This window comes from Aeromonas sp. S9(2024), from assembly GCF_041403185.1.
Classification (GTDB): Bacteria; Pseudomonadota; Gammaproteobacteria; order Enterobacterales; family Aeromonadaceae; genus Aeromonas; species Aeromonas enteropelogenes.
The window spans coordinates 1-56780 of record NZ_JBGLRE010000002.1 but is presented as its reverse complement, the minus strand read 5'-3'; the positions used below and the strand labels follow the sequence as shown (position 1 = coordinate 56780).

The following is a 56780-nucleotide window of genomic DNA, read 5'->3' as shown; positions in this document are numbered from 1 at the left end:
CGGCATCAGTACCGGCGGGGACGGGAGCCCCCGTCATGATGCGCACGCAGTGGCCGGCGGGCCACTCCCCCTGATAGGGTTGGCCGGCGAAGGCCTTGCCCGCCATGATGAGCGGCGTGCCCGCGGCGAGATCCGCCAGGCGCACGGCATAGCCATCCATGGCGGAGTTGTCGAACGGAGGCACTGAGAGGGGAGAGGCGATATCGTCCGCGAGGATCCGGCCGAGGGCCTCTGGCAGCGGCAGCTGCTCGGTGTCGCAGCAGCAGGCAAGTTGCTCCAGCATCCCTTGCAGGGCATCGCTCAAGGGGAGTAGTCCGCTGGTATCAAATCCCATCGTCATTACCTCTTTCTATGGTTGAGGGCGGGATTATCACAAAAATCCCTGCGGATGGGCAGGTCGTGGCAGGGTAAAAGTGCCCGTTAGACCATAAAGTATGATTAGGAACGCAAGTTGACTTGAATATTGGCGGCAATGGCCGTTTACTATGCCGCCATACCATAAAGGGCCGCCCGATTGGCCCTCACCGTCCCTGAGCGTGGGAGAGACGACAATGACAACCTTAAGTCAGGAAGCCTTGCTGGTCAGGGCTGCCCTCGAGGCCCAGGGACTGGAAACCCCCCTGGTTGCCAACCAGCTGGATAGCCAGCAGAAGCGGGAAAAGATCGAAGGCCACATGCGGGCCATCATGGAGACGCTGGGGCTGGACCTGGCCGATGATAGCCTGGCCGAGACGCCGCATCGCATCGCCAAGATGTACGTGAACGAGATTTTCTCCGGCCTCGACTACACCACCTTCCCCAAGGTGACGGTGATCGAGAACAAGATGCAGGTAGACGAGATGATCATGGTGCGGGACATCAGCCTCACCAGCACCTGCGAGCACCATTTCGTGACCATCGACGGGCAGGCCCATGTCGCCTATATCCCCCGTGGCAAGGTGATTGGGCTCTCGAAGATCAACCGCATCGTGCAGTTCTTCGCCCGTCGTCCCCAGGTGCAGGAGCGGCTCACCCAGCAGATCCTGCTGGCGCTGCAGACCCTGCTGGGTACCCAGGATGTGGCCATCAGCATCAAGGCGACCCACTTCTGCGTGAAAGCTCGCGGGGTGATGGACTCCACCTCTTACACCACCACCACCTCCCTCGGCGGTGTGTTCAAGACCCAGCCTGATACCCGCGCCGAGTTTTTGGGCGGTTTGCGCAGCTGATACCTACGGGGCGGTGAGAACCGCCCCTGTACTTTCCCTCTCTGCAGCAGGCTGACAGTCGGCCTGCATTTTTTACCAATAAAAGTCTCAAGGAATAGGCCAGGTCGGTCGATAAGGCTTTTACAATGGGTTGTTTTGACTCCATTCCTTCTTGTTCGGGACACGGGAGACAGCTGTTTGTCCCCTGACGCCCCTTGTTTTACCTCAGGACCAAACTCATTTTCTCGATGAGCTGCGATGGAACGCGGGATCCGGGTCTTTGCCTCGCGCAACAGGCCCGCGGAACCTGTTCACTCAATTTCAGGAAATGCCATGAATACCAGCTCCATGACCATAGGCAAGAAACTGTCGGCCGGTTTTGCCGTGCTCGGCCTGATGGTTGCCTTTATCGGCGGCTTTGCAATCGTTCAGTTTGGCAACATGAACGGAGCGGCGCTGCGCTTTACCGACAGCATACTGCCGGCCGTCAACCGGACCACCCTGATTGGGGATCGCATCAGCGAACTGCGTCGCTATGAACTCGGCTACTTCGTGGTGGCCGAGGATCCGAAACTGCGAGCGGAATATCGTGATGTGGCCGCTGATCTGATCCGCAAGGTGGATCAGCAACTGGCCGGCCATGACCGCACCATCTGGGCGGAAGATGTGGAAGAGCGTCGCGCCTTCGACGGCGTCAAGGCGGAGTGGACCCGTTATGTCGCCCTGCACCAGCGGGTCACGCAGCTGCAGGACAACGGCCAGATGGCCGAAGCCCAGAAAATCTTCCTGGCAGAAGGGGTGCCGCTCTTTGGCTCACTGCATCACTATGTTGACGAGCTGATCCGTATCAACCACGGCTATGCCACAGACTCTCGCTCCGATGTGGTGGCCTCCTACGATGGCGCCAAGTGGAGTGTCTCCATCGCCCTGGTGGTCTCCCTCATTCTGGTGGTCATGCTCTCCATGCTGCTCACCCGCCAGATCCGCGACCCTCTCATCATGCTGGCCCGTCAGGCGCAGCGTATCGCCGGTGGCGAGCTGGGGCAGGGCGAGCTGCAACAGTGGATCAAGGAGAACCGCTTCAACCGTGACGAGCTGGGCCAGCTGGGCAGCGCCATCAACCGGATGCAGACCTCTCTGTCCGAGCTGGTGAGCGAGATCGCCGGATCCGTCAGCCAGCTCAGCAGCGCGGTGGAAGAGGTGAGTGCCATCTCCAGTCAATCTGCCAGCGGCATGGCCATCCAGCAGAGCGAAGTCTCCCAGGTTGCCACCGCCATGAACGAGATGCAGTCCACCGTCAACGAAGTAGCCCGCAATACCACGGATGCCATGAGTGCCGCCAAGGATGCTTCCCGCACCTCGGCCGATGGCAACCAGGTGGTACGCAGCGCCATCAGCAGCATCGAAGAGGTATCGGAGAAGATTGAGCAAGCCGGTGCCGTGGTTCAGCAGCTGGAGGCGGACAGCGCCAACATCACAGTGGTGCTGGATGTGATCCGCGACATCGCCGGCCAGACCAACCTGCTGGCCCTCAATGCCGCCATCGAGGCCGCACGGGCAGGGGAACAGGGTCGTGGCTTTGCCGTGGTGGCGGACGAGGTTCGCTCCCTGGCCCAGCGCACCCAGGATTCCACCGCCGAGATCAGCAAGATGATCGAGCTGCTGCAAAGCCGCGCCGCCGAGGCGGGCAACGCCATGCAGCTGAGCCGTCACCAGATGCAGGAGAGCGTGGGACTGGCGCGGGATGCGGGGACCAGCATCGACACCATCAACAGTGCCGTGGTGCGCATCACCGACATGAACACCCTGATCGCTACCGCCACCGAGGAGCAGAACGCGGTGACCGAAGAGCTCAACCGCAATATCGTCAACATTCACAATGCAGCGGACGAGAATGCCCAGGGCGCGAGCCAGATTGCCCAGGCCTGTGGCGAGCTGAGCAAGCTGGCCAATACCCTGCACCATATGACCCAGCGCTTTACCCTCTAGAGCCTTGCTGGCGTGATAACGAAAGGCCCCGCCAATTGGCGGGGCCTTGTCGTTTCTGGCAGTTTTTTTGACCGTAGGGTCGATTAGCGAAGCGTAATCGGCCGACGCCAGACCCCTTACCCGACCATTTAGCTCAGCCCAATGATCTCTCCGTTATCGTCGATATCGATATGACGATAGGCTGGCAGGCTGCCCAGGCCCGGCATGGTCATGATGGGGCCCGCCAGGGCATAGACGAAACCGGCGCCGGCGCACAGTTTCACCTCGTCGACGGGGATCTCGAAATCCCGGGGCACGCCCTTTTTCGCCGGATCATGGCTGATGGAGAGGGGGGTCTTGGCCATGCAGATGGGCAGATGATCCCAACCTTCGGCCGAGAGTCGTGCCAGCTGCTGGCGCGCCTTGTCGGAGAGGATCACGCCACGACCGCCGTAGCCGCACTCCACCAGGGTGGCGAGCTTGGCACTCAGGCTCATCTCGTCGGGATAGAGCAGGGTGGTCCGGCTCGGCAATGCGCAGGCATCGACCACGGCTTGGGCCAGTTCGGCGGCCCCTTCACCGCCCTGCACGAAAGCATGGGAGATGGCGGTGCCACAGGCTCCTGCGCTCATCGCTTCACTCATCAACAGCTCGAGTTCGGCCTGGCTGTCGGTGGGGAAGCGGTTGATGGCGACCACCACGGGCACCCCGTAACGGCGGGCATTGCGAATATGCCAGACGAGGTTGGCACAGCCCTGGCGCAGGGTGGCCAGATCCTCCCCCTGCAGGCTGGCGGGCAACGGCTGGCCGGGGCGGACATCGAGCAGGCCGCTGTTGGCCTTGAGGCCGCGCACCGTGGCCACCAGCACCACGCAGGAGGGGGCGATGCCGGATTGGCGGCTCTTGATGTTGAAAAACTTCTCCAGCCCCATGTCGGAGCCAAAGCCTGCCTCGGTCACCACGTAGTCGGTGAGGCCAAGGGCGATACGATCGGCGATCACCGAGGAGTTGCCGTGGGCGATGTTGGCAAACGGCCCCGCGTGCACCAGCACAGGGGTCTGCTCCGTGGTCTGCATCAGGGTGGGTTGCAGGGCATCTTTGAGCAGCACCGTCATGGCGCCGGCCACTTCCAGTTGCTCGGCGGTGATGGGGTTGCCGTGGATATCGAGGGCCAGCTGGATGCGGCCGATGCGCGCGCGCAAGTCTTTCAGATCGCTGGCCAGCGCCAGGATGGCCATCAGCTCGGAGGCGGCGGTGATGACGAAGCGATCGCTGCGCTCCACGCCATCGGCCGGCTCTCCCTGACCTATGGTGAGATGGCGCAGGGCGCGATCATTCATGTCGAGGGTGCGTGGCCAGAGAACCTGAGCCGGATCGATGTCGAGCCGGGGCAGGCCGGTTTTGGCGCTGAACTGGTCGCCGAGTTTGCGCTCGTGAAACAGGCGGGCATCGAGGGCTGCGGCGGCCAGGTTGTGGGCGGCACTCAGGGCGTGAAAATCACCGGTCAGGTGCAGGTTCATCTCCTCCATCGGCACCACCTGGGCATGACCGCCCCCAGCGGCGCCCCCCTTGACCCCGAATACGGGGCCGAGGCTCGGCTGGCGTATGGTGGCGATGCTGGGGTGGCCGATATGGTTGAGCCCCATGGAGAGTCCGAGGGTGGTGACCGTCTTGCCCTCGCCGAGCGGGGTCGGGGTGATGGCGCTCACCAGCACCAGCTTGCCGGCCTTGGGGTTGTCCTGCTTGAGCAGATCCAGGCTCAGTTTGCCCTTGTAGTGGCCGTAGGGATAAAGCAGATGCGGTGGGATGGCGAGGCGCTGGGCCAGCTCGTGGATGGGGAGGCGGGGGGACTGGCGGGAGATCTCGATATCGCTTAGCATCAGTACCTCGTTGGCATGTCGGGGTAGAATATGCGGCGAAGTCTAGTGGAATATAACGGGTAATCCAATGACGAAAACGATTTTATTTGGTGAGGGAGAGAGTGCTCAGGATCCTCTTCTGCTGGATCTCAATGCGCTCTATCACCCGCCCAAACAGCCGCTCACCGCCCTTGGCATCGTCAGCGCCCTGGTGCCCCTGTTCGGGTTTGGCTGGCAGGCGATGACCCAGGACTCGCGCACCCAGCTGCAACACGAGATCGCAAAACGCATCAACAAGCGTCGCAGCGACGAGGCAAACCTCATCCTGATCCTGCAGCTGGCCGCCATGTTTGACTGCCGGGAGCTTGAGGTGACACTGCCCTACGCCTTGAGCGACCAGCAGTTGACGGCGATCCGCACCCGTTTGCCACGCTGGCTGCTGACCCCGGAGCCGGCACGCCTGCTGGCCCATCTGCCTGCGTCACCTTCTGTCTCCAGTCAGGCTTAGCTTCAGGCCGGCTGATCCCACTTCTGCGGGGCGAGATAACGCTCCTGCACGAATTCGATAAAGCAGCGCACCTTGGCCGAGACGAAGCGCCGGTGCGGATAGACCGCATAAAGCCCCACTTCGCCCTTGTTCCACTCAGGCAACAAGCTTATCAGCCTGCCATCGTTCAGGGCCTCCCCCACGATGAAGGTGGGCTGCAATATGATGCCCTGATCATCACAAGCGGCGCGGGTCAGCGCCACCCCGTTGTTGGCGCGAAGCGGCCCCTGGGGACGCACGCTCTGGGACTCCCCGCCGCGTTTGAAGTGCCATTCCGGCTGGGTCAGGGTGTAGACGAGGCAGTCGTGCTGCCTGAGATCGTCAGGGCTCTTTGGCATGCCCTTGCGGGCCAGATAGGCCGGGCTGGCGCACAGCTCGAGCCGGATCGTTGCCAGCTGGCGCGCCACCAGGGAGGAGTCGCTCAAATGGCCGATCCGCAGCGCCAGATCGAACCCCTCTTCCACCAGTGCCACCCGCCTGTCGCTGTATTCGATATCCAGCTTGAGATCGGGGAAGCGCTCGCGAAACAGCGGCAGGGCGGGGGAGAGGTGCAGGTAACCAAAATCCATCGGCACCGACAGCTTGAGAGTGCCGTTGGGCTGCTGGTTGTGGTGGGTGAGCTGGCTGTGGGTCTCTTCGAGCTCCGCCAGCAAGGCCTGCGAGCGCTGATAGTAGAACTGGCCCGCCTCGGTGGGATTGACCTGGCGGGTGGTGCGCGACAGCAGGCGGGTGGCGAGAGACTCCTCAAGCTGCTGCATCAGCTTGGAGGCCATGGCCACCGAGATACCGAGCTGATGGGCCGCCTTGGTAAAACTCTGGCACTCCACCACCTTGATGAAGGTGCGCATGGCGGCTATCTGATCCATTTTCCATCCTCAGTAAATAATTAATTTAATAAATCACTGATTATTCATTCAGGCAAGGAGGTTAGCATTTTGTTTACCGATGTGAACCCAATGAAGGAACGAACGGATGAAAATGACCAAGGCCCTGCTGGCCTCCTGCCTGTTTATGGCGACCCCCCTGATGGCGGCCGATTACGATGTCGATGCGGCGCACACCACGGTGCAGTTCAAGGTGGGCCACCTCGGCTTCTCCGAACTGGTGGGCCGTTTCAACACCTTCAGCGGCACCTTCAGCATGGATGACGCCAATCCGACCGCCGCCAAGGCGAGCTTCGAGGTGGATGCCGCCAGCGTGGACTCCAACCACGAGGCCCGGGACAAGCACCTGCGCAGCCCCGATTTTCTCGATGTGAAGCAGTATCCCAAAATGACCTTCGTCAGCTCCGCCTATGAAGGCAGCAAGGATAAGGGCGTGCTCAAGGGGACCCTGACCCTGCACGGCGTCAGCAAGGAAGTGGCTTTCGATCTGGTCAAGATCGGCGAGGGCAAGGATCCCTGGGGCGGCTATCGCAGCGGCTTCAACGCCTCCACCACCATCAAGCGCAGCGATTTCGGCGTGAACTACATGCTGCCGGGCATCCCTGACGAGATGGCTATCCAGCTATTTGTCGAAGGCGTGCGCAAGTAATGGGCGCGGCACTTCTGCTTCAAACCCTGGCGGCCCCCTTGGGGGCCGCTTTGCTGTCATGGCGCTGGCCGCGCGCGGCGTATCTGTGGGGGGCGCTGGCCCTCTGGCTGGTGGGCTCGCTGCTGGGCGGTTTCTATGGCGTGCCGGTCAAGGCGTGGCAGTGGCTGCCGCTGACCCTGCTGGTGCCCGCCATCGTGGCCCAACTGGCGGACAAGCGCGCAGCCTTGCTGCTGTTTGCCGTGGCGGGTGCCCTGGTGTGGTGGCAGGGGCTGGCCTCTGTGTTGGCTGGCGAGCCGCGCATCTGGCTGGCGCTGCTGCCCGCCATCGTCTGGTACGGCGTTGCCGCCTGGCAGGGGGATAGCCGCGAGGGGCTGGGTTTTGCCCTCGGCTTTGTCTGGCTGGCGCTGGTGATCGGTATCGATGGCAGCCTGCTGATCGCCCAGCTGGCGGGAGCCCTGGCGGCATTGACCGGTTTTCGGGCGCTGCTGGCCACCTTTGCCGGGGCGAAAGTGGCGCCTGCCGCCCTGGCGTTGGCGCTGGCCTTCGTCCAGATGCTCGCCTGGCAATACGTGGAGGTGCCTTTGAGCGTCTTGCTGCCGGTCTGGCTGCTGCCGCTGCTGGAGTGGGGGCTTCGCAACACCCGGTGGCAGACCCGTTGGGGGATCCTGATCCTGCTGGCCGGGGTGGGGACTGGCATCAGCCTGTGGTGGGTCTGGCCCGAGGCTTCTCTTTACTGAGTTTTTGCATAAAAAACAGACAATTATGAGCATTTTTGCATACCTGCTCATACTCTTGGCAGATAATGATTGAGCCGCCTATGTGTTTAAGATAAAAAGGATTTTCATTTAACTGGATACACACAGAACCCGGTCATGCCGGGTTCTGTTTGCCTGCTTTGCGGCACATTAAGGAGGCCACAGTTGCGCAGTCAAGGATCTGAGCATCTGTTTTTTCGCCATTTTATCGATCAGGGACGTATCGATGGTCTTTGCATCCTGCTGGTCACCCATCTGCTCCCCGACCGTCCCCGCTTTATCGAGGCCCTTGGCCAGATGGGGCGCATCGCGGCCATCCTGCCAAAGCCCAAATCGGTGCATGCGCCGACCCTGGAGTGGGTCTCCCGCCACTATCCCGTCTGTACCCTCAACCGCCAGTGGACCAATGATCCCGATGGTGTCATCGCCCAGATAGCTCCGCTGGTGGCCCCCCACGAACGACTTATCATCCTCGATATCGGCGGTTATTTTGCCAAGACACAAGCGACCCTGAGCGAGTATTTCGGCCCCCGTTTTCTCGGCGTGGTGGAGATGACCGAGAATGGCCATCAGCGCTACGAGCAGGAGGTGCTGGCGACCCCGGTCGTGTCGGTGGCGCGCAGCCCCCTCAAGCAGGCCGAGGATATCCAGATTGGCCTGAGCGTGGTCTACTCCGCCGAATCGCTGGCCCGCACGCTCAACCGAACCTTCAATGTCTGCGAGGCGGCGCTGTTCGGTTATGGCAAGGTGGGGCGCAGCATCGCCCGCGACCTGCGCTGCCGCAACCTTCATCTGGGGCTGGTGGAGACGGACGTGCTGCGCCAGGTCGAGGCGCTCTCCCACGGCTTTCGCCTGATCACCAAGGAGGTGGCCCTGCGCCGCGCAGAGCTGGTGATCTGCTCCACCGGCAATGGCTCTCTCGATCTCGCGGATCTGCAGGCACTGCGCCCGGGCACCATGGTGGCCTCGGTCACCTCCGCCGACGACGAGTTCGCCTTCTGCCTGGCCCGGCTGCCTTGGCCGAGCGAGGAGGTGTGTCCCCATGTGCTGGCCCTCAACCGTCCCGATGGCAGCCAGATCTATCTGCTCAACCGGGGCGAGGCGGTCAACTTCGTCCATGGCGCCGTCATCGGTGAATACGTCTATCTGGTGCTGGCGGAGATCATGGAGGGGATCCGGATGTTGGCCGCCGGCCCCCTGGCTCCCAGCCTGCTGGAGCTGCCGGAATCCACCATGCGGGCCATCGCCCGCCACTGGCTGACCGATTTTCATGGAGTGACCGAATGAGCGACTTGTCCATCCCGGGCGGCAAACCCCGCATCGAGATCCGCTACTGCACCCTCTGCCGCTGGATGCTGCGTGCCGCCTGGCTGGCCCAGGAGCTGCTCTCCACCTTCGACAGCGAGCTTGGTGAGGTAGCCCTGGTACCGGCCAGCAAGGGGGAATTTCGCATCCTGGTGAATGGCGTGCAGGTGTGGGATCGGGTGGCTGACGAGGGCTTCCCCGAGGCCAAGGAGATCAAGCAGCGGGTGCGCGACCTCATCGCCCCCGAGCGTGACCTTGGCCATGCCGATCGCAAGCCGGCTGCCGAGTAAGGGGACGCTGGTCCTGACAAGGGGCAAGTGTCAGAGACAATAGAAACATACGAAAGAGGGAGGCCGTGGCCTCCCTCTCTTATTAATTGCGGCGCACCTCTATTGTGGCGTTCGCCCGTCGCCAGGGATCAGCTCCACGTCCTGTGGGTTGCCGATATAGCGGGCCCGCTTGTGGGGCTTGATGCGGCTCACATCCACCCACACCAGGCCGTCGATGCAGTGATTGAAGTCGGGGTCGATGCCAAAGTCCATGAACTGCACGCCTCCCGGTTCGCACAGCTCGGAATACTGCTTGTAGAGGGTGGGAATGGCGCAGCCCAGATTGTCGAGACGGGCCTTGAGCTCCTTGAGATCGACGCCGTAATCCGTGCCCGCGAACAGCGGCGGCGTCATGGGGTAGGGGCGACGCGAGGGAGCCAGCGCAAGCGTGGGGGCAAAGTGCTGGCGATAGAAGCTTACCAGCAGATCCTTGGCCGCCGGCGGCAGGCTGCCGGACAGCGACACCGGGCCAAACAGATAGCGGTAGTCGGGATAGCGGGCCAGATAGGCGCCGATGCCAAACCAAAGGTAATCCAGACCCCGCTTGCCCCAGTAGGCGGGCTGGATAAAGCTGCGGCCGAGCTCAATGGCCTGTTCCAGCCGAGGCAGCAGCTTCTCTTCGAAGCCGAACAGGGTGTGGCTGTAGAGGCCGGCCAACCCCTTGCTTGCCAACAGCTCGGCCACCGGGGCGAAACGGTAGGCGCCTATGATGTCGAGCCTGGCCGGATCCCAGAGGATGAGGTGGTAATAGTCATCATCAAAGCCGTCGAGATCCCGCCGCTTGCCCGAGCCTTCCCCCACCGCTCGAAAGGCGATCTCCCGCAATCGACCCAGCTCGCGCAGGATCACCGAATGACCCGTCTCATGACGGCGATAGAGCAGGATGGATTGGCCATCCGGAGTGTGGCCGAGCACCTCGCAGCGATCGATGGCCTGCTTGAGCAGGCGGCGATCCTCCGGCAGGGCGATGGGGGCCTCGGTCGCAAGCTTGCCCGCCTGTCCCCGGCCGATGCGATAGAGGTGGCTTCGCACCAGCCGCGCCGCCGTTTTGGCGGGCAGATCGCCAAGGCTGGAGGGGGGGAGCCTGGCCCCGATGGTCATCGGCAGTGTCTGCCCCTGCTGGCGAAACAGCTGGCGAACCAGCAGCAGGCCGGAGGCCGGTTTGCTGAGCCTGGAGAGAAGGTAAAAGCCGAGGCTGTTGTGCCCCCCCAGATGGACGGGCACCAGCGAGGTGCGGGTGCGCTGGGCCAGCTTGATGAAGCCTCCCTGCCAGGGGCCATCTTTTACCCCCTTGAGGCCAAGACGAGATACCTCGCCGGCGGGGAAGATCACCAGCGCCCCTTCCGCCGCCAGGTGCTCCCCCATCGCCAGAATGGCGCGCCTGTCCGTCTTGCCTCCCAGGTTGTCCACCGGCAGCAACAGGGAGCGCAGCGGCGCAAGCTGCGCCAGCAACTGGTTGGCCACGATTTTCACATCGGGGCGGATGCGGCCGAGCAGGCGCAGCAGCGCCAGCCCGTCGAGAGACCCTATGGGGTGGTTGGCGACGATGATCACTCGGCCACTGGCGGGGATGTGCTCCAGCTGCGCCTCGCTAACCCGGTAGTCGAAGTCGAGCTGGGCCAGCACCTGTTCGACAAAATCGAGTCCGCGCAGGTGAGGGTAGCGGCTGGCAAACTGCTGGAAGGCCTGCTCGTTGAAGAGCCAGGCCAGGGCCCGCTTGCTGAGCGGGGCGAGTGCTGGGGAACCATGCAGGCGGGGAAAGTGCTGGGCAAGCAGGGTATCGACACTGAACATCTGGGGCGCTCCGGCGAGGATTTGCCCCATCATGAGGGTGATCTGTTCCCGCCGTGTGGCAGCGGGATGACAGTTTGATGGCAGGGCGAAGGGAGTCGCCCTGCGGATTATCGGCGAGGATCAGCCGCGCCAGGCGGCCGTCAGCCGTACCAGTTCCACCAGGGTGGCGACCGCTTTTTCCATGGATTGCAGCGGGATGAACTCGTGCTTGCCGTGGAAGTTGTGACCACCGGTGAAAATATTCGGGCAGGGCAGCCCCATAAAGGAGAGGCGGGCACCGTCGGTGCCACCGCGGATCGGCTTGACCCTGGGGCTCACGTCGGCCGCGATCATCGCCGCCTTGGCCAGCTCCACAATGTGCATGTGCGGCTCAATCTGGCTGCGCATGTTGCGATAGCTGTCGGTCAGGGTGAGCTCGATGCGGGCCTTGGGGTACTCGGCCTGCATGGCGGCCACCCGTCGCTCCATCTCGGCCTTGCGACTGGCAAATCCCTCGTCGTCGAAGTCACGGATGATGTAGTGCAGGGTGCACTCCTCCACAGTGCCGTTCATCTGGGCCAGGTGGAAGAAGCCTTCGTAGCCCTCGGTGCACTCGGGTGTCTGCTCGGCCGGCATGGCGGCGTGGAAGCGGGCGGCCAGAGTCTGGCTGTTGATCATGCTGCCCTTGGCGGTACCCGGGTGCACGTTGTTGCCGACAAAACGGATGGTGGCGCTGGCGGCGTTGAAGTTCTCGTATTCGAGCTCCCCCAGTTCGCCGCCATCGACGGTATAGGCCCACTTGGCCGGGAATCTGTCCAGTGGGAAGAGGTTGGCGCCGCGGCCTATCTCCTCGTCCGGGGTGAAGCCGACCCAGATATCGCCGCGAGGGATCTCGGGGTGAGCCTGCAGATGATCGATGGCGGTAAGGATCTCGGCGATGCCCGCCTTGTCGTCGGCACCGAGCAGGGTAGTGCCGTCCGTGGTAATGAGATCCTGGCCCAGGTAGTTTTTCAGGAAACGGTAGTCGCGGATGGTCAGCACCTCGTCACCCTTGCCAAGGCAGATATCCCCACCCTGGTAGTTCTCGATGATCTGGGGCTCCACGTGCTCGGCCTCGTAATCGGCGGTATCCATGTGGGCGATAAGACCGATGGCGGGAGCCTCTGGCTGGTTGCCCGGCAGGCAGGCGGTGAGGTAGCCGTGTTCGTCCAGGGTGACCCGGGTCAGCCCCAGGGCTTCCATCTCTTCCTTGAGGACTCGGGCAAAGACCAGCTGGCCTTCACTGCTGGGACAGGCGGGATTGGTCTCGTCAGAGCGGGTATGAAAAGTCACGTAACGCAAGAAACGCTCAAGCAGGGTATCCATTAGTAGCCTCCGGTAATGAAGGGTCATTGTGGCCAATCCCGTTTTCTCGCTCATTGCGTCAGCGCAGGTTTTCTCCATTTTTTATGTCGGGGCGTCACTCCCTGACGCGGGTGGGCCCGCTCTGCATAAAGCGAAGGGGTTTCAGGATTTTTAGGCGCCGGCAAAGAGCTGCTTTTTGGCTGCAAGGCCCGCCTGGTCAGGGCTGCCCGTCATGGCGGAAAAACGTGACTCTTTTCAGGGGTAAAGGAGGGGGAGCGAATGAGGCGCTATCCCTGATGGCGCCTGCCTGGCAGCGATATTCGCACGGGTGAAAAAAAGGGGATTTGCAACGCGATTTTTTATTGTCACGGCCGGCCTTAAGTGTGTACACTCCGCGCCGATCCAAGGGTAACCCTGACGCAGGCAGAGGCCGCCAGACACCCGGACGATCACACGCCTATAGGGCGAGGCACGCAGAAACGACAGACACTGCTGGGGAATGGTTTCTTTAATACCGGTTAGGCTCCGGTATCAGGGAGAACAACAGACTCTCATTTTGCATTTGACCGAGTGAGCCGACGGCTCATCATCTTCCCTTGTCATGGGCGGTCACTGGAAATGGGTTGGCTGTGGTTGTTGTCGTCTATCAACACGCATGCGTGCCGGCGCCTTCGCATCTCTTCCTTGAACCTCTCTCCTGCTGTCGTGATGGCTGCCGAATGATGAACAGACTGCGTGGCTGATGCTGTCTGTCATCAAAGTACCGCGGTACTACGGCATCGTAGCACCGCATACCGTTGAGCTTGATGTAAAGCCACCAGCCCCACATCAAGACTCGTTACTTCCCAAAATCCACCAGGCAGCCTTGGCTTGCCGCAAATGGTCTGGATGTGATTGAGGGTAACGAAGGCGGCCACCGGCCGCTCATTTGCGAGGCATAGCCCATGACTAACTGGTCCAGCAAGGACTCCTTGAAGGTCTACAACGTTCCCTACTGGGGTGCGGGTTTTTTCAATATCAATGACGCCGGTCATGTGACCGTTGCTCCCGATAAATCACGCCCTGATGCACAGATCGTGCTCTCCGACGCCATCGAACAACTGCGTCAATCCGGGCTGACCACCCCTGTGCTGCTGCGTTTCCCCGACATCCTCAAGAGCCGGGTCGATGCGCTGTTCAACGCCTTCGGTCAGGCCATCGAGAAGTCAGGCTATGAAGGGGACTACCTGTGCGTTTACCCGATCAAGGTAAACCAGCAGCGTCGCGTCATCGAGACCATCAGCCAGTCCTACAGCGACAAGCCCCGGCTTGGCCTGGAAGCTGGTTCCAAACCGGAACTGCTTGCCGTGTTGTCCCATCACCATGAGCAAGGCTCGGTGATCGTCTGCAACGGCTACAAAGATCGCGAATATGTCCGCCACGCCCTGCTGGGCAACTTGATGGGCCACAAGGTCTACATCGTGGTGGAGAAGCCCTCCGAGCTGGAAATGGTGCTGGACGAGTCAGCTCGCCTCAACATCAAGCCCAACATCGGGGTGCGTGCCAAGCTGGCTTCCACCGGCTCCGGCATGTGGGAATCGAGCGGCGGCTCCATGTCCAAATTTGGCCTGTCCGCCTCCCAGATCCTGGCGCTGATCGAGCGTCTGCGCAGCGTCGGCAAGCTGGACTGCCTGCAACTGCTGCACTTCCACCTGGGCTCCCAGATCGCCAACATCCGCGACATCCAGGGTGGCATCCGCGAGTGCGGCCGTTTCTACGCCGAACTGCGTCGCCTCGGTGCCAACATCGAAGTCGTTGACGTAGGCGGTGGCCTGGGTGTGGACTATGAGGGTACCCGCTCCCAGAGCCACTGCTCCGCCAACTACAGCCTCTCCGAGTACGCCAACAACGTGGTGTGGGGCATTGGCGACGTGTGCCGCGAGTTCGACCTGCCGCACCCGACCATCATCAGCGAGTCCGGCCGAGCCCTGACTGCGCACCACGCCGTGCTGGTAACCAACATCATTGGTGCCGAAGGGGTCGAGGTGAACGACATCAGTGCCCCGGATGAAGACGCGCCCACCATTTTGCAAAACATGTGGAAAGGCTGGCTGGATCTGCGCGGGGAAGATCCCTCCCTGCTGGAGATCTTCCACGATTCGGTGGCGGATCTGGCAGACGTCAACACCCAGTACACCATGGGTCTGCTCAACCTCGAGCAACGCGCCTGGGCCGAGATGCTGCACCAGAACACCTGTCTGGCACTGAAAGAGCTGCTCAACCCGGTCAACCGCAACCACCGTGCGCTGGCTGACGAGCTCTCCGAGAAGTTGGCGGACAAGTGCTTTGCGAACTTCTCCCTGTTCCAGTCCCTGCCGGATGCCTGGGGTATCGGTCAGGTGTTCCCGGTGATGCCGCTCTCCGGCCTCGAGCGTCCGCTCACCCGCCGCGGCATCCTGATGGACATCACCTGCGACTCCGACGGTCAGGTGGAGCACTACGTCGACGGTCTGGGTGTGGAAAGCACCCTGCCGATGCCGGTGTATGGCGAGAACGAAGAGTGCCACGTCGGCTTCTTCCTGGTGGGTGCCTATCAGGAGATCCTCGGCGATCTGCACAACCTGTTCGGTGACACCCACTGCGCGGAAGTGTGGCTGGACGAGGAAGGCAAGATGGACATCCGCAACGTGGTGCGCGGCGACACCGTCGACCAGCTGCTGCGTTACGTCAACATCGACCCGTCCGTCATTCGCGAGAACTACCAGCGGATCGTCTCCCACCCGGCGCTGGACGACGCGACCCGCAAGGCCCTGCTCGACGAGCTGGAGCTGGGTCTGCAAGGCTACGCCTATCTGGAAGACGAATAAGCGCCCGCGCTTGACCGTTGCCCCGATGGCAGCAAAGAAAAGGGAGGCAGATGCCTCCCTTTTTTCATATCTGAGCGGGTCATACCTGCAAGCTCAGAGCCTGGTGCAAGTCATGCTGCAACTGTTTGCCATCTTCTCCTTGCAGCGTCACCACTCCAAGCTGGACGGCAGTCTCTATGGTGAGGGTGCCGGCCAGCAGGGCATCGAGGGCGGCCTCGCTCAGCAGCATCACCCTGTCATCCGCATGGGGCCCGGGGGTGTGCAACTGCAGCAGCAGTGACTCCTTGCCACGCAGCCTCGACCAGAGCCCGGAGTCGACCAGCAGGATGGAGATGCCGCCCCTGACGCCGGCCTGCTGGAAGCGGTTCTTCAGGGCCTGCAGCCAGGCCTGGCTGCGGGTAAACCCCGCCTCGCCGGTGAGGGGGGACAGACGGGCCAGTCTGTCACCATTGACCGCCGCCGCGGTCGCCATGGCAACGTCGAGCGCGCCGGGCCAGCTCTGTTCAAACGGATTGGGATAGAGTGCGTCATAACCACAGGTCTGCCCCATCCCGGGGATGAGGCAGAGCAGGGTCATGCACACGCGCAGGGTGCGTCGCATCATGGGGTCACTATGTTGAACCAGAAGTTGAACTTGTCGAGCAGGCTGACGAAGTCGCTGAAGGTCTGCTGGTCGCCCTGAACCTTGATCTCACCGCTGGCGATCTTCTGCTCCAGCGTGCCCTGGCCCAGCTGGATGTCATCCAGGGTTTGCTTGCTCAGGGTGACGGTCACATCCGGCGAGGCGGCGTAGCGGGTGGTGTGGTTGAGTACGGCGTTCTCCAGGCTCAGGGTGTGTTTCTCCCCGATGTCGGTGAAGTCCATGTTGACGACCATCTTCTTGCCGGCCGCTTTCTCCGGATTGATGCGTACCGCCAGATAGTCGAACAGCATGCTGGGACTCATGGCGCGAATGGTATCCGGCGAGGCGGTGACGGTACCGCCAGCAGTGGGCACACCGTTGCGCAGCTCATAGGCCCCCTGCAGATAGACGGAGCGCCATGGGCCGGACTCGGCCTGATAACCCAGCTGTTCGAGCGCGTCGGCCAGCAGCAGCTTGCCCTCCTGGTTGTTGGGGTTGGCGAACACCAGATGCTTGAGCACTTCCGCGACCCAGCGATATTCCCCCTTGTCGAACGACGCCTTGGCTTTCTTCAGCAGCGCTTGCTCACCGCCCATGAACTCGACGTATTTGGGGCCGACCATCTCGGGTGGCAGGTTGTCCAGATCGGAGGGATTGCCGGAGTACCAACCCATGTAGCGCTGATAGACGGCCCGGCTGTTGTGGCGCAGGGTGCCGTAGTAACCGCGGTTCGGCCAGAAGTCGTTGAGCTCGGGGGGCAGGGCAATCTTCTCCGAGATCTCCTCACCCGTGTAGCCCATGTTCATCAGGCGCACCGACTGGTCGTGGATGTACTTGTAGAGATCCCGCTGCTTCTTGAAGTAGTCGACGATGCTGGCATTGCCCCAGCGCGGCCAGTGGTGGCTCTGGAACTTGACCTGGGCCTGGTCGCCCCAGGTCTCGATGGTCTCGTTGAGGTAGCTGGACCACTTGAGGGCATCGCGCACCTGGGCGCCGCGCAGGGTGAGGATGTTGTGCATGGTGTTGGTGGTGTTCTCGGCCATCCAGAGCGCCTTGCTGTCCGGGAACCAGGTGTTCATCTCGGCCGGCGCTTCGGTGCCCGGAGTCATCTGGAAGACCATCCGCACGCCATCCAGGGTGACCTCTTCCCCGGTCTTGGTGATGAAGCGGGTTGGCAGCAGCAGGGAGGGAACGCCGGTGGAGGTGGTCTGCCCCAGGCCGCCATTCACGCTGCCCTGGGCATTGCGCGGCAGCAGGGCGCCATACATGTAGACGGCGCGGCGGGCCATGGCATTGCCGGCGATGACGTTTTCCGAGACCGCATGCTCGGTGAACCCTTCGGGGGCGATGATCTGAACCCCGTTCTTTTTCACCTCGTCCGGCGAGTTGAAGAGGCCGGCAGCCCCGCCGTAGTGATCCACGTGGGAGTGGCTGTAAACCACGGCGCTGACCGGCCGCTCGCCCAGGGTCTTGTTGATGAAGGCGAGAGCCGCCTTGGCGGTCTGCGGCGAGATCAGCGGGTCGAAGACGATCCACCCCTTGTCGCCCTGGATGAAGGTGATGTTGGAGAGATCGAAGCCGCGGATCTGGTAAATCTTGTCGGTCACCTTGAACAGCCCGTACTCCATGTTCAGCTGGGCATTGCGCCACAGGCTCGGGTTGACGGTATCCGGCGCCGTCTTGTCCAGGCCGATGTAGGTCTTGTATTGCTCCAGATCCCACACCACGTTGCCCTTCTCATCCTTGATGGTGAGGGTATCCGGTTTGGCGATGAAGCCGCGTCGGGCGTCCTCGAAATCCTGCTTGTCGTTGAATGGCAGGGTGTGCAGCACATTCTGGTTGGCCTGGATGGTAAATTCGCTGGCCGGCTTGGGGTTGATGACGGCCCAAGCCGGCTGCAACAGCAGGGAGCCGGAGAGGCATAGGGTGACAATGGTGTGTGTCGAGAACTTGAGCTTCATCTGTCTTTCTCCAGATTGTGGTGGGTAGGCAGGACCAAGTGTAGTCAGACTCTGATGCCTCCCGGTAAACAGGGTGAGTGACGGGTAGCCGAGATGGCGCCTGACGACATGTCCCATCAACATGGTCAGCATCGCTCTGTTAGTCGGGCGTTGCGGCATTGCGCCGAGGGCACGGCAACGGGTTAGGCACCAGAGTAGCGAGGCCGGCGGCAGCAATCATTGCAGCCGGCAATAAACGACAGTTAAGCAGCCGTTAAATGAGGGGGTCAGCTTGCGGCAATCAGGTGCAGTTGGCGGATAAACCACTGGAGGGCGGGATCCCGGCCCTGCGCCTGGTGCCAGCTGAGATAAACGGGGCAGTGGCTGGAGGCCCAGGGCAGCGGAAAATCCTTGAGCCGCAGGGTGTCGCGCACCTGTTCGACATGCCACTGGCTGACCACGCAGAGCCACTCGGTCTGGCTGACCAGGGAGAGGGCGGTGAGCAGGGCATTGCTCTCGTAGGCAATCTTGCGGGGAGGCAGGGCCTGCTCGCTGAGGCTGCGGATGACCCAGTCATCCTTGCGGCGCACATCCCAGACCACGTGCTCTTCGGCAAAGAAGGTTTCGAAGTCGAGGCTCTCCCCGATGCGCGGATGATCGGCGCGACAGGCCACCCTGAGCTCCAGGGTCAGCAGGGACTCGTTGCAAAAGCCGGTCTCTTCCAGCGCCGTGCTGGCCAGTACCAGATCGATGTTGCGAAGGCGCAGCGCCTGCTGACGCAGGTGCTCTTCAAACATGCCGGGCACCGACTCCACCCGGCAATGGGGCGCCACCCTGGCCAGATGGGCGAGCAGCGCCGGCAACAGCAGGAGATCGAGGTCCGGGTGGCTGGCAATGCGAAAGATGCGCTGGCTGGTGAGGGGATCGAACGCCTGATTGAGCAGCAGGGAGCGCTCCAGGGTGTGCAGGGCGGTGCGGATCTCTCTGTGCAGTCCGAGGGCTCGGCTGGTGGGGATGATCCCGCGTCCCTCGCGGCGAAACAGGGGTTCACCGATGAGGTCGCTCAGCCTGCGAATGGCCTGACTGATGGCGGCGGGGGTCATCTCCAGGCTGGCGGCCGCAGCCGATACTCCCTTCTCGGTCATGACGCGATCGAAGATGCGAAACAGGTTCAGATCTATGTGCGGGTAGGACATTTATGCATCCTCTGCTTGCCTGATCGATATGGCGCAGGTGGCTCATGCCGGTGAGGCTGCCCATGATGTGAAGGGTGCCCAGGAGATTGCTCATCTTCCATTCAGCCCGATGTCATTGTGGCGGACATGGCTGACTGAGAACTTAACAGGAAGCAGATGGCCGTCAATGGGCGATAAACAGCGTCTATCGGAACTTTTTTGCCGACAAATCGCGGTGTCGCCACCCGGACTTGATCTGTATCAAGTTTGTAACGCTCTGGTTACTTTACGGTCGAAAATGATGTTGGTGGTATGACACAAAAGGAAGCTTGTATGGAACTCAAAAGGGACCCTAGATGCTATACCGACGTCTGTATCGACGGTAAGTGGTATCACTATGACCACTGCAGCACGAACGTCTACATGCTGATGGGCGGCGCCGCACCAAGCCTGCAATTGGCCTATGAACCGAGCAGCGAAGAGGAGCTGGTCGAGATGCTCCGCCAGCTTGCCCGCATCTGACTATCCTGTTGGCCATCGGACGCCTTGTCGCGATGGCCATCTTCTTTCCTCGTCAATGCTCCGCTTTTCGATCAAGCAGTCCCTTGCCAGCTTCCAGCAGTGCCATCGCCGCGGCATAGGCTTCGTCTGATTTGCCTATTTCGTCAGCCACATAGAGAAAGCCGGACTGGTACTTCTCCACCGCCTCTGTCGGGCTTTGGGCATCGATAAAATCCTCCCGGACCTCGAATCCCTGGGCCAATAACGCCTCTTTCTCAATCAAAAAAGTGGGGGAGGCTATGTCGATAAAGGTGTATTGCTGCCGGTTGGATGCCGGAATGGTGAAAAACTGGTATCTCGCCATCTGAAATTCCTTGCCTGAACGAGGTGATAGAGGTTGGCTCTTTCGATCTGTCGTATCTGGCCCTTGCCTCGAACTCCCTGATTCGGGAGAGCGGATTGGCCATGTTTTGTTTTCGTTCGAGACTACGTCTTTGTCCCCCAGCCAAGCAAGACGAGATAGTTGTTTTTGTGCAGGGAGGTTGAGCTGGCTCTCATCCGGGCCTTGATAGCGGCGAGTTGCCAGGCGAAGTCGCTATCCAGAAAAAGGGCCACCCGGGGTGGCCCTTTTGTTGTGTCGTCACCGCGACTTAATTGAACGCCAGGAAGGGCGATACGCAGAGCAGCAGACCGGTGATGATGATGATGTAGAGGGAAGTGCCCTTGTACTTGTGCAGCGCCGGCACCTGATAGACCAGATAAGCCGGGATGAGGCAGCCCACCATGCCGAAGATGGGGCTGCAGATGGAGGTAAAACTCAGCACGGGGGCGTTGAGCACGATGGCGCCCCAGGAGAGCATGACGGTAAACACCATGATCCCTTTGCCTACCAGATCCCGGTTGATGCGCTCATCGGGCATGACGCGGCGCAGCAGGTTCATGGTCAGCCCCTGGCAGGCTTCCCGAAAACCGAGATAGACGCCGAAGTAGGCGGTCATTACCGCGAAGATGTTGAGGGTCAGGCTCAAGAGTTTGAGGGTCTGGCCCGGCACGCCCTGTGCCACCATGGCCAGCGCCGAGATGTTCTCCTCGGAGGCTTTGACCGCCTGCTCGTGGCCCATGGCCAGGGTGAAGGAGATGGCGTAGAAGAAGACCACCACGAACAGGATGCCGAAGGCGATGTTCATGGCACGCATGGCCTTGAAGCGGGCCACCTCCAGGGATTTTTCCCGCGAACGGTAGGAGATCACCATGGGGCTCAGGCTTTGGATAAAGAGGATGGAGGTCAGGGTGAAGGGGAGCATGATGACGGCATCCTTCATCCAGTGACCGACGGTGGGCATGGCGGTGATATTGGCCGCATCCCATTTGTCCACCATCATCAGACCGAGCAGGGCTACCACGCTGATCTTGGTCAGTACCATGAAGCTGGAGATCTTGAACAAGAGGTTCTCGCCGCGGGATGCCAGCGCCACCAGGGCGCAGATCAGGACCAGACCGTAGAGCGGGTTTTTCGAGAGCAGGGTGTCGGTGATGCCGAAGCTATGGAGGAAGGAGGCGCTGTCATTGGTGATGGCGGTGGAGTAGACAAACACCCAGATCACCAGCATCACGAAGTAGAGGGCGCCGAGCAGCATGCCCCAGTTCTTGCCCAGGTAACCCGTGATGACGCTGGGGTAATCCTTGCACTCGGGGGAGGTGGCCAGGGTATTGATGAAGAGGCGCTGGAACATGTACATGGCCGGATAACCGATCACCGCCGACAGCAGGAAGACCCACAACCCCATCAGCCCCACCTGTACCGGCAGGAAAACGATCCCCGCCCCGATGGCCATGCCGATGCTCATGATGATCCAGCCCCAGTCGGTGCTGTCAAAACGAACCGCCTCTTTCCATTCCAGTGTGCCCATCAGCGGGCCCTTGTGTATTGCGCTACCCGTGCCCGTGGCGGGCTGGGTGGTTGCCGTTGTGTACATATCTAGAGTCCCTTGTTTTTGTAATGGCAATGAATCTGGTGCAAATATAGTTGAATAAAAAGTTGGCAGACAATGCTCTTATATCCAAAGAAGGAGGTCGATCACGCTTTTTGTTTACAATAAAACGGAATTTATGACTACATCTTTAGTTTTTAGTTGAATAACTCAATTAATAAGCAAATAATGTTGAGTGAAAGCAAAACAATGTTTGCAAAAATAATTGCATATTAAGGAGTGGCGATATGAAGAAACAGGTCATAGTGGCGAATGCCGCACCCGATGCCATCGGGCCCTACAGCCATGGCACTGCCTATGGCGATCTCATCTTTACCTCCGGTCAGTTGCCGGTCTGCAAACAGCAAGGGGGCGTGGTGGAAGGGGGCATCACGGCCCAGAGCCAGCAGGCGCTGGAAAACCTGAAATCCGTGCTGGAGGCGGGTGGCGGCTCGCTCGATACCGTGCTCAAGACCACCTGTTACCTGGCGGAGATCAGTGATTTTGCCGCATTCAATGCGGTTTATAAACGCTATTTCCAGCAGGATTGTCCGGCGCGAAGCTGTTTCGCGGTGAAAGATCTACCCATGGGGGTCAGGGTGGAAGTCGAAGCCATCGCCCATATCGCCCGTTAATGCACACAGAAAGGTTCTCGCAATGAAACAAGCATGGCAGCAGTATCTGAAGATTATTCAACAGGTTGTCAAACCGGCGCTGGGCTGTACCGAGCCCATCGCCGCCGCTTATGCCGCGGCCGTCGCCGCTCGGGCGCTGGGGTGTGAGCCCGAGCGTCTGGCGGTGGTGGTCTCGGACAATCTCTACAAGAACTCCATGGGGGTCTATGTACCCGGCACCGGCAAGATAGGGCTGGCCATCGCCGCGGCAGCCGGCGCCATCGGCGGCAAGGCTGATGCCGGGCTCGAGGTGCTGGCGGCCATCACCCCGGAGCAGGTGGCCCGTGCCCAGGCCCTGATCGACGCAGGGTCCGTGCTGGTCAGTCGCACCGAGGCCCCTGAGTTCATCTACTGCCGGGTGACAGTGTCCGGTCATGATGAGCAGGGTGAGGAGCACAGCGCCGAGGTGACCCTGTGCGGGGGGCATACCCGTATCGTCGAGCAGCGTCGGGATGGGGAGATCACCTTCGCGGCGGACCCGGCCCAGAGTGGTGCCACCGGGGCCATTTGCGACGGAGTCGACATCAGCATCGCCGCCATCCACGAATTCGCCACCCAGGTGGAGTTCGAGCAGATCCGCTTCATCCTGCAGGCCTCCGAACTCAACGGCAGGCTCTCCGACGAGGGGATGAGCAATCCCTATGGTCTCGAGATCGGGCGCACCATGCAGCAGAACATCCAGGCCGGCCTCATCGGCGAGGACGTGATGAACCGCATCGTGATGCGCACCGCCGCCGCCTCCGACGCCCGCATGGGGGGCGCCAGCCTGCCCGCCATGAGCAACTTCGGCAGCGGCAACCAGGGCATTGCCGCCACCATCCCCGTGGTGGTGATCGCCGAGCGCTATGGCGCAAGCGAAGAGCAGCTGGCTCGCGCCCTCATCATGAGCCATCTGGGCGCCATCTATATCAAATCCCACTATCCGCCGCTGTCGGCATTTTGCGGCAACACGGTCACCAGTGCGGCCGCCGCCATGGCCATGGTCTATCTGGCGGGGGGGAGCTTCGAGCAATCCTGTCATGCCATCCAGAACGTGCTGAGCGACAGCGCCGGCATGGTGTGCGACGGGGCGAAAGCCTCCTGCGCCATGAAGGTGAGTACCTCCTCCAGTGCGGCGGTGCGCGGCTTCCTGATGGCCCTCAACAGCCACTCGGTTTCGGGGCAGGGGATCGTCGCAGGCAACGTGGAACAAACCATCCGCAACGTCGGTCAGATGGTCAAGGACGGCATGGCTGCCACAGACAGCACCATTATTGATATCATGTCCGCCTGAGTGTCCCTGTCGGCTGCTGCCCGGCGCCCCGAGTCCGGCGCAGCAGCCCCTGCATTAAGGTCCCAATGTGAAGCTGCAAGAGTTGAGTCCGAGTGATTTCGAGATCCTCAAGGCGATGGAAAACATAGTGGATGGCATCGCCGCCATGTATGGCCAGCATACGGAGGTATTGCTCCACAGTCTGGATGCGCGCAACCCCTCGATCATCAAGATTGCCAACGGCCATATCACGGGCCGCAGCGTCGGTGCTCCCATCACCAACCTGGCGCTGATGAAGCTCAAGAGCGGGCAGGATATCTCCAGCCCCTACCTGACCAAGTGCGCCACCGGCAAGACGCTGCGCTCCCTCACCACCATCATTCGCAATGGCGAGCACCAGCCGATCGGCATGCTGTGCATCAACACCGACATGGATGCCCCGCTGCAATCCGTGCTGCGGGCCATGATGCCGGAGTGCATGCACACCCACGAGCATTCCACCACCCCCGAGGTGTTCGCCCGCAACATCGACGAGGCCCTCAACAGCACCATCGACACCATCAGCAGCGAGGTGCGGGGCAACGAGGCGGTACCGCCATCCCAGAAGACCCGGGTCATCGTCAACCAGTTGCACGACATGGGGATCTTCGAGCTCAAAGACAGCGCCCAGATCGCCGCCCGCCAGCTTGGCATCTCGGTGCACTCCATCTACCGCTACCTGCGGGAGATCAAGAAGGGGTAATCTGGGACCACAACGTCAAAAGTGGCCGCGTAACATCCCGAATGGTTTTTCCCTTGCTGCCAACGAGCGCTTTTTATGCAACGTATTCTGTTTGTTGAGGATGACCCCGAGATTGGCGAGTTGATCAGCAACTGGCTCGGACGTCACGAGATGGAAGTGATCCTGGAGTGCAGGGGAGACAGGGCGCTGGCCAGATTCGAGGCCGAACGGCCAGATCTGGTGCTGCTCGATATCATGTTGCCGGGGCTCGATGGCATGTCCCTGTGCAGGGCATTGCGACCGCGCTTTGGCGGCCCTATCGTCATGCTCACCTCCCTCGACAGCGACATGAACCAGATCCTGAGCCTGGAGCTGGGGGCGAACGACTATATCCTCAAGACCACGCCCCCGTCCGTGCTGCTGGCCAGGTTGCGGGTGCAGTTTCGACAGTACCAGCAGGCGCCGCAGCCGATGGCGGTGACCTCGGCGCCCCAGGCCCTGCAATTTGGCCGTCTGTGCGTCGATGGGGCGGGGCGGGATGTGCGGCTCGACGGTCAGAGCATTGCCCTCTCCACCGCCGATTTCGATCTGTTGTGGGAGCTGGCCTGCCACGCCGGCCAGATCCTGGGGCGGGAAGCCCTGTTCCAAAGCCTGCGAGGCCGGGAGTATGACGGGCTGGATCGCAGCATGGATGTCGCCATCTCCCGCTTGCGGCGCCGGCTCGGCGATGACACCAATAACCCGGTGCGCATCAAGACGGTCCGCCAGAAAGGCTATCTGTTCGTGCCCCACGCCTGGGAATAACCGGGAGCAGCAAGGAGCATCATGCGCCGCCTCTTTATCCAGTTTTATCTGTTGCTGATGGGCTGCTTCACCTTGGCGATCTTGCTGGTGGGCATGGTCTATCAGGTCACCGCCGAGCGGGCGGGGGATCGCTATCTGGAGCGGATGATGCAAGGCTCTCTGGGCCTGTTGACGGCGGAGCTGGCCAAGCTCTCTCCCGAACTCTGGCCGGAGCGCCTGCGGGTGCAGAGCCACCAGCTCACCCTGCCACTCAAGGTCGGGGCGCTGGCACAGCAACCGCTGGCACGGGAGGATCAGGCCTTTCTTGCCGCGGGCAATATCGTGATCGTCGAAGAAGATGACACCTTCTTGCAGCGCATCCCGGGTACCGAACAGGTGCTGATCGTCGGCCCCGTGCCCTATCTCTCTTATCTTCATGAACTTCACTGGGTTGATGTGGGGTTGCTGCTGCTGATCGGGCTCTCCCTCGGGGTGCCCATCCTGCTCTGGCTGCGTCCCCACTGGCGCGGTTTGCAACAGCTGGAACGCACGGCCCGTCTGGTTGGCGACGGCGATCTCTCCCGTCGCACCAATCTGCCGGCGGGGAGCAGCCTGGCAAGGGTGGGGCGAACCTTCGACGAGATGGCCGCCCAGCTGCAGGCCATGCTGGCCAGTCGCAAGCAACTGACCGATGCCATCGCCCATGAGTTGCGTACCCCGCTGGTCAGGTTGCGCTATCGCCTTGCGATGCTGGAGCCCCAGCCAGCGGCGCCGGATCAGCAGGCACTGGAGCGTGATCTGGGGGCGCTGGATGCCCTGATCGAGGAGATGCTCACCTACGCCAGGCTGGACAGGCCCGAGATGCCGCTGCAGCGCGACGAGATCGAGCTGGGGGCGTGGGCACGGCAGCACAGCGCCGACTGGCAGGCGCTGCAGCACGATAAAGAGCTGGTTTTCGAGCTTCAGCCCATCGACATGCCCTGGTGCGGCGATCAACGGCTGCTGGCCCGGGCCGTGGAGAATCTCATCGGCAATGCCCTGCGCTATGCCGAGCACAGGGTCGTCTTCACCATCTCGCGCTTGCAGGATCGTTACCTGCTGGAGGTGAGTGACGACGGGCCCGGTATCGATCCGCAACTGGCCCCGCAAATCTTCGAGCCGTTTGTCAGGTTGGACAAGAGTCGTGACCGCCGCACCGGTGGCAGCGGCCTCGGGCTGGCCATAGTGCGCAGCATTGCCCGCCATCACGGGGGAGAGGTGGCCCTGCTGCCCGGTGACGGCGGTGCCCGTTTCTGCCTCACCCTGCCTGTACATTTGGATACAAACCGTCACCAACCACTCACGGAAGCGCGGCCCCCTTCCCCTTAGGATGAAGTCATGGAGAAGGCTCCATGACACCCACCTGAATAAGGAAATTGAAGATGAAAAAGATCATTCCCCTGACCCTGGCCGCCGTTTTCGCCCTCACCTCCGGTTTCACCATGGCTGCCACCCCGACCAAGTCTGCGGCGCCGCAAACCACCCAGACCAAGGTGGTGAAAAAACACCATAAAGCAGCTCATGCCAAGGCGCCGGCCGTCAAGGTAGCCCCGACCACCAAATAATCGCCCCCTGCCGGCGCGATAAAACACAAAAGGGAGGCTGATGCCTCCCTTTGATGTTGTTAGTCCCGATAACTGCCGTTCGATTGAGTTGTGAGCAAGGGGTCTGCGAGTTGCGCTTCATTTCATCCGCGAGGGTTCTGTTTTGGGTAGCAGGTAGCCTGCGAGATGCCCGTTTTTGCCGCAGTTCAACACATCAGAGCACCTAATCCCGGCAAGATGAGGTATCTTATGCCCCGATTTCATCCATCAAACGGATAAGAGACAACACATGATCATCAAACCCAAGGTTCGCGGCTTTATCTGCACCACCACTCACCCGGTCGGGTGCGAAGCCAATGTTCGTCGTCAGATTGCCTATACCCAGGCCAAGGGCACCATCGAGAATGGTCCCAAGAAGGTGCTGGTGATCGGCGCCTCCACCGGTTATGGCCTGGCGTCCCGCATTGCCGCCGCCTTTGGCTCCGGTGCCGCCACCCTCGGCGTCTTCTTCGAAAAAGCCGGCACCGAGACCAAGCCGGGCACCGCCGGCTGGTACAACTCCGCCGCCTTTGACAAGGCCGCCAAGGAAGCGGGCCTGTATGCGAAAAGCGTCAACGGCGATGCCTTCTCCAACGAGTGCCGTGCCAAGGTGATCGAACTCATCAAGCAGGATCTGGGTCAGGTTGACCTGGTGGTCTACTCCCTGGCCTCTCCGGTGCGCAAGATGCCGGAAACCGGCGAAGTGGTACGCTCTGCCCTGAAACCCATCGGCGAGGTTTACACCACCACCGCCATCGACACCAACAAGGATCAGATCATCACCGCCACCGTCGAGCCGGCGAATGAGGAAGAGATCCAGAACACCATCACCGTCATGGGCGGTCAGGATTGGGAGCTGTGGATGGCTGCCCTGCGCGATGCGGGCGTGCTGGCCGATGGCGCCAAGTCCGTGGCCTACTCCTACATCGGTACCGATCTGACCTGGCCCATCTACTGGCATGGCACCCTGGGCCGCGCCAAGGAAGATCTGGACCGCGCCGCCGCCGCCATCCGTGGCGATCTGGCTGCCAAGGGCGGCACCGCCCACGTGGCCGTGCTGAAATCCGTGGTCACCCAGGCCTCTTCTGCCATTCCGGTGATGCCGCTCTATATCTCCATGGCGTTCAAGATCATGAAGGAGAAGGGCATTCACGAGGGTTGCATGGAGCAGGTGGATCGCATGATGCGCACCCGTCTGTACGGCGCCGATCTGGCGCTGGACGAGCAGGCCCGCATCCGCATGGATGACTGGGAGCTGCGCGAAGACGTACAGCAGACCTGCCGCGACCTGTGGCCGTCCATTACCAGCGAGAACCTCTCGGATCTGACCGATTACACCGGCTACAAGCAGGAGTTCCTGCGCCTGTTCGGTTTTGGGCTGGACGAGGTGGATTACGACGCGGACGTGAATCCGGACGTGCAGTTCGACGTGGTCGAGCTGTAAGCCGGTTGTTCGTGAAAACAGGGCCCTGCGGGGCTCTGTTTTTTTATGGCCGTCTACCGGTTTTATCGAATCAGTACGAGTCCTTTTTGATGGTGTGCCCAGATGCCTGTGAGTTAGGTTGCAAAATGGTGTGGCGGCCTCTTTCGCCGCCATCGCCGCGGTGCTATTACTGCTGGTAATCTTTGTTATAACTCGGTTTTTTGCAAAAATGGATGGTGTTCCGGCGTGTCACGGATGACGGCAAGATCTGGATTGAGCCGGTTGACCCAATCCCGTGACAGGGCGTGGCCATCATGATGGGACCTGGCGGTCAATAGGGAGAGATTATGGGGCATAGAGGGATGATCAGGCTGGCAGGGATGCTGCTGGCCCTGCTCATGGTCAATAGTGGGTGGGCGGCGGAGCCGAGGCTGGAGCCGACCGAGCAGGAGCGGGCCCAGACCCTGACCCTGTTTCATGAGCCCATCGTGATGCTGCAAGCGAAATTCGGCCGCCTGGACGGGGCGGCCAGGGTGCGGATCGTCAAGGAGCGGGTGCAACAGTTGCAGCCCGAGGATTTGACCCATCCTGTGATCGTGGTCAGCTCGACCCGACTCGGCCAGGAGGCCAGGGAATTCAGGATCCATGACAAGCACCTGCTGGTGCTGCTGGAAAAGGATCTGGAGTGGCTCGATGAGCTGACCCTGGATCAGGCTGCCGAGCGGGTGCGGGTGAGGCTGGAGAATGTGCGGATCAAGGTGCTGGAGCTGCACTCCAACGCCTATCTGATCAAGGCCGCGGGCAAGACGGTGCTGGTGACCCTGATTTTTCTGGTGGTGGTCCAGCTGCTGCGGCGGGGTCACCTGCGGGCGCGCCGCTGGTTTGCCAACAACCTGCTGCAGCAAAAGGGGCTGATCCCCCATCAATGGCGTCAGGTGCTCGGCGATCTGGAGATCCGCGTCATCGGCGTATTCACCTTGCTGGTGATCCTGCTGCTCACCTATGGCTGGCTCACCTATGTGCTGGGACTGTTTCCCCATACCCGGGTCTGGAGCGAGCAGTTGGGCTCCTCCCTGCTGGGGCTGTGCAGCGACATCCTGAGCGGGATCATCGCCGCCATGCCGGGGCTTGCGACCGTGCTGGTCATCTTCGTGCTGACCAAGCTCTTTATCCGCATGCTGGCCGTCATCTTCGAGCGCATCGAGCGTGGCCAGTTCCGGGTGCAGGGGTTGCATTCCGAGACGATAGGGGCGACCCGCCGTCTGCTCTCCGTGGTGATCTGGCTGTTTGCCCTGACTGTCGCCTACCCCTATCTGCCGGGGGCCGATTCGGATGCCTTCAAGGGGGTGAGCGTCTTCTTCGGTCTGATGGTGACCCTGGGCTCGGCCGGGATCATGAACCATGCCATGAGCGGCCTGGTGCTGATCTACTCGCGGGCCCTGCGGCCGGGGGATTTGGTGCAGATTGGGGAGGTGGAAGGGGTCGTCACCGAGCTGAGCGCCCTCTCGACCAAGCTGGTGACCCGTCATGATCACGAGGTGACCCTGCCCAACGCCGTGGTGGTAGGGGGCAAGGTGACCAACCTGAGCCGGTTGTCGAGCGACAAGGGTATCGCCCTGCTCACCAAGGTCACCATCGGCTATGACACTCCCTGGCGCCAGGTGCATGCCATGCTGGAGCTGGCGGCCAGGCGCTGTCAGTTGATCAATCAGGAGGAGGCGCCTCTGGTGCGCCAGCTCAATCTGCAGGACTGGTATGTGGAGTACGAGCTGCAGGTGCGGATGAAAGAGGGGCTGTTGCCCGGCCCGGTCAGAACCGAGCTGCACGGCCACATCCAGGATGTATTCAACGAGTTCGGGGTGCAGATCATGTCCCCCAATTTCGTCGCCCAGCCGGAACAAGCGGTGCTGGTGCCCCGGGAGAATTGGTATCAGGCCCCTGCAGTACCGCCCGCCGAGGTGGCAACCGGGGAGAAAGGGAAGAAATAACCCACAAAGCGGGCCTCGCAGTGCGAGCCTCCCGCCATAAAAAAATCCGAAGCGGTGCAGACCGCTTCGGATTTTTTATGGTCGGCCTGCTGCTGGCGAGCCGCAGGCCAGGGCAGACGCCGCGTTGCGGTTACTGCTTGTAGCCCTTGAGGAAACGGGCGAGACGACCGATGGCATCCTCCAGCTCCTCTTCCCGGGGCAGGAACACCAGGCGGAAGTGATCCGGCGCCGGCCAGTTGAAGCCGGTGCCTTGCACCAGCAAGAGCTTCTCCTGCTGCAGCAGGTCGAACACCATCTTCTGGTCGTCGCGAATGTCATACACCTTGGGATCCAGGCGCGGGAACATGTAGAGCGCCCCCTTGGGCTTGACGCAGGAGACCCCGGGGATCTCGTTCAAGAGCTCCCAGGCCTTGTCGCGCTGGCGGCGCAGGCGCCCGCCCGGCAGGATCAGCTCGTTGATGCTCTGGTAGCCGCCAAGGGCGGTCTGAATGGCGTGCTGCATGGGCACATTGGCGCACAGCCGCATGGAGGCCAGCATCTCCAGCCCCTCGATATAGCCGCGGGCGCGCCCCTTGGGCCCGGTAATGACCATCCAGCCCTGGCGGAAGCCGCAGGCGCGATAGGCCTTGGAGAGGCCATTGAAAGTCACTACCATCACATCGTCACACAGGGTGCAGACGCTGGTGTGGGAGATGTCGTCGTAGAGGATCTTGTCGTAAATCTCGTCGGCAAAAATGATGAGGTTGTGCTGGCGGGCGATCTCGATCACCTCCAGCAGGAACTCGCTGCCGTAGACGGCGCCGGTCGGGTTGTTGGGGTTGATCAGCACCAGGCCGCGGGTGCGCGGGGTGATGCGGGCACGGATGTCGTCGAGATCCGGATACCAGTCGGCCCCTTCGTCACAGCGGTAGTGCACCGCATGGCCACCGGAGAGGGTGACGGCCGCAGTCCACAGCGGGTAGTCGGGGGAAGGCACCAGCATCTCGTCGCCGTTGTTGAGCAACGCCTGCATCGCCATCACGATGAGCTCGCTGGCGCCGTTGCCGATGTAGATGTCGTCGATATCGACCTTGCGCATCCCTTTTTGCTGGTAGTACTGCATCACCGCCTTGCGGGCCGAGAAGAGCCCCTTGGAATCGCAGTAGCCTTGGCTCTGGGGCATGTTGAGGATGACATCCTTGATGATCTCTTCCGGTGCATCAAAACCAAACGGCGCCGGGTTGCCGATGTTGAGCTTGAGGATGCGGTGTCCTTCGTCTTCGAGACGGCGAGCCTCTTTATGCACCGGGCCGCGGATGTCATAGCAGACATCGTCGAGCTTGTGCGACTTGTCGATAGTGAACATGGTGACTGTGATTCCTTCCCCGTGGGGACGCGTTGGCGAAAAAGGCGGTTTTTAGTATCAAATTTCCCTTCCCCTATTCTTCACAGAATTGAATGCTAGAACAATCTTCTTTTTAGTAGAAATTCCTGATTTTTAGCTCCAAAACAGGGTTGTTAAAAAGTTAAATTCAGCATGATCGTTTGTGTGATATCGGGATCGCCAGTGAAAGATGATGGGTTGATTAACAAAGCTACCTGACTGTGTTGAAATTATCACGCTCTCTGGCACGATTGGCTTGCGGAAAAATTCGTCTTCCACTCCCCGTTTTTGACAGCAAACCGGCGGGATGGCGTGAGCCAGCCCATGCACGCCGGTATCATCGTTTTATCTCGTTCAATCCCAGGAGGGATCTCCATGCATGCACCCGTACCCGGCCGTTATCGTCACTTCAAGGGGGGGCTTTATCAGGTCCTCACCTTGGCCTTGCACACTGAAACCGGGGAGCAGCTGGTGATCTATCGCTCCGAGCAGGATGGCGAGGTCTATGCCCGTCCCGTGGCCATGTTCATGGAGTGGATTGAACATCAGGGAGAGGTGGTGAGCCGCTTCACACCGGTCGGGGAGTGAGGGGGAAGCGCGTCCCCGGAGGTGGGCAAGCGGTCTGATGGAGTCAAAATGGTCATAAGTTGTCGCATGAAACTTATCCTCATGAGGCCGGCACTTCGCGGCACTACTGATAAATGCCTTATCTAATCAATGCTTTGTGATGTGAGTCACAAATTTTGAACATCCCGGGCAGGGTTCGCATCCCGGATTCACACTCCCATAATGTCGCACCTGTTAAATCGTGGGCTCTGTACGGAGCTTTTAAGTGTCACTTTATGGGGAGAAATCGCGTGAGACCTGTTGCTGCCGAATTTATTGGAACCTTCTGGCTGGTGCTGGGAGGATGTGGAAGCGCCGTATTGGCGGCGGCCTTTCCGGATGTTGGGATCGGTCTGCTGGGGGTCGCCCTGGCCTTCGGCCTGACGGTACTGACCATGGCTTTTGCCATCGGTCATGTCTCGGGTTGCCACCTCAATCCGGCGGTCACCGTGGGATTGTGGGCGGGTGGCCGTTTTCCGGCGACCGGGGTCGTGCCTTACATCGTGGCCCAGGTGCTGGGCGGCATTGTTGCAGCCGGCGTGCTCTATGTGATTGCCAGCGGCCAGGCCGGATTTGATCTCTCCGCCGGGTTTGCCTCCAACGGGTATGGCGAACACTCGCCGGGTGGCTACACCCTGACGGCTGCGCTGGTGTGCGAAGTGGTGATGACGGCTGTCTTCCTGTTCGTCATCATGGGGGCGACCGACAGCCGCGCGCCGGCCGGTTTTGCACCGATCGCCATCGGCCTGTGCCTGACTCTGATCCACCTCATCAGTATTCCGGTGACCAACACCTCGGTCAACCCGGCCCGCAGTACCGGTGTGGCCCTGTTTGTCGGCGACTGGGCGACCAGCCAACTGTGGCTGTTCTGGGTTGCGCCGATTGTCGGGGGCATTCTGGGGGCACTGGCCTATCGTCTGGTGGCTGACGAGCAGAAGTAAGCGCTCGCCATAACATGTGTGGTCTCGACACGCCTGCGGGCGTGTTTTTTGTTTTTGCAGGGTTGGTGAGAACGAGAAACGACGAGGACTAGAGCCCCTTGGCCTGCAGCATCTCTTTATAGCGCTGGTGCAACAGCTGGACGCGTTCTACATAGGCCTGGGTTTCGGCATAGGGGGGGATCCCGCCATGCTTTTGCACGGCGCCCGCGCCAGCGTTGTAGGCGGCCGTTGCCAGTGCCACGTTGCCATCGTACAGTTTGAGCAGCCCCGCCAGGTATTTCACCCCGCCAAAGATGTTCTGCTCCGCCAGCAAGGCGTTGCCAACCCCGAGCTCCCGCGCGGTGGCAGGCATCAGCTGGGTCAGCCCCATGGCCCCCTTGCGGGAAATGGCCAGCGGGTTGAAGGCTGACTCGGCATGGATCAGGGCACGGATCAGGGCTGGCTCCACCTGATAGGCCTTGGCGGCTGCCTTGATGGTGCTGGCATAGTCGTAGAGAAACAGTCCCGTGGTCTGCCAGTTGACGCGAGAGTCGGGATTGCAGGCGAAGCAGTCATTGAACAGCAGCAACTCATAATGGCCCTGCTCCGGGATCATATCGGAGTAGCGGGTTACTCCGTTTTGCTGCACCGATTTATAGACATGGATCTGCTTGCTGCCGGCGGGAGGAGCCGGTTGGGGGGCGGGTTCCACTTGTGCGACGGGCTGTGGCTCGGAGGTCACAAAGACCACTTCTGCCGGGAGAGGTGTCTGGCTCCAGCCCGGGATGGGGATCAACAGTAGATGGCTCGCCAGCATCCATGCTTTCAAGTGCGTTCTCCTTGTCGTGTACAACTGCTTGAGTAAAGCATCATGGCCAGATCGGGACAAGCGCTGAACGGCAGGCCGGGGCCGATTGGGTGAGGCGGGTCACAGCCTGTGACACCGGATGGGGCAGAGGTGCGGCTTTGCCCGCGCCGACGCTTTTTTGTCGCGGGCAGGCGTGCTATCTTGCTGGGTCAATCTGGTCGGATTAGTCCACAATATCTGACATTACCAATTGATTAGCAAAGGATTTGTTTGTGACTCGCACGCCGGCAATGGAGCTTACCTTCGAAGAGTACTGCGACGCCGACCTCTCTCTTATCAGGGATTATTACGAAACGACCTTCTCCCACTATGTGCCGGATCTGGCCGAGCGGATCTTTGTCGTGCGTGATGCTCACTGGCTGGTAGGAGCGGTCAGGTTGCGGGACGAAGACGAGTTCTATCACCTGTGCGGGTTTCGCTTGCTGCCTCATTACCAGTCTCTGGGGCTGGGCTCACGGCTGCTGCAATATGCCTGCGACGGCTTGGCTGACAAGCCGGTGGTGTGCCAGGCACTGCCCTTCGAGAAACCCTTTTACCTCAAGGCTGGCTTTGTCGATATGCGGCTCGATCGTCTGAGAGGCGCCCTGCACTCCCTCTATGAGCGGCAGTTGCAGCAGGGTTATCAGGTGGAGTTGCTGGTGCGACAGAGCGCACCAGCAGAGATGGGCTGGTTAGCGGGGATTAGTCAGCAAGTGGATTTTGCCCGGTGACAGCTCCACCCCCAGCAGGTTCTCCTTGAGCCAGGCCTGCTGCGGATCCTTGTCGTCAAGCCGATAGACGGGCTGGGTCTCCAGGCGTTTTTCCATGCTCTGCAGCAGCATGCCGAGCATGAATCCGAATTTTTGCTGGGCGGCTTCCGGCTCCAGCTTGTACTCCACCAGCTTCATATTGTCGAGAAACAGGGCACTCTGGCTCTTGTCGTAGCGGGGCCTCGCCTCGTAGGTCATCTGCAGGCTGGCGTCATATTCGGTGTTGTCCGGCAGCGCTATTTTCAGCTTCCCCTTGCCATAGACACGGGCGGTATCCGGCTGCTGGCGACCGATCTGGACGTCGCTCTGCTCCAGTAGTACATGGGCCTTGATGATGCCGGGCAGTTCCAGTTGTTTGTCGACCTTGATCTGGGATTGCAGGTACTGGTTTATCTGTTGTTCATTGATGTCATATGAGCCTTGACCTAGCATGGCCAGGCTGAGCAGCATAGATTGCAGGATCATGGATGAGACCTGATTGAATGGATGTGCCCTACAGCATACCATTCTGGCCTGATGGGGTCTGCCCACCGTTCTGTTTGTCGATTAGAAGAGGAGTTCCCGTTGTTTAACGGTCTGGAACACGATCTCCAACTGCTGTTTTCCCGTTTTCTGGGTTGGCTGCTGCTGTTATTTCACACCGTCATCGTGGCCGGTGTGTCGCTTAGGGTGGTGATGAAGCGCCGTCCCATCGGGGTGTCGCTGGCCTGGCTGGCCCTCATCTATGCCATCCCGTTTGCCGGGGTGGGGTTCTACGTCCTGTTTGGCGAGATCCGGCTCGGCCGTCGCCGCGCCGAGCGTGCTCAGGCCATGTACCGCCCTTATGCCATCTGGATCCGCCAGCTGGCCCGTCTGTTTCCCCAGCACTGCTGCGAGGTGGGGGCCAAGGCCCAGCCGCTTCATGATCTGATCCAGGGCCGCCTGGCCATGCCTATGCTCTCCGGCAACCGCATGACCTTGCTCAACAAACCGGACTGGATCCTGCGGGAGATCGCCCAGGATATCCGCCGCTCTACGCTCTCCTGCTATCTGGAGTTCTATATCTGGCACCCTGGTGGCGATGCTGACATGGTGTGCGAGGCCCTGATGGAAGTGGCACAGCGCGGTGTAGATTGTCGTTTGCTGCTCGACTCGGTGGGCAGCTCGCAGTTTTTCCGCTCCCCCTGGCCCAAGAAGCTGCGCAAGGCGGGGGTCAAGCTGGTGGAGGTGTTGCCCGTCGGTGCCTGGCGCATCCCGTTCCAGCGCCAGGATCTGCGGATGCACCGCAAGCTGGTGGTGATCGACGACAGGGTTGGCTACACCGGCTCCATGAACATGGTGGATCCCCGTTTCTTCAAGCAGGATGCCGGGGTCGGCCAGTGGGTCGACATCATGATCCGGGTACAGGGACCCATGGTGCCCCTGATGTGGTCCATCTTCGTCTGGGACTGGGAGATGGAAACCGGCGAGCGCTTACTCGACAGCCTGCAGCACGAACCCGAAGCCTGGCCCCAGACCGATTATCGCGCCCAGCTGATCCCCTCCGGTCCCTTCGTGGGGGGAGACTGCATCCAGCAGAGCCTGCTGCTGGCCATCTATCAGGCCCACAGCCATCTGGTGCTCACCACCCCCTATTTCGTACCGGACGATCCCCTGGCGGCCGCCCTCAGCTCGGCGGCAGCCCGTGGCGTGCAGGTGCAACTGGTGCTGCCGGCGCGCAACGACTCCATCATGGCCAACTACGCCTGCAATGCCTTCATGGAGGAGCTGCTGGAGGCGGGGGTGGAGATCTATCGCTACGACGCCGGCCTGCTCCACACCAAGAGTGTGCTGGTGGACGACGATTTCGCGCTGGTGGGCACGGTCAACCTGGATCGCCGCAGCCTCTGGCTCAACTTCGAAGTGACCCTGCTGGTAGACAATCCGGCCTTTGTCGCCCAGATGAACCAGCTGGTGCAGGGGTATATGGCGGAAGCCACCCCCATGACCCTGGCCCAGTGGCGTGCCCGCCCCTGGTACAAGAAGGTGATGGAGAATATCTTCTATCTTTTCAGTCCCCTGCTGTGACCAGCATGACGAGCTCTGGCACGGGATTTCCGTTCATTGGGCTTGCCTGGTCGGGAGCTGGCCCCGTAGAGTGCAGTGACAATCCCTGGAGACTCATCAACATATGAAAAAAATAGTGGCCCTGGCCGTCGGCGCGGCACTGGTAGGTGGTGGTTTGGCGGCGTGCTGGTATACCGGCAACAGCTTCGATCGCCTCATGACGGAGCAGATTGCCAAGGTCAAGCATGACAGTGGCCTCGATCTCGCCTGGGTGCCTGGTAGCAGCAATCTGTTCACCCGGGACGGCGTGCTCAAGCTGGTGATCTCGCCCCAGGAGATGGCGGCGTTTGACGGTGGCATGGGGGGCGATCAGCCGCTGGAGCTGCAATTTACGGTCAACAGCCGCATCCTGCCGCTCTATATCAAGAGCCATGCCCTGCTCGATACCCGGCAGGGGTCGCTGGCCCCTGTATTCAGCGCTCTCAAAATGGAGCAGTGGCAGTTTGGCATGGAGTCGTTGAGCAGCCTCTGGACCATGAGCAACAGCAGCCGTTTCTGGGCCAACGAGTTCAAGGTCAAACAGGGGCTGGATGAATTCAGCTTCCTGCCGCTCAATGGCGAGTATCACGGGGATCTGGACGGCAACGGCCATATCACCATGAGCTGGCAGGGGATGACGGTGCACGAAGAGCAGAACAAGCTCGATCTGGTGTTGGCAGACATGAGGGGGAGTGCCGATCTGGCCGAGATCAGCGGCATCCTGCTGGCGCCCCAGAGCGAGATGACCCTGGCGGCGCTGACACTGCAACTGCCCGATAGCGCCAGGATTGCCTTGCAGGGGATGAGCACCCAGACCCAGATCAAGGGCAACGATGCCCAGACCCTCTCCAGCACTTATCAGATGAAAATTGCAAAGCTCAATCTGGAGAACGAGTCCGATGCCCTGGCGGTGACTGACGCCTCACTGGCAGTCAGCCTCAATGGCCTGGATCTGGAGGGCTACCAGGGGCTGCAGGCAGCCGGTGGCCAGGGGATCGACGAAGTGGCGGTCCAGCAGGCACTGGACAAGATGCTCAAACGTGGTGCCAGCCTAGAGCTGACGGATCTGAGTGCCAAGCTCAATGGCGAGCCCGTCACCATGAAGGGGGAGGCGACCCTGGCCCCGACCTCGCTGGAGCAACTGTTCAACAGCGAACAAGGAATGCAGGCGCTGACCGGGGTGCTGCACGCCAGCCTTGGCGACAAGCTGGGCAAGGCGGTACCACAGCTGGCACCCATGCTCGATCAGCTGACCCTGATGGGTTATCTGAAGGCGCAGCCGCCTCACCTCAACGCCGAGCTCAAGCTCACCAAAGAGGGCGTAACGGTCAACGATCTACCGCTCTGACATCGTCGCAACACAACAAAGGCTCCCAAGGGAGCCTTTGTTGTTTGAGGTGGCATTACTTGAACACCACCGTCTTGTTACCGTAGACGAACACCCGCTCATGCAAGACCAGCTCCAGGGCGCGGCTCAGTACCGACTTTTCCACATCCCGTCCGGCCTTGGCCATGTCATCGGCGGTGAAGGTGTGATCCACGTGGATCACGTCCTGCTCGACGATGGGGCCTTCATCCAGATCGTCGGTGACGAAATGGGCGGTAGCGCCGATCAGCTTGACTCCGCGATCAAATGCCTGGCGATAGGGGCGGGCACCGATGAAGGCGGGCAGGAAGGAGTGGTGGATGTTGATGAGTTTGCGCGGGTAGGCGGCGACGAAGCTTGGGGTCAGTACCCGCATGTACTTGGCCAAGATCACGTAATCGGGATCATAGCTGTCGATGATGGCGCGCACCTGCTCCTCGTGCTCGGTGCGGCTCAGCTCGTCGTGGCTGACGGTATGAAACGGGATATCGAACTTGCCGGTAAGCTCGGCCAGGGTGTCGTAGTTGCCGATGACAGCGACTATGTCCATGTCCAGCGCGCCGGCGTAGTTCTTCATCAGGATGTCGCCGAGGCAGTGAGCCTCCTTGGTCACCAGGATGACGATGCGTTTCTTGCCAGCCTTGACCAAGCGGCGCAGGGCCCCGAGCGGCAGGGCATCATCGAGGTCGGCCAGCAGGGTCTCGTCATTGAAACGCCCTTCCAGCTCGGTGCGCATGAAGAAACGGCCATTCTCGTGGTCAACGAACTCATCGTTCTTGATGATATTGAGCTGATGCTTGTAGCAGATGTTGGTGATCTTGGCGATGAGGCCCTTGGCGTCCGGGCAGTCCGTCAACAGTATTTTCTTTTCCATCTCTGTCATTTTCCGTTTGTGGTGTTGGCGCCTGTCGGGCTGCGCAGGCGGCGCGTTTTTTCAGGCACTATGCCACAAACAAATTGAGGCCATAAAGAAATTCGGCGGCTCGTCATGGTCTTCTGGGTCAGGGCGGTCTGAGTCTGCAACAGACGAGTCCTTCCATAGTCGGTTTTCGCGTTGACAGGGATTTGGGCTGGTATCTGCAACCGTTTTTCTTTAGGCTGTCCGGGCTTATTCTCAGGGCGGGGTGAAATTCCCCACCGGCGGTATCCCGATTGACTCGGGGAGCCCGCGAGCGCCCGACCCCGGTTTGACACCGGGTCGGGGTCAGCAGATCCGGTGAGATGCCGGAGCCGACGGTTACAGTCCGGATGAAAGAGGATAAGACAGACTATTGCAGGCAAGCCCCCCGCGGGCCAGCCGCTGCATGCCTATCTCTGTCTGCCTTTCCGTGCCCTGATTCTGGTCCTTGTCTTGTTTAGGAGTTTTACCATGAATCAGTCTCTACTCAGTGAATTCGGTGATCCCGTTGCTCGTGTCGAAGCTGCGCTCGAGGCCTTGCGTGCCGGTCGTGGCGTTCTGGTTGCCGACGATGAAGATCGGGAGAACGAGGGCGACCTCATTTTCGCCGCGCAGTCCATGACCAACGAACAGATGGCGCTGATGATCCGCGAGTGCTCCGGCATCGTTTGCCTCTGCCTGACCGATGAGCGGGTGCGCCAGCTCGAATTGCCCATGATGGTGGAGGCCAACTCCAGCCACTATCAGACCGCATTCACCGTCACCATCGAGGCGGCGCAAGGGGTCACCACCGGTGTTTCCGCCGCCGATCGCATCACCACCATCCGCGCCGCCATTGCCGATGGCGCCAAGCCGGGGGATCTGCATCGCCCGGGCCATGTTTTCCCGCTGCGGGCCCGCACCGGCGGGGTCTTGACCCGTCGTGGTCACACCGAGGCGACGGTCGATCTGATGCAGCTCGCCGGGCTCAAACCGTTCGGCGTATTGTGTGAGTTGACTCGGGAGGATGGCTCCATGGCGCGGCTGCCGGATCTGGTCACTTTTGGTCGCAAGCATCAGATGCCGGTCTTGACTATCGAGGATTTGGTGCAATATCGCCAATTGTTGTCAGAACAAACCGCCTGAGGCTCATACGAAATTGTAATAAGGGAAGTTTTTGGTTAGTCTTTGTGCGTACCCCGGTTACGTGACACTCATTTTTGGTCGATTCTGGGTAAAAAATGCTCGGTCGAAAAAAAATGAGGGTTTTAATGCATTTATCTGTGCTGGGGGCTATGCAAAGTATGATTTTTTTGTGCCATAATCACGCCGCTTGCTAAACGTCTGGCGAGTTCAAGGGAGCTTTAAAAATGAAAAAATTGTTGTTGGTAGGTGTTGTTGGTCTGTCCGCTCTGCTGGGTGGTTGCGCTAACACCAGCGAACTGGAAACCTCCGTTCAGAATCTGTCTAACAAAGTTGACCAGCTGGCTCAAGATGTTAGCGCAGTTCGTGCTGATCAGTCCAAGATCGCTGCTGATGTTGCTGAAGCCAAGCAAGAAGCTATGCGTGCTAACCAGCGCATCGACAACATGGCTACTTCCTACAAGAAGTAATCCATGCAAAAAAATGGCGCAGCAATGCGCCATTTTTTTATGTCTGAAATTCACCAATTCTTTACCTGACGTTCACTTCCTGACCCATGAGGTCATGCCGGTTTCCCGGCACTCCCCCACGTAATTCCACACGTTATTTCGCGTCTCTCAATAGAGCAGGCTGTAGAGTTTGCGACGATAGTTTTGCGCCGCCGGCGTACTGCCCATGGTCGCCAGAATATCGAGATAAGTTTTTCTGGCATCGCCAAACGCCAGATCCCGCTTGAGAATGCTCAGCAGCAGCCCCAGCGCCTCTTCCTGACGTCCCGCTTGGTTGTATTGCACCGCCAGATCCTGAGCCAGGGCAAAATCATCCGGATGTTCGGCGTAGCGCGCCTCCAGTGCCCGCAGCTCAGGGCTGTCGGCAGCTTGCAGTGCCAGGGCAAGCCGTGAACTCAGGGCCTGGTAGTGACCATCCTGCGCCACCATGGGGATCTGACCGAGGAGCTCCTGCGCTTCATCCAGCAGATTGAGGTCGAGCGCCGCCTGAATGAGCCACAGGCTGATATCGTGACGGTCAGGAGCCAGCTGGTGGGCCTTGCCAAGATGGGCATAGGCGGTGCTGGGCTGCTCGTCGGCCAGCGCCTGCTGGGCCTTGGCCAGCAACTCTTCCTCCTCCTTGGGTGCGAAGGCGGCAAAGTACTGGCGCAGGGTGGCCTCATCCTGCGGGCCTTCGATGATCGCCTGTTCGTCGGGGCGGCCCTGATGGAACAGCACCAGGGCGGGCAGGGCGCGCAGCCCGAGCTGGCTGGCCAGCGGCTGCAGCTGGGGATCGTTCATGTCCACTTTGGCCAGGGTCACCTGCGGGTTGGCAGGGCCGACCAGAGATTCGACCAGCGGGTTCATTCCCTGGCATTCCGGCATCTGCGGCGCATGGAAGTAGATGACGACCGGCTTCTTCATAGAGGCATCGATCAGTTCGGCGTGAAAATTCTGGGGAGTAATGTCGACGATCATGAGTTGGACTCTTCAGAAAGGGTGTTGAACAACATGGGGCTGATGGCATGGCAATTCAAGCGTTCATCCAGCCGGTAGCAGTGAACCTGGGAATGACTGGCCGCAATGCTCAACCAGCCGCTGGCAAATGGCCAGTCCTGCACCTGGTAGCACGTGTTATCCAGCCGGTTGTCGAGACGCCACCCCTCTTCCGGGAGGAAACAGATCTTCTCAAGCCCGGCGGCGATGCCGCCACCATGGGCTTTGAGCACCGCCTCCTTGCGTGACCAGAGCCGGTAAAAGGCACTCTCCTGTTGAGCGTCTGGCAGCTGACTGAGCCAGCTGTATTCGCTCTTGGCATAGAAGCGCCGGGCGAGGGGCAGGGGACTGCGGCGGCGCATGCCCAGCTCGAGATCGACCCCGAGCGGCCCCTGCGCGCTCAGGGCCAGCACCAGCCAGGGACCACTGTGGCTGAGGTTGAAATGCCAGGCATCATCCTGCAGCCGTGGCTTGCCATGCTCCCCCTGGCCAAAGTGCAATTCACTGGCCGGTTGCTGCAGCCGTTCGGCCAGAAGCTGGCGCAACAGGCCCCGGCTGACCAGGTACTCCTGGCGCCGCGCCGGCAGCGTTATCGAGTGCCAGATCTCTCTCTCTTCTGCGGATAACAGGGTGGTCAGCCGGGTGAGCTGGGCTTCATGGATGTCTGCCGGTCTTAACAAAAAAAGATCCGTGGCGGTCATAATTTTTCACTTTAAAAAGGGGCTGAAACAGGGATAAAAGTCAGTTTTCTATGAGGCCCGAGGCCATTTCGGGGATTGTATATTGTTTGTTCATGATCACATTAATTATGAAAAACAACGCATTTACTTGCAAAAATGTGACCTCGATAGGGATTTTCACTTGCCTCGATAGAATTCTTGGATATAGTCGAGTGCTGTTGCCTTATGAATTGCCCTTTGGGGCCGTATTTTAACAAGATTTACGCTTTTACGGGGATAAAGGATTGCGCCACCTGATGCTACTGCTGGTCGCGCTCGGTATGGTGGGTTGTGCTTCGGCACCCCAGCCCGAGGTCGCGAGCAAGATTGAAGTTGCCATGATGGAACCCGTTGTCGAACCGGAACCGTCGCAAACACCGGATGTGAACGAAATTCTGACCGTGTACAAAGAGTGGCGCGGTACACCCTACCGTTATGGTGGCACCACTGAACGTGGTATCGATTGCTCGGCGTTCACCCGCGAAGTATTCCGCAATGCCATCGGCATCGAATTGCCCCGGGATACCCGCTCCCAGGTTCATGAAGGCGCTCGCGTTGCCAAGCAGGATCTGGTCGAAGGGGATCTGGTCTTCTTCAAGATCAATCGTCGCCTCAATCATGTCGGCATCTATGTGGGTAATGGCGAGTTCATCCACGCCTCCACCCGAGCCGGGGTAACGCGCTCCAAGCTCGACAGTGCCTACTGGCGCAGCAAGTTCTGGCAGGCACGCCGGATCGATATCTGAGTCAGGCTGGACAAACGGCTCGCGGTACGGACTGTTTTTCCAACCTCACTTGAACCGGGCTCTCGCAGCCCGGTTTTTTTATGGCCGTCATTTAGACTTTACCGCCTCAAGTCACTATAGTGTGGCCCCCGTTTTTCCTCGGCAGACCCAATATGACATCGCACAGTGACCGCAAATCCGGACTCCATCCCCGCAACCGTCATCAGGAGGGTTACGACCTTGAGGCACTCTGTCTGGTGACTCCCGAGTTGGCAGCCCATGTGTTCACCAACGACTATGGCAAACGCACCATCGACTTTGCCGATCCGGTGGCCGTCAAGGCGCTGAACAAGGCTCTGCTGGCACGTCACTATGGCATTGCCCATTGGGATCTGCCTGCCGGTTATCTTTGCCCGCCCATCCCGGGGCGCGCCGACTATCTGCATCGGGTGGCGGATCTTCTGGCCGAGAGCGCAGGGGAGGTGCCCAGCGGCAAACAGGTACGGGTGCTGGATATCGGGGTCGGTGCGAACTGCATCTATCCACTGCTGGGGGCTCGAGAGTATGGCTGGCGCTTCGTGGGGGCGGATATCGATCCCGTATCGGTCAAGGCAGCGACCCTGCTGGCCGCCAGCAATGGCCTCGGCAAACAGATCGAATGTCGCCTGCAGACCAATGCCAGGCAGGTTTTTCGCGGCATCATTGGGCCCAGGGAGCAGTTTTCGCTGACCCTTTGCAACCCGCCGTTTCACGCCTCGCTGGAGGAGGCGAGCAAGGGAACCGAGCGCAAGCTGCGCAATCTGGGCAAAGGAGAGGCGGGCAAGCCTGTGCTCAATTTCGGCGGTCAGAAGGCCGAGCTCTGGTGCGAGGGAGGCGAGGCGGCTTTTCTGGCCAACATGATTGGTCAAAGCTGGGAGTTTGCCGGCCAGTGCCTCTGGTTCAGCTCCCTGGTTTCGAAGAAAGAGAACCTGCCTGCAGCGAAAAAAGCGTTGGGTCGGGTCGGCGCCGTCGACGTGCGGGTCATCGACATGGCACAGGGGAACAAGATCAGCCGGGTATTGGCCTGGACGTTCCTCGACAAGGCCGCTCGAACAGCCTGGTGGTCCAGAACCCGATGAGTTGTTTTTCACAAGGCCCGGCAGGGCCTTTTTTGATGACTTTTTTGGTTGTTTTTTAGCTAAATCAAGGCGTTTTGCCATCCGAACCCAGCTTGGCAGATTATCTTTATTTAGGACCTGTAAGTAGTCACTTTCGCCTTGGTACAGTTGTACGCCGAGATTTTTTTGCACTTTCACCTGTAACTTTAATAAAATAGGACTGGTTAGACCTCTTATAGGCATTGAATCGAATAGGGATCGGTAGATGAAAGTTGTCGATTTTCTGAAGCACAAGCGCGAAATTTTGGCGCAGCACCCCTTTGAGCTCAAGGATTGGCTCTCTCCGGCGATCCGCGACTACTGGCGTGAGTTTCAGCAAAAGGCACACCTGCATCCTTTGCTGGGGCGCGTGCTCGACCCTCACGGTGAAACCCAGCACGGTCAGCAGCAAGAGTCCGTCGCCGTCGCCCAGGTTGCCAATGGCCAGCCTGCCATGGTGCAGGAGCCGGCCATCGAGCTGGACGAGGCCGCTGCCGCACTCTATGCCGAGTTGCAGGGCCGTATCGGTGAAGAGACTCACGTCGGTGAATGGCTCCATGTCAGCCAGCAGATGATCGATCAGTTTGCTGCGGTGACGGGGGATCACCAGTGGATCCACACCAATCCCGAGCGTGCCGCCGCCGAGTCGCCCTTCAAGACCACCATCGCTCACGGCTTCCTGACCCTGGCGTTGCTGCCGCAGTTGACCGGTTCGGTTGACGAGAGCACTCCCGAGTTTCCCACCGCTCGCATGGTGGTGAACTTTGGTCTCGACCAGGTGCGTTTCCCCTATCCCATCAAGGTGGAGAGCAATATTCGCGCGCGCACCAAACTGGCCCGCGTCACCCCCATCAAGGGTGGGTTGGAGCTGCTCAAGGAGATCAAGGTGGAGATCGAAGGGATCCGCCGTCCCGGCTGCGTCATCGAGTCGGTGACCCGCATCTATTTTTAATCACGTCTTTGCAGTAAGTCGTTGAACGGGCCCGCTTTGTCGGGTCCGTTTTTGTATTGGGCGAAGAGAGGGTGGTCTGCCCATGACAGCCAGTGTCATGAACAGCTTGATATGACTCACAAAACCGGTGTCGTCGCAGTTAGCCAGCTCTCATTTTGATAAGACGGCGAACTGATGAGATAGCATTTTATGCCACTATTGAATCCTTGCTCCCTATCCTGGAGAAAATAGTGCCAATTAATCACAAGATTATTCTGCCTGTGCTGCTCAGCCTGTTTATCCTGTTGATCCCGACCCATTGGATCCCGTTGGAGGGGATCACAGTGGTGGAGCAGCGGGTTGTCGCCATCTTCGTGCTGGCCGCACTGTGCTGGATCCTCGAGCCCATCCCCATCTTTGCCACCTCGGTCCTGATCATAGTGCTGGAGCTGCTGCTGCTCTCTGACAAGGGGCTCTGGTTCATGACGGCCGACAAGGGCGAGACCGGCTTTGGCACCTTGCTGACCTCGACCGAGATCATGGCTACCTTTGCCTCCCCGGTCATCATGCTGTTTCTCGGTGGCTTCTTTTTGGCCATCGCCGCGACCAAATATCATCTGGACGTGAATCTGGCCCGGGTGCTGCTGCGCCCCTTCGGGCGCAATCCGCGTGTCGTCATGCTGGGTCTCATGCTGATCACCGCGACCTTCTCCATGTTCATGAGCAATACCGCGACCACGGCCATGATGCTGGCGATCCTGGCGCCGGTATTGGCGGTGTTTCCCGACAAGGATCCCGCCAAGATCGGGTTTGTGCTGGCGATTCCCCTGGCGGCCAACCTGGGGGGGATAGGCACACCGATTGGTACGCCCCCCAACGCCGTAGCTCTCAAGTACCTGACCGGTGAGCATGCCATCTCCTTTGGTCAGTGGATGGGATTTGCGGTGCCCTTCGTGGTGCTGTTGCTGCTGCTCGGCTGGTTCCTGCTTGGGCGTTTCTATCCCAGCCAGCTCAAGCAGATGGATCTCAAGATTGAGGGGCGCTTCATGCAAACGCCCCGGGCCTGGGTGGTTTACCTCACTTTTATCCTCACCATAGTGTTGTGGCTGATGGGTGACCTGCACGGCATGAGTTCCTATGTGGTCGCCATGATCCCGGTGGCGGTATTCCTCATCACGGGCATTATCACCAAGGAGGATTTGCACAGGATCTCTCTGGACGTGTTGTGGCTGGTATCGGGCGGTATCGCGCTGGGTCTGGCGCTGGAGGATTCCGGATTGGCGGAGCGGCTGATCACCCATATCCCGTTCCATGAATACTCTACTTTGGTGGTGCTGGTAGGGGCCTGTCTGCTGGCGGTAGTGATGGCCAACTTCATGTCCAATACGGCGACGGCCAACCTGCTGTTACCACTGGTGGCGGCGCTGGCCGTCAGCATGCCGGGACTGGCCGAGTGGGGGGGAAGCCACACCCTGATCCTGGCAGTCACCATTTCGGTATCCCTTGGCATGTCCTTGCCGATCAGTACGCCACCCAATGCGTTGGCCCACGCGACCGGTCTGGTGGAGAGCTACCAGATGGTGCGGATCGGCGTCATCATGGGGTTGGTTGGCACTGTTCTGGCCATGGTGTGGATCTACCAGATTGCCGCCTGGGGTCTGATTTGAACCCGGATCATGCAATAGTAAAGGGGAGCCATCACGGCTCCCCTTCTTTATATGGCTGTATTTGACAGTCGCTTGCCTAGAAACTGGCACCCAGGCTGATCAGATGGCGGATCTCGCTCTCCTTGAGGCTCTGCTCTACCCCCTCATACCGGATCTCCCCATCCTGCCAGTCGAGCTCACTCGACCAGGAGAGGCGGATATTGTCGTTGAGGTAGTAACGCAGTCCTATGCTGCCATTGATATCCTGCTCCAGGGTGACATAGGGGGACGGCTGTGACAGATATTTCAAATAAGTCCCCTTGCTGAACAGTTCTAACTGCTGTTGCCAGAGCGAGAATGGCTGACGGTAATCCCAGCCCAGGCTACCGATGGGGTAGCTGATGATGCGGGAATCAAACAGGCGCAGGCCTGTCCAGCTGCCGTCGCGAAAATAGGTGCGCTGTATGCCCGCCTGGGCAATCAGTTCGAGCCGCCTGCGCTTGTCGTTCCAGAAACGGTAACCGGGGCCCGAGCTGAAGTCCAATTGGAGGTAGTTCTCATCCAGCATGTCGTACTCGGCATTGAGGGAGTTGCGGACAAACCAGTGATTGTTGAAGAAAAAGTCCAGGGTCGGGTTGAGTTTATAGTCGTGACTGTTGGTCTCGCCATTGGCGGTTTCGTAGTTGTACTCCCCTGACAGGCTGTAACGCCAGTCGAGGTTGGCGACCTCCGTCTTGCCCTTGATGTTGATGTCGTTGGTGCGGGTCTCGTTCTCCTTGAGCTTGATATTGAGATCGCCATTACCGGTCCAGAGCCAGGCATTGCGCTCATCCTCATCCCCCTGAAATAGCGGTATGCCCCCCTTGGCCGTGGCTCTGGGTTTGTCCTGCTTCTCCAGCCGCCAGCGTTTGACTGCTTCCCGTTTGATCGTCACGGCCTGGCTATAGGGCAGGGCGATGCGCACCGACTCATCGGTGATCTCCTCTATGGTTCCGGTCAGGCGATCGCCGTTGCGCATCCAGAGAATGTCCTTGGCCCATGAGGGGGGGCTTGCCAGCATGAACAGGAGGAGCAGGTATCTCATGAGCAATGATGACTCCGGTACTTAGCCGCTGATAGGTCGGGGCAGCCCGTTCTTGCTGTCCAGTGCGGCGGTGACATCGGCCTGAGTGACCTCGGGCGCGCTGATAAATTGCTCGATGGCTGGTGACAGAACCAAAGGGGCGCCATTTTCGAGTTCTTCCTCGGTACGGGACAGGGGCGAGTGCACCTCCAGCCAGCGCCGGCCATCGGGTTCGATGGCGACCTTGACCGGCTGGTTGATGACCCGTACCGGTGTGCCGACGGGCACTATCTTGAACAGCGACTCTATGTCATCCGGACGCAGACGGATGCAGCCGGCGCTGACCCGCAAACCGACGCCAAACTCCTTGTTGGTGCCGTGGATCAGATAATCCCGGTTGCCATAGCCCAGCCGCATGGCAAATTTGCCAAGGGGGTTTTCAGGGCCGGGGGGAACGACCGCCGGCAGGGAGATCCCTTTTTGTTCCAGCCAGGACTTGCGCACCATGGGGCCGGGCACCCAGGTCGGGTTCGGCTTTTTCTCGATGATGGTAGTCGTCATCTCCGGGGTTTCACGGCCGACATCGCCAATCCCGATGGGCAGCACGATCACCTCGTCCTTCCCCTTGGGGAAGTAGTAGAGACGCAGCTCGGGCAGGTTGATGACAATGCCCTCTCGGGGCACATCGGGCAGCAGCATCTGGGTGGGCAGGGTCAGCCGGGTTCCCGGGGTGGGCAGATAGGGATCAACACCCGGGTTGGCCTCAAGCAGTGCCAAAAAACCGGTGTGGGTATTTTTCCCGACCAGTTCCAGATGATCGTTGGGTTGGACTATGTAGTCTTCCAGCTCGCCGATCAGACGGCTGTTGGCGGGCGGGAGCGGGTAGGTCTGGGCCAGCACCTGAGTGGTGCAGAGCATGGTCATGGTCAGCAGGAAGGAGAGAGCAGATTCTATCGGCATGAGGCTTTCCATCAATTCACATCTTTATATCGGGGCGGACATGTCGTCATTTCGCCAAGGAGGGACGCCGATTGTTCCTGAATCGGCCGAGGATTTCCAGTCTGCCTACCGGGTTACATGCTGTAGAAGGGGCGTAACCGGCCTGAACGCGGTCATTTCTGTCATGTTGCCGGCAATATGAAGACAAAATGGGTTTTCGTCCGGAACACACCGAGATGAAGCCAGGTGCTCCTTTTATGTTCAGTCGTTTGATATTAAAGATATTTTTATTGCATTCTTCGGGCTCCTTGGGTAAAAACTCTCCTCACGGAGAGATGCCGGAGTGGCCGAACGGGATTGACTCGAAATCAATTGTGGTAGCAATACCACCCAGGGTTCGAATCCCTGTCTCTCCGCCATATACCAAGCCCAACCTATTGATTAGGTTGGGCTTTTTCATTTTTATCTTTTTCTGGTATACCATTCAGTGTGCCATTTGGTGTTGGCGGACATACTACCCGGATGGATTACATTGGACATCGATCCAATCTGGTGTCCAAGTATTGATGATGCTTCCCTCGCTAGCGATTATATCAACCAAGGCAACGTAGCCTTGGCACTATCCGAGATAGCTCCCGCCAGCTCCGGCCTATTTTCCAATAGCTGTTGACTCAGTAGCTCAATAACCAGCATTGCACTGATCTTGGAGTGGAATGAACCTGCAGTCAGCGGCCCTTCCGGCTTGGCTGCCACCAACAGTTGATCGGCCAGTGAGGCGAGCGGGCTGCGGCTGGTGTTACTGAGAACAATGACGCTGGCACCATGCTCTTTGCCCAGTTGTACCGCATGCAGCAGATCTTTGGTCGAACCCGAGCTGGACACTGCTATCACCACATCCCCCGGTTTCAGGCTAGTCGCGTTCATCGCGGCGCGATGCATATCACTGAACTGTTGAGCAGATATGCCCATACGCAGTAAACGATAAGCCAGGTACTCCCCGATAATCGCACTCGCAGCAACACCATAGATCTGGATCTGGCGGGCCTTCTCCAATAGTTCGGCACTTTGTAAGAGTGCCTGCTGGCTGACCAAGGCCCCGGTATCACGCAATGCCGCCACACTCTCTTCAATCAGAGTGCTAAATGCACTGGTCGCCGATGCCTGAGGTTGGCTGGCTTGTTCCTGCTGGGTTTCCAGAGCCAGCGCCATCTTGAACTCTGTGTAACCACGGCACCCTACACCACGGCAAAGTCGAGTCACGCTGGCCTCGCTGGTGCCACTCTCACGGGCAAGCTCGGTGATGGTCAGATAGAGCACGCGCTGGGGCTGTTCCAGCACGAATTGCCCCAACCGCTGCAGGGTCTGGCTGTATGTGGCGAGTTGATGGCGAAGCAGCAAGAGAACGCGTGGTGCTTCTACAGGTTGATTCAATGGGGACTCCTTCAGGAGGGAGAGGATTCAAATTGCCATGATTTTAACGCGATTCACGTTATGAATGTGAGAGCGGTCACAGCATAAAAATAATTATCATGACATTTAAGTTGTGTTGATAAAAATTACCACCAGTGTGGTTCACTCGTGGAGATTTTTATCATGTCACTGTCCGAGAAGACGGGAAGCAGCCCGTTATTCGAAAAGGCGCAGCGTTTTGGCAAATCGTTTATGTTGCCCATCGCCGTCTTGCCTGCTGCAGGGTTGTTACTGGGGATTGGTGGCTCGCTTTCCAATCCGAACACGCTGGTTGCCTACCCGTTCCTTGATGTGCCCTGGTTACAGGGGTTGTTTATGCTGATGGCCGATGCCGGTGCCATTGTGTTTGCCAACCTGGCGGTGCTGTTTGCCGTGGGGGTTGCCGTAGGGTTGGCCCGTTCTGACAAGGGGACTGCCGGTCTCTCTGCGTTGCTTGCCTATCTGGTAATGAATGCCAGTATCAGCACCTTGCTCAAGCTCTCCGATACCCTGGCGAGCGGCAATCTGGGAGCTGCAGGTCAAGGGATGGCGCTCGGGATCCAGACGCTGGAGACCGGCGTATTCGGTGGCGTGGTTGTCGGGCTGATGAGCTATTGGCTGCATAGCCGTTATAACAAGGTGCAACTGCCGCAGTTTTTGGGCTTTTTTGGCGGTTCCCGTTTTGTGCCAATCGTCTGTTCACTCGCTGCCATCCTGCTCGGGTGTGTGATGTACGTGGTCTGGCCCCATTTTCAGAAGCTGATCTTCGGGATGGGTGGGCTGGTCGATGCCACCGGTTATCTTGGCACTTTTATCTACGGTTTTGTGCTGCGGATGCTCGGTCCATTCGGTCTGCACCATATCTTCTATCTCCCGTTCTGGACCACCGCACTGGGTGGCAGCGAGCTGATCAACGGTCATCTGGTGGAAGGAACCCAGCGCATCTTCTTCGCGCAGCTGGCTGATCCCAATACGGTCCAGTTCTATGAGGGCACGGCCCGCTTCATGTCCGGCCGTTTCATCACCATGATGTTTGGTCTGCTGGGCGCATGTCTGGCGATTTATCACTGCGCTCGACCCGAGAACAAGAAGCGGGTGGCAGGCCTGCTCATTTCGGCTGCACTGACTTCATTCCTGACAGGGATCACCGAACCTATCGAGTTTTCATTCCTGTTTATTGCACCGCCGCTCTATGTGTTGCACGCCTTCTTTGACGGTCTGGCATTCATGCTGGCGCACATGCTCAACATCACTATCGGGCAGACCTTCTCCGGTGGCTTTATTGACTTCATGCTGTTTGGCGTGTTGCAAGGCCAAGCTAAAACCAACTGGATGCTGGTTCCGTTGGTGGGCATTCCCTGGTTCTGCCTCTACTACATTTCATTCCGTTTCATGATCCAGCGCTTCAAGTTCAAAACACCGGGACGCGAAGATCAGCAGGAAGAGACAACGGAAGCGGTCGGCGCCGATCGTGCCAAAGCCATCATCATCGGGCTTGGCGGCGCGACCAACATCAAGGATGTGGATTGTTGTGCGACCCGGCTGCGCGTCTCCGTACATAACGGGGAGAGCGTCAGTGAAGGCTTGTTAAAGCAGACTGGAGCACTTGCAGTGATCACCAAGGGCAATGGCATCCAGGTTATCTATGGCCCGCATGTCACCATTATCAAGAACGAGATCGAGGAGTTATTGGGAGCATGAGTTGTACAATGCTGAACCAGATCAAAGGCAAGTTAATCGTTTCCTGTCAGGCGCTGGAAGATGAACCGCTTCACAGTGACTTCATCATGGGCAAGATGGCACTGGCAGCAGCCCGTGGTGGTGCCAGTGCCATCCGGGCAAACAGCGTGGTGGATATCAAGGCGATCAAGCAGGAGGTCTCCCTGCCGGTGATAGGGATCCTCAAGCGGGATTATCCAGGTTCTGATGTCTATATCACTGCGACCATGCGGGAAGTGGACGAGCTGATGGCCGCTTCGCCTGAGATGATTGCGCTTGATGCCACATTCCATCAACGCCCCGATGGGCTGACATTGGCTCAGATGGTGGGGACAATTCGTGCACGCTATCCGCAGTTAATGCTGATGGCCGACATTGCAACCGTGGAAGAGGCACTGCATGCCGAGCAATTGGGCTTCGACTGCATCGGCACGACGCTTCATGGCTACACTGCCGAGACTCAGAGCCACAAGCTTTATGACGATGATTTTGCCTTTCTGCGCTCTGTGCTGGAGGCGGTCAATAAGCCTGTCATTGCTGAAGGGAATGTTAACACCCCGCAAATGGCTGCCCGTTGCTTGCAGCTAGGCGCTCATGCAGTCGTTGTTGGCGGCGCAATTACTCGCCCGCAGCAGATCACCGAGCGTTTTATCGAAGCGATGGGATTGTCGTCTTGATTACCCTCACGCATAGTTTTTGTTCGGGCCCGGTACGTTAACAGCCCTGGGCGTGTTTGTTTAAAGCAAAAAAATGAGGGAGGCTGAATGCCTCCCTCAATTTTTGCCAAGCACTAAGTTTTGTTTTGGACACGGTTTATCTGGTTGTAGCTCAGTGATATATCGCGGAGTTGTCATTGGTTCCTGTGCTGTAGATGTGTGTGAATATGGCTCCAGCCTTTGTGTTGATTTCGTCGGAGTTGTAGGAACTCGCGGGCAGATGGGGCAAACAGATGTTTGATGATCTCCGCCTTCATCTGGGCTTGCACGGTGGCCATACTGAATCACCACCGGCTTTGTAGACACCTAGCAGTTAGATATGGACTGACCTCGAGGATCAGTACGTTTCGCATATCGGTTGACCTTTCGTTTGTCTCATCAATGGGTGGGGGATGCCCCCACCGCGGGATCACAGGGTGCGCTGGAAGAAGGGCACCACGCTTGCCATGGCGATGGCCACCGGCTCGGGTTTGTCGTAGAGGTCGTAGTGGGACCAGCCTTCGGCCACGACAATGTGCTTGTCGGTGGAGGCGGCGCGGCCGTAGATCTCCCAACCATCCCGATAGGCCCCAAAGCCCCCCGCCTTGTCGCCGATGACCACCATCAGCGGCTGGGTCAGCAGTACCTCGGCGTGGAGGAAGGCATCCCATCCCATGGCGGCGCCGGTGAAGGACATCAGCTGGCGGGTCGCGCCATGGGGCTGCTGGCCGCGCGCCGTCTTGTAGTACTCGGTGGCCTCCAGCACGTCGATGTCGGTGATGCCTGCCGCGGTGGCCGCCGCCACGGACTCTGGCAGCAGATCGGTGGGTTCAGTGGCGCTCCCTTGTGCCTGCGCCGTACGCATCCGGGCGATACTCTGGGCCAGCTCAAGAGGTTTGAACTGGGCGAAGCCTTCGCGGATCAGGCGGCCATAGTTGACCCCGGTGATGGAGACCAGCGCCTTGAGGCGGTGATCCGTGATGCCCGCATGGATGGTGTAGGCGCCGCCGCCGCACACGCCGATGGCGCCGATGCGATCGCTATCCACATAAGAGAGGGATTGCAGGTAGTCCACCGCGAAGCGGATGTCGGAGACCCGAATGGCCGGATCCTCGATAAAGCGCGGCTCACCGCCGCTGGCGCCCTGGAAGCTGGCGTCGGGCACCAGCACCACGAACCCCGCCTCGGCCAACCCTTTGGCGTAGACATTGCCGGCGGTCTGCTCCTTGCAACTGCCGATGGGGTGGGTGCTGACGATGGCCGGGTAGCGCTTTTGCTCGTCGAAATCGGGCGGCAGGTAGAGGTCGGCCGCCGTCTGCCAGCCCAGGTTCTGATAGGTCAGGTTCAATACATGGCTCATGATGATGCTCCTCGATAAGCGAGAGGGGCCTCCCCCTCTCGCGGGCCGATTAGTTCAGGGTCCGCAGGAAGAAGGGAGCTAGTTGGGCGATGGCCTCGTCGACATGGCGGGGCACATCGTAGAGGGACATGTGGTTGGCCCCCTCCACCACATGCAGGGTCTTGTCTGTGCTTGCGGCGCGCGCCAGCAGGTCGTCGCTCATCCACTTGCTGCCGGCCACACTGCCTGCCACCGCCAGAATGGGCTGGGTCAGGAAGGCCTCGGCCTTGTGATAGGCGTCGTAGGTGATGATCTGATTCAGGTTGCGGGTCAGGGCAAAGCCCGGCGCGTTGGGGTGCTCGCAGCGCGGGGTGTGATAGTACTCCCAGGCTTCGCGCAGCTCCTCGTTGGGGGCATCCTCTTCACGCAGGGGCGCCAAGGGGATGGTGGCGTAGGCGGTGCCGGTCGCATCTGCGGTGCGGGCCTGGGAGCCGAACGCCAGATAGCCGGTGGCATCGGCATCCTTGACGCTGTTGTCCCAGCCATTGCGGAACATCTGGCCGATGTTGACCGCGCTGACCATGCCGAGCGCCTTGATGCGGCGATCCTGGATGGCGGCATTGGCGCTGTAGCCGGCGCCGGCGCAGATGCCCATGGCCCCGATCCGGTTCTCATCGACATAGGGCAGCGTGGTCAGGTAGTCCACCACGGCGCTGACGTCCTCGGTGCTGACATGGGGGTTCTCCAGCTGACGCGGCTCGCCCGAGCTCTCGCCCTGATAGGAGCGGTCAAAGGCGATGGCGATGAGGCCCTGCTCGGCCAGCTTGCTGGCGTACAGGCCCGCGGTCTGCTCCTTCACCCCGCCGCCGGGGTGGGAGACCACGACCGCCGGGTACTGCTTGCGCTCATCGAAGTGCGGCGGGAAGTGAACGATGGCGGCCATGGTGATGCCTTGGCCGTTGCGATTGGGGAAGGTGACATGGGACATGGTCGGGCTCTCCGTTAGGTTCAGGGTCGTCATGCTTGACGCGAGTTCGAGCTAATAGTAGTAGGTCTATTGAGCTAGATATACGCACCTATCAAGACATGACTGATTAGCCAGGCTAAACAAATGCCCATAGAACCTTCACTCGTCGCGTCACTGACGTGGTTTGCCCACATCGCCCGCCATCGCAGCTTCACCAAGGCCGCCACCGAGATGGGGGTGACCCGCGCCGCCCTCTCCCAGCACCTCAAGGGGCTGGAGCAACAGCTACAGGTGCGGCTGCTCAACCGCACTACCCGCGACATGTCGCTGACCGAGGAGGGACGGCGCCTGCTGGACGTGCTGCAACCCTCCCTCACGGCCATCGAGCGGGTGGTGAGCGAGCTCAATGACTCCCACCTCGAGCCCTCGGGCCTTATTCGCATCAACAGCTCGCGCATCGCCGCCAGGCTGCTGATCGAGCCGCACATGGGGGAGTTTCTGGCGCGTCATCCCAAGCTGCGGCTGGAGCTGGTGATGGCGGACGGGTTTTCCAACATCATCGCCGACGGGATGGATGCCGGCATTCGCCTGGGAGAGAGCCTGGATGAACACGTGGTGGCGGTGCCCATCACTCCCCCTCTGACCATGGCCATTGTCGGCTCACCCGACTATTTCAGGCAGCATGGCACGCCGCAGACCCCAGGCGACCTCACCCGGCACAACTGCCTGGCCTACCGTTTCACCTCCAGCAACACCATCGACCGCTGGTCGTTTACCTCCCCCGATGAGGAGCAGCACACCCAGATCGTCGATCCCAAGGGCAACGCCGTGTTCAACGACGACGACAGCATGCTGCAGGCGGCCCTGCAGGGGGTGGGGTTGGTCAAACACCTGGATCTGCGGGTGCGCCAGTACCTGAGTGACGGATCACTGGTGCGGGTGCTCGCCCCCTGGTGCCCCCCCTTCCCGGGGTTTTATCTCTACGTGCCGTCGCGGGCCCAGATGCCGGCCAAGATCAGAGCGCTGATGGACTTTCTGGTGGAGAAGCGGGAAGGGATTGCCAGGTAGCGTGCGCAAGAGCTTGCTTGGTGAAATGTCTCCGCCACATTCCAAGCCCGATCTGTTTAAGGAGTGGGCTTTTTTATTTGATTGTCTTGGTCTTTCTTCCTGTATCGGTCGTTGCATGCCAATCCCGCCGGGCTCTTGTGAGCGTTTGCTACCCATAGTCCCGCTTCCTGCGATTGGTTCATGTTGTCTACATGCCCGCTTCTGTAACTGGCTGTAGGCATCCTCTCGACCTTTCCCTTGCGTGACGCAATTTCCCATGACTCATCGGATGCACTTCACAGTTGGGATGGAAAAACAGGCGTCACTCGGTGACGGTTCTTTTTCATCAGTGGGGGTCTCCGGGGGCGCAGGAAAAGTCACGGAAGCAGTTCATTGACCCTTGTGTATCTATGACGGTGACAGCACCACGATTGTCCTGAGGTGTGAGGAGGGCACTCGCATCATGGTGATTTGGGCTGCTGGCATCAACGCGGAAAGCGTGCACCTGTGCCGGTGCAATATTGCGAGTGGCTAAATTGTCGCCATTACAGTGAATCGTTCTGAACTGCGCAATGTATTGCGTATTAACCAGATTTAAAAACTGGATGGGCAACGATTAACGATGTATTGAGTGAGATAAAGCAAAAAATTGCTTGTTGTTGCATGGCAATTAGCGCGAGCTATTGGTAACTCATTGATAGTTAATGAAATTTATAGATGGCATGGACGCTGCTAACAGATTCGCTCGAGTGCTATCTCATTTCACTAATCTATCAGGAGCATATCCATGCCAACTCCATGTTATATCAGCATCGAAGGTAAAACCCAGGGCAACATCACCGCGGGTG

General features: G+C 59.8%; 52 protein-coding genes, 1 tRNA gene and 1 riboswitch (1 of these 54 running past the window's edge). Of the genes, 32 read left to right on the top strand and 21 right to left on the bottom strand.

The window, feature by feature from the left end; all coding sequences use genetic code 11:
• Positions 1-334, bottom strand: the beginning of a protein-coding gene (moeA, locus tag ACB028_RS03545; protein WP_302056702.1) for a molybdopterin molybdotransferase MoeA. Its footprint begins 893 nt before the window's first position; the window shows 334 of its 1227 coding nt (coding positions 1-334); the start codon lies at positions 332-334; its stop codon lies off the left edge, out of view.
• Between the two features lie 217 nt (positions 335-551).
• On the opposite strand from moeA, the gene folE reads away from it, so the two are divergent.
• Both folE and ACB028_RS03535 read left to right on the top strand, forming a co-directional pair.
• On the top strand, positions 552-1208 hold the full coding sequence (gene folE / locus ACB028_RS03540; protein WP_371143522.1) for a GTP cyclohydrolase I FolE: 657 nt from the start codon (positions 552-554) through the stop codon (positions 1206-1208).
• A 312-nt stretch (positions 1209-1520) separates the two neighbouring features.
• Positions 1521-3176, top strand: coding sequence for a methyl-accepting chemotaxis protein (locus ACB028_RS03535; protein ID WP_042027453.1), 1656 nt, complete (start codon positions 1521-1523; stop codon positions 3174-3176).
• Positions 3177-3304: 128 nt separating this feature from the next.
• On the opposite strand, the gene ACB028_RS03530 is transcribed toward ACB028_RS03535, so the two are convergent.
• On the bottom strand, positions 3305-5035 hold the full coding sequence (locus tag ACB028_RS03530) for a formate--tetrahydrofolate ligase (RefSeq protein ID WP_371143521.1): 1731 nt from the start codon (positions 5033-5035) through the stop codon (positions 3305-3307).
• A gap of 67 nt (positions 5036-5102) precedes the next feature.
• Here ACB028_RS03530 and ACB028_RS03525 point away from each other — a divergent pair, with 67 nt between their 5' ends.
• Positions 5103-5522 carry a hypothetical protein gene (locus ACB028_RS03525; protein ID WP_026458566.1) on the top strand — a complete coding sequence of 140 codons (420 nt, stop codon included), beginning with the start codon at positions 5103-5105 and terminating at the stop codon, positions 5520-5522.
• 2 nt (positions 5523-5524) lie between these two features.
• On the opposite strand, the gene ACB028_RS03520 is transcribed toward ACB028_RS03525, so the two are convergent.
• Positions 5525-6427, bottom strand: coding sequence for a LysR family transcriptional regulator (locus ACB028_RS03520; protein WP_371143520.1), 903 nt, complete (start codon positions 6425-6427; stop codon positions 5525-5527).
• A gap of 106 nt (positions 6428-6533) precedes the next feature.
• Here ACB028_RS03520 and ACB028_RS03515 point away from each other — a divergent pair, with 106 nt between their 5' ends.
• The 4 genes from ACB028_RS03515 to ACB028_RS03500 all read left to right on the top strand — a co-directional run bounded on the left by ACB028_RS03515 (position 6534) and on the right by ACB028_RS03500 (position 9444).
• Positions 6534-7094, top strand: a complete 561-nt coding sequence (locus ACB028_RS03515) for a YceI family protein (protein WP_042027448.1) — start codon at positions 6534-6536, stop codon at positions 7092-7094.
• On the top strand, positions 7094-7831 hold the full coding sequence (locus tag ACB028_RS03510) for a hypothetical protein (protein ID WP_371143519.1): 738 nt from the start codon (positions 7094-7096) through the stop codon (positions 7829-7831). The genes ACB028_RS03515 and ACB028_RS03510 overlap by 1 nt, the downstream gene beginning before the upstream one ends.
• Positions 7832-8014: 183 nt before the next feature.
• Positions 8015-9136: an adenosylhomocysteinase gene (locus ACB028_RS03505; protein WP_371143518.1), complete on the top strand. Its 1122-nt coding sequence runs from the start codon at positions 8015-8017 to the stop codon at positions 9134-9136.
• Entirely contained in the window at positions 9133-9444 is a 312-nt protein-coding gene (locus ACB028_RS03500; protein WP_042027442.1) for a SelT/SelW/SelH family protein, read from the top strand. Before ACB028_RS03505 ends, ACB028_RS03500 begins: the two co-directional genes overlap by 4 nt.
• Positions 9445-9543: 99 nt before the next feature.
• Here the strand turns inward: ACB028_RS03500 and ACB028_RS03495 are convergent, their stop codons facing one another.
• Both ACB028_RS03495 and pepT read right to left on the bottom strand, forming a co-directional pair.
• Positions 9544-11277: a lysophospholipid acyltransferase family protein gene (locus ACB028_RS03495; RefSeq protein WP_371143772.1), complete on the bottom strand. Its 1734-nt coding sequence runs from the start codon at positions 11275-11277 to the stop codon at positions 9544-9546.
• A gap of 120 nt (positions 11278-11397) precedes the next feature.
• Positions 11398-12621: a peptidase T gene (gene pepT, locus ACB028_RS03490; RefSeq protein ID WP_061475775.1), complete on the bottom strand. Its 1224-nt coding sequence runs from the start codon at positions 12619-12621 to the stop codon at positions 11398-11400.
• Positions 12622-13544: 923 nt separating this feature from the next.
• Here pepT and speA point away from each other — a divergent pair.
• Positions 13545-15446 (top strand): biosynthetic arginine decarboxylase, encoded by a 1902-nt coding sequence (gene speA, locus ACB028_RS03485; RefSeq protein WP_042027439.1) that lies wholly within the window; start codon positions 13545-13547, stop codon positions 15444-15446.
• A 79-nt stretch (positions 15447-15525) separates the two neighbouring features.
• Here speA and ACB028_RS03480 read toward each other — a convergent pair whose 3' ends face one another.
• The 3 genes from ACB028_RS03480 to ACB028_RS03470 form a co-directional block, all read right to left on the bottom strand.
• Entirely contained in the window at positions 15526-16050 is a 525-nt protein-coding gene (locus tag ACB028_RS03480) for a hypothetical protein (RefSeq protein WP_371143517.1), read from the bottom strand.
• The gene (locus tag ACB028_RS03475; RefSeq protein ID WP_371143516.1) at positions 16047-18029 is read right to left on the bottom strand and encodes an alkyl/aryl-sulfatase; all 1983 of its coding nucleotides are present in this window, start codon (positions 18027-18029) and stop codon (positions 16047-16049) included. The genes ACB028_RS03480 and ACB028_RS03475 overlap by 4 nt, the downstream gene beginning before the upstream one ends.
• Positions 18030-18295: 266 nt before the next feature.
• A complete protein-coding gene (locus ACB028_RS03470; RefSeq protein WP_371143515.1) occupies positions 18296-19204 on the bottom strand; it encodes a LysR substrate-binding domain-containing protein in 909 nt (302 codons plus the stop codon).
• Between the two features lie 312 nt (positions 19205-19516).
• On the opposite strand from ACB028_RS03470, the gene ACB028_RS03465 reads away from it, so the two are divergent.
• Positions 19517-19705: a hypothetical protein gene (locus ACB028_RS03465; RefSeq protein WP_026456536.1), complete on the top strand. Its 189-nt coding sequence runs from the start codon at positions 19517-19519 to the stop codon at positions 19703-19705.
• Between the two features lie 52 nt (positions 19706-19757).
• Here ACB028_RS03465 and ACB028_RS03460 read toward each other — a convergent pair whose 3' ends face one another.
• Positions 19758-20048 carry a hypothetical protein gene (locus ACB028_RS03460; protein ID WP_225631705.1) on the bottom strand — a complete coding sequence of 97 codons (291 nt, stop codon included), beginning with the start codon at positions 20046-20048 and terminating at the stop codon, positions 19758-19760.
• Positions 20049-20334: 286 nt separating this feature from the next.
• Positions 20335-21660: an amino acid permease gene (locus ACB028_RS03455; protein WP_223378379.1), complete on the bottom strand. Its 1326-nt coding sequence runs from the start codon at positions 21658-21660 to the stop codon at positions 20335-20337.
• 242 nt (positions 21661-21902) lie between these two features.
• Between ACB028_RS03455 and ACB028_RS03450 the strand changes: the two genes are divergently transcribed.
• The 8 genes from ACB028_RS03450 (at position 21903) to ACB028_RS03415 (ending at position 30117) form a co-directional block, all read left to right on the top strand.
• On the top strand, positions 21903-22289 hold the full coding sequence (locus ACB028_RS03450) for a Rid family detoxifying hydrolase (protein WP_042027430.1): 387 nt from the start codon (positions 21903-21905) through the stop codon (positions 22287-22289).
• A 22-nt stretch (positions 22290-22311) separates the two neighbouring features.
• Positions 22312-23601: a serine dehydratase subunit alpha family protein gene (locus tag ACB028_RS03445; protein WP_371143514.1), complete on the top strand. Its 1290-nt coding sequence runs from the start codon at positions 22312-22314 to the stop codon at positions 23599-23601.
• A gap of 67 nt (positions 23602-23668) precedes the next feature.
• Entirely contained in the window at positions 23669-24322 is a 654-nt protein-coding gene (locus tag ACB028_RS03440; RefSeq protein WP_026456447.1) for a transcriptional regulator, read from the top strand.
• A 75-nt stretch (positions 24323-24397) separates the two neighbouring features.
• Positions 24398-25105: a two-component system response regulator RstA gene (gene rstA / locus ACB028_RS03435; protein WP_371143513.1), complete on the top strand. Its 708-nt coding sequence runs from the start codon at positions 24398-24400 to the stop codon at positions 25103-25105.
• Between the two features lie 21 nt (positions 25106-25126).
• Positions 25127-26452, top strand: coding sequence for a two-component system sensor histidine kinase RstB (gene rstB, locus ACB028_RS03430; protein ID WP_371143512.1), 1326 nt, complete (start codon positions 25127-25129; stop codon positions 26450-26452).
• Between the two features lie 53 nt (positions 26453-26505).
• Entirely contained in the window at positions 26506-26688 is a 183-nt protein-coding gene (locus tag ACB028_RS03425) for a hypothetical protein (protein ID WP_026456445.1), read from the top strand.
• Positions 26689-26956: 268 nt separating this feature from the next.
• On the top strand, positions 26957-28150 hold the full coding sequence (fabV, locus tag ACB028_RS03420) for an enoyl-ACP reductase FabV (protein WP_026456444.1): 1194 nt from the start codon (positions 26957-26959) through the stop codon (positions 28148-28150).
• Positions 28151-28476: 326 nt separating this feature from the next.
• Positions 28477-30117: a mechanosensitive ion channel family protein gene (locus ACB028_RS03415; protein WP_371143511.1), complete on the top strand. Its 1641-nt coding sequence runs from the start codon at positions 28477-28479 to the stop codon at positions 30115-30117.
• A gap of 130 nt (positions 30118-30247) precedes the next feature.
• Here ACB028_RS03415 and ACB028_RS03410 read toward each other — a convergent pair whose 3' ends face one another.
• Complete coding sequence (locus tag ACB028_RS03410; protein ID WP_216991924.1) at positions 30248-31462, bottom strand: pyridoxal phosphate-dependent aminotransferase; 1215 nt, start codon at positions 31460-31462, stop codon at positions 30248-30250.
• 393 nt (positions 31463-31855) lie between these two features.
• Between ACB028_RS03410 and ACB028_RS03405 the strand changes: the two genes are divergently transcribed.
• Both ACB028_RS03405 and aqpZ read left to right on the top strand, forming a co-directional pair.
• Positions 31856-32068, top strand: coding sequence for a DUF1653 domain-containing protein (locus ACB028_RS03405; RefSeq protein ID WP_042072798.1), 213 nt, complete (start codon positions 31856-31858; stop codon positions 32066-32068).
• Between the two features lie 269 nt (positions 32069-32337).
• A complete protein-coding gene (gene aqpZ, locus ACB028_RS03400) occupies positions 32338-33027 on the top strand; it encodes an aquaporin Z (protein ID WP_371143510.1) in 690 nt (229 codons plus the stop codon).
• An 88-nt stretch (positions 33028-33115) separates the two neighbouring features.
• Here the strand turns inward: aqpZ and ACB028_RS03395 are convergent, their stop codons facing one another.
• Complete coding sequence (locus ACB028_RS03395) at positions 33116-33823, bottom strand: lytic transglycosylase domain-containing protein (RefSeq protein WP_371143771.1); 708 nt, start codon at positions 33821-33823, stop codon at positions 33116-33118.
• Positions 33824-34104: 281 nt separating this feature from the next.
• On the opposite strand from ACB028_RS03395, the gene ACB028_RS03390 reads away from it, so the two are divergent.
• Positions 34105-34584, top strand: coding sequence for a GNAT family N-acetyltransferase (locus ACB028_RS03390; RefSeq protein ID WP_042027413.1), 480 nt, complete (start codon positions 34105-34107; stop codon positions 34582-34584).
• Here the strand turns inward: ACB028_RS03390 and ACB028_RS03385 are convergent.
• A complete protein-coding gene (locus ACB028_RS03385) occupies positions 34546-35088 on the bottom strand; it encodes a DUF1439 domain-containing protein (RefSeq protein ID WP_342017178.1) in 543 nt (180 codons plus the stop codon). The genes ACB028_RS03390 and ACB028_RS03385 overlap by 39 nt on opposite strands.
• A gap of 99 nt (positions 35089-35187) precedes the next feature.
• On the opposite strand from ACB028_RS03385, the gene cls reads away from it, so the two are divergent.
• Positions 35188-36669, top strand: coding sequence for a cardiolipin synthase (cls, locus tag ACB028_RS03380; protein WP_042072789.1), 1482 nt, complete (start codon positions 35188-35190; stop codon positions 36667-36669).
• Between the two features lie 103 nt (positions 36670-36772).
• Positions 36773-38035, top strand: a complete 1263-nt coding sequence (locus tag ACB028_RS03375) for a DUF945 family protein (protein WP_371143509.1) — start codon at positions 36773-36775, stop codon at positions 38033-38035.
• A gap of 55 nt (positions 38036-38090) precedes the next feature.
• Here ACB028_RS03375 and purU read toward each other — a convergent pair whose 3' ends face one another.
• The gene (gene purU, locus ACB028_RS03370) at positions 38091-38927 is read right to left on the bottom strand and encodes a formyltetrahydrofolate deformylase (RefSeq protein ID WP_042027403.1); all 837 of its coding nucleotides are present in this window, start codon (positions 38925-38927) and stop codon (positions 38091-38093) included.
• Positions 38928-39159: 232 nt separating this feature from the next.
• Positions 39160-39317, top strand: a riboswitch (FMN riboswitch).
• 105 nt (positions 39318-39422) lie between these two features.
• Between purU and ribB the strand changes: the two genes are divergently transcribed.
• Both ribB and ACB028_RS03360 read left to right on the top strand, forming a co-directional pair.
• Positions 39423-40076 carry a 3,4-dihydroxy-2-butanone-4-phosphate synthase gene (gene ribB / locus ACB028_RS03365; protein WP_042027402.1) on the top strand — a complete coding sequence of 218 codons (654 nt, stop codon included), beginning with the start codon at positions 39423-39425 and terminating at the stop codon, positions 40074-40076.
• Between the two features lie 224 nt (positions 40077-40300).
• Positions 40301-40543 carry an Lpp/OprI family alanine-zipper lipoprotein gene (locus ACB028_RS03360; protein WP_005334342.1) on the top strand — a complete coding sequence of 81 codons (243 nt, stop codon included), beginning with the start codon at positions 40301-40303 and terminating at the stop codon, positions 40541-40543.
• Between the two features lie 147 nt (positions 40544-40690).
• On the opposite strand, the gene ACB028_RS03355 is transcribed toward ACB028_RS03360, so the two are convergent.
• Complete coding sequence (locus ACB028_RS03355; RefSeq protein ID WP_371143508.1) at positions 40691-41539, bottom strand: tetratricopeptide repeat protein; 849 nt, start codon at positions 41537-41539, stop codon at positions 40691-40693.
• Positions 41536-42258 carry a 4'-phosphopantetheinyl transferase superfamily protein gene (locus ACB028_RS03350; RefSeq protein ID WP_371143507.1) on the bottom strand — a complete coding sequence of 241 codons (723 nt, stop codon included), beginning with the start codon at positions 42256-42258 and terminating at the stop codon, positions 41536-41538. The genes ACB028_RS03355 and ACB028_RS03350 overlap by 4 nt, the downstream gene beginning before the upstream one ends.
• A 275-nt stretch (positions 42259-42533) precedes the next feature.
• Here ACB028_RS03350 and ACB028_RS03345 point away from each other — a divergent pair, with 275 nt between their 5' ends.
• From ACB028_RS03345 to ACB028_RS03330, 4 genes are all read left to right on the top strand, one after another.
• A complete protein-coding gene (locus ACB028_RS03345; RefSeq protein ID WP_042027399.1) occupies positions 42534-43022 on the top strand; it encodes a C40 family peptidase in 489 nt (162 codons plus the stop codon).
• 152 nt (positions 43023-43174) lie between these two features.
• The gene (gene rlmF / locus ACB028_RS03340) at positions 43175-44119 is read left to right on the top strand and encodes a 23S rRNA (adenine(1618)-N(6))-methyltransferase RlmF (RefSeq protein ID WP_371143506.1); all 945 of its coding nucleotides are present in this window, start codon (positions 43175-43177) and stop codon (positions 44117-44119) included.
• A 244-nt stretch (positions 44120-44363) separates the two neighbouring features.
• Positions 44364-45089, top strand: coding sequence for a MaoC family dehydratase (locus tag ACB028_RS03335; RefSeq protein ID WP_042027394.1), 726 nt, complete (start codon positions 44364-44366; stop codon positions 45087-45089).
• A gap of 230 nt (positions 45090-45319) precedes the next feature.
• Positions 45320-46735, top strand: a complete 1416-nt coding sequence (locus ACB028_RS03330; protein WP_371143505.1) for a DASS family sodium-coupled anion symporter — start codon at positions 45320-45322, stop codon at positions 46733-46735.
• Between the two features lie 76 nt (positions 46736-46811).
• Here ACB028_RS03330 and ACB028_RS03325 read toward each other — a convergent pair whose 3' ends face one another.
• Both ACB028_RS03325 and ACB028_RS03320 read right to left on the bottom strand, forming a co-directional pair.
• Positions 46812-47798, bottom strand: coding sequence for a DUF481 domain-containing protein (locus ACB028_RS03325; protein ID WP_026457253.1), 987 nt, complete (start codon positions 47796-47798; stop codon positions 46812-46814).
• A 21-nt stretch (positions 47799-47819) separates the two neighbouring features.
• Positions 47820-48737, bottom strand: a complete 918-nt coding sequence (locus tag ACB028_RS03320) for a L,D-transpeptidase family protein (protein WP_371143504.1) — start codon at positions 48735-48737, stop codon at positions 47820-47822.
• Between the two features lie 308 nt (positions 48738-49045).
• Here ACB028_RS03320 and ACB028_RS03315 point away from each other — a divergent pair.
• A tRNA-Ser gene (locus tag ACB028_RS03315) sits at positions 49046-49135 on the top strand.
• Positions 49136-49304: 169 nt separating this feature from the next.
• Here the strand turns inward: ACB028_RS03315 and ACB028_RS03310 are convergent.
• Positions 49305-50147, bottom strand: coding sequence for a MurR/RpiR family transcriptional regulator (locus ACB028_RS03310; RefSeq protein WP_042027392.1), 843 nt, complete (start codon positions 50145-50147; stop codon positions 49305-49307).
• A gap of 162 nt (positions 50148-50309) precedes the next feature.
• Here ACB028_RS03310 and ACB028_RS03305 point away from each other — a divergent pair, with 162 nt between their 5' ends.
• Both ACB028_RS03305 and ACB028_RS03300 read left to right on the top strand, forming a co-directional pair.
• Positions 50310-51866 carry a PTS transporter subunit EIIC gene (locus tag ACB028_RS03305; RefSeq protein ID WP_042027389.1) on the top strand — a complete coding sequence of 519 codons (1557 nt, stop codon included), beginning with the start codon at positions 50310-50312 and terminating at the stop codon, positions 51864-51866.
• 8 nt (positions 51867-51874) lie between these two features.
• Positions 51875-52561 carry an N-acetylmannosamine-6-phosphate 2-epimerase gene (locus ACB028_RS03300; protein ID WP_371143503.1) on the top strand — a complete coding sequence of 229 codons (687 nt, stop codon included), beginning with the start codon at positions 51875-51877 and terminating at the stop codon, positions 52559-52561.
• Between the two features lie 448 nt (positions 52562-53009).
• On the opposite strand, the gene ACB028_RS03295 is transcribed toward ACB028_RS03300, so the two are convergent.
• The gene (locus tag ACB028_RS03295; RefSeq protein WP_371143502.1) at positions 53010-53939 is read right to left on the bottom strand and encodes an alpha/beta hydrolase; all 930 of its coding nucleotides are present in this window, start codon (positions 53937-53939) and stop codon (positions 53010-53012) included.
• Between the two features lie 49 nt (positions 53940-53988).
• Positions 53989-54906 carry an alpha/beta hydrolase gene (locus ACB028_RS03290; protein WP_371143501.1) on the bottom strand — a complete coding sequence of 306 codons (918 nt, stop codon included), beginning with the start codon at positions 54904-54906 and terminating at the stop codon, positions 53989-53991.
• A gap of 123 nt (positions 54907-55029) precedes the next feature.
• On the opposite strand from ACB028_RS03290, the gene ACB028_RS03285 reads away from it, so the two are divergent.
• Entirely contained in the window at positions 55030-55953 is a 924-nt protein-coding gene (locus ACB028_RS03285; protein ID WP_371143500.1) for a LysR family transcriptional regulator, read from the top strand.
• Positions 55954-56780: the final 827 nt, after the last annotated feature.

Coding starts and splice junctions, on each gene's coding strand:
- ACB028_RS03395 (WP_371143771.1), bottom strand. CDS start 33,823: ATGCTGGCGAGCCATCTACTGTTGATCCCCATCCCGGGCTGGAGCCAG.
- ACB028_RS03405 (WP_042072798.1), top strand. CDS start 31,856: ATGCATGCACCCGTACCCGGCCGTTATCGTCACTTCAAGGGGGGGCTT.
- ACB028_RS03500 (WP_042027442.1), top strand. CDS start 9,133: ATGAGCGACTTGTCCATCCCGGGCGGCAAACCCCGCATCGAGATCCGC.
- ACB028_RS03480 (WP_371143517.1), bottom strand. CDS start 16,050: ATGATGCGACGCACCCTGCGCGTGTGCATGACCCTGCTCTGCCTCATC.
- ACB028_RS03390 (WP_042027413.1), top strand. CDS start 34,105: ATGGAGCTTACCTTCGAAGAGTACTGCGACGCCGACCTCTCTCTTATC.
- fabV (WP_026456444.1), top strand. CDS start 26,957: ATGATCATCAAACCCAAGGTTCGCGGCTTTATCTGCACCACCACTCAC.
- ACB028_RS03335 (WP_042027394.1), top strand. CDS start 44,364: ATGAAAGTTGTCGATTTTCTGAAGCACAAGCGCGAAATTTTGGCGCAG.
- ACB028_RS03475 (WP_371143516.1), bottom strand. CDS start 18,029: ATGAAGCTCAAGTTCTCGACACACACCATTGTCACCCTATGCCTCTCC.
- ACB028_RS03320 (WP_371143504.1), bottom strand. CDS start 48,737: ATGCCGATAGAATCTGCTCTCTCCTTCCTGCTGACCATGACCATGCTC.
- ACB028_RS03355 (WP_371143508.1), bottom strand. CDS start 41,539: ATGATCGTCGACATTACTCCCCAGAATTTTCACGCCGAACTGATCGAT.
- ACB028_RS03520 (WP_371143520.1), bottom strand. CDS start 6,427: ATGGATCAGATAGCCGCCATGCGCACCTTCATCAAGGTGGTGGAGTGC.
- ACB028_RS03345 (WP_042027399.1), top strand. CDS start 42,534: ATGCTACTGCTGGTCGCGCTCGGTATGGTGGGTTGTGCTTCGGCACCC.
- purU (WP_042027403.1), bottom strand. CDS start 38,927: ATGGAAAAGAAAATACTGTTGACGGACTGCCCGGACGCCAAGGGCCTC.
- ACB028_RS03510 (WP_371143519.1), top strand. CDS start 7,094: ATGGGCGCGGCACTTCTGCTTCAAACCCTGGCGGCCCCCTTGGGGGCC.
- ACB028_RS03375 (WP_371143509.1), top strand. CDS start 36,773: ATGAAAAAAATAGTGGCCCTGGCCGTCGGCGCGGCACTGGTAGGTGGT.
- ACB028_RS03495 (WP_371143772.1), bottom strand. CDS start 11,277: ATGTTCAGTGTCGATACCCTGCTTGCCCAGCACTTTCCCCGCCTGCAT.
- ACB028_RS03285 (WP_371143500.1), top strand. CDS start 55,030: ATGCCCATAGAACCTTCACTCGTCGCGTCACTGACGTGGTTTGCCCAC.
- ribB (WP_042027402.1), top strand. CDS start 39,423: ATGAATCAGTCTCTACTCAGTGAATTCGGTGATCCCGTTGCTCGTGTC.
- pepT (WP_061475775.1), bottom strand. CDS start 12,621: ATGGATACCCTGCTTGAGCGTTTCTTGCGTTACGTGACTTTTCATACC.
- ACB028_RS03385 (WP_342017178.1), bottom strand. CDS start 35,088: ATGATCCTGCAATCTATGCTGCTCAGCCTGGCCATGCTAGGTCAAGGC.
- ACB028_RS03445 (WP_371143514.1), top strand. CDS start 22,312: ATGAAACAAGCATGGCAGCAGTATCTGAAGATTATTCAACAGGTTGTC.
- ACB028_RS03535 (WP_042027453.1), top strand. CDS start 1,521: ATGAATACCAGCTCCATGACCATAGGCAAGAAACTGTCGGCCGGTTTT.
- ACB028_RS03470 (WP_371143515.1), bottom strand. CDS start 19,204: ATGTCCTACCCGCACATAGATCTGAACCTGTTTCGCATCTTCGATCGC.
- ACB028_RS03530 (WP_371143521.1), bottom strand. CDS start 5,035: ATGCTAAGCGATATCGAGATCTCCCGCCAGTCCCCCCGCCTCCCCATC.
- ACB028_RS03290 (WP_371143501.1), bottom strand. CDS start 54,906: ATGTCCCATGTCACCTTCCCCAATCGCAACGGCCAAGGCATCACCATG.
- ACB028_RS03515 (WP_042027448.1), top strand. CDS start 6,534: ATGAAAATGACCAAGGCCCTGCTGGCCTCCTGCCTGTTTATGGCGACC.
- speA (WP_042027439.1), top strand. CDS start 13,545: ATGACTAACTGGTCCAGCAAGGACTCCTTGAAGGTCTACAACGTTCCC.
- ACB028_RS03295 (WP_371143502.1), bottom strand. CDS start 53,939: ATGAGCCATGTATTGAACCTGACCTATCAGAACCTGGGCTGGCAGACG.
- rstA (WP_371143513.1), top strand. CDS start 24,398: ATGCAACGTATTCTGTTTGTTGAGGATGACCCCGAGATTGGCGAGTTG.
- ACB028_RS03455 (WP_223378379.1), bottom strand. CDS start 21,660: ATGTACACAACGGCAACCACCCAGCCCGCCACGGGCACGGGTAGCGCA.
- ACB028_RS03450 (WP_042027430.1), top strand. CDS start 21,903: ATGAAGAAACAGGTCATAGTGGCGAATGCCGCACCCGATGCCATCGGG.
- ACB028_RS03350 (WP_371143507.1), bottom strand. CDS start 42,258: ATGACCGCCACGGATCTTTTTTTGTTAAGACCGGCAGACATCCATGAA.
- rstB (WP_371143512.1), top strand. CDS start 25,127: ATGCGCCGCCTCTTTATCCAGTTTTATCTGTTGCTGATGGGCTGCTTC.
- ACB028_RS03460 (WP_225631705.1), bottom strand. CDS start 20,048: ATGGCGAGATACCAGTTTTTCACCATTCCGGCATCCAACCGGCAGCAA.
- ACB028_RS03305 (WP_042027389.1), top strand. CDS start 50,310: ATGTCACTGTCCGAGAAGACGGGAAGCAGCCCGTTATTCGAAAAGGCG.
- ACB028_RS03415 (WP_371143511.1), top strand. CDS start 28,477: ATGGGGCATAGAGGGATGATCAGGCTGGCAGGGATGCTGCTGGCCCTG.
- ACB028_RS03465 (WP_026456536.1), top strand. CDS start 19,517: ATGGAACTCAAAAGGGACCCTAGATGCTATACCGACGTCTGTATCGAC.
- ACB028_RS03300 (WP_371143503.1), top strand. CDS start 51,875: ATGCTGAACCAGATCAAAGGCAAGTTAATCGTTTCCTGTCAGGCGCTG.
- rlmF (WP_371143506.1), top strand. CDS start 43,175: ATGACATCGCACAGTGACCGCAAATCCGGACTCCATCCCCGCAACCGT.
- ACB028_RS03360 (WP_005334342.1), top strand. CDS start 40,301: ATGAAAAAATTGTTGTTGGTAGGTGTTGTTGGTCTGTCCGCTCTGCTG.
- ACB028_RS03425 (WP_026456445.1), top strand. CDS start 26,506: ATGAAAAAGATCATTCCCCTGACCCTGGCCGCCGTTTTCGCCCTCACC.
- ACB028_RS03525 (WP_026458566.1), top strand. CDS start 5,103: ATGACGAAAACGATTTTATTTGGTGAGGGAGAGAGTGCTCAGGATCCT.
- ACB028_RS03325 (WP_026457253.1), bottom strand. CDS start 47,798: ATGAGATACCTGCTCCTCCTGTTCATGCTGGCAAGCCCCCCCTCATGG.
- ACB028_RS03410 (WP_216991924.1), bottom strand. CDS start 31,462: ATGTTCACTATCGACAAGTCGCACAAGCTCGACGATGTCTGCTATGAC.
- folE (WP_371143522.1), top strand. CDS start 552: ATGACAACCTTAAGTCAGGAAGCCTTGCTGGTCAGGGCTGCCCTCGAG.